Annotated in this window: 57 protein-coding genes and 12 tRNA genes (1 of these 69 running past the window's edge); 51 read left to right on the forward strand and 18 right to left on the reverse strand. The window is 65.6% G+C overall.

The window, feature by feature from the left end; genetic code table 11:
* On the reverse strand, positions 1-141 hold the 5' end (the start) of the coding sequence (locus tag BKX93_RS06590; protein ID WP_046158268.1) for a substrate-binding periplasmic protein. 597 nt of this gene lie to the left of the window's left edge; 141 of the gene's 738 nt are visible here — the first part of the coding sequence; the start codon lies at positions 139-141; its stop codon lies beyond the left edge, outside the window.
* A gap of 171 nt (positions 142-312) precedes the next feature.
* Between BKX93_RS06590 and BKX93_RS06595 the strand changes: the two genes are divergently transcribed.
* Positions 313-1140, forward strand: coding sequence for a hypothetical protein (locus BKX93_RS06595; protein WP_046158267.1), 828 nt, complete (start codon positions 313-315; stop codon positions 1138-1140).
* A gap of 22 nt (positions 1141-1162) precedes the next feature.
* On the opposite strand, the gene BKX93_RS06600 is transcribed toward BKX93_RS06595, so the two are convergent.
* Entirely contained in the window at positions 1163-1681 is a 519-nt protein-coding gene (locus tag BKX93_RS06600; protein WP_046158266.1) for a winged helix DNA-binding protein, read from the reverse strand.
* 141 nt (positions 1682-1822) lie between these two features.
* Here BKX93_RS06600 and pxpB point away from each other — a divergent pair, with 141 nt between their 5' ends.
* From pxpB to pcp, 6 genes are read left to right on the forward strand one after another with little or no spacing between them, the layout of a single operon-like run.
* On the forward strand, positions 1823-2485 hold the full coding sequence (gene pxpB / locus BKX93_RS06605) for a 5-oxoprolinase subunit PxpB (RefSeq protein WP_070979245.1): 663 nt from the start codon (positions 1823-1825) through the stop codon (positions 2483-2485).
* Positions 2485-3411: a 5-oxoprolinase subunit C family protein gene (locus BKX93_RS06610; protein WP_046167148.1), complete on the forward strand. Its 927-nt coding sequence runs from the start codon at positions 2485-2487 to the stop codon at positions 3409-3411. The genes pxpB and BKX93_RS06610 overlap by 1 nt, the downstream gene beginning before the upstream one ends.
* The gene (gene pxpA / locus BKX93_RS06615) at positions 3401-4138 is read left to right on the forward strand and encodes a 5-oxoprolinase subunit PxpA (RefSeq protein ID WP_070979246.1); all 738 of its coding nucleotides are present in this window, start codon (positions 3401-3403) and stop codon (positions 4136-4138) included. Before BKX93_RS06610 ends, pxpA begins: the two co-directional genes overlap by 11 nt.
* Positions 4139-4169: 31 nt before the next feature.
* Positions 4170-4871 carry a DUF969 domain-containing protein gene (locus BKX93_RS06620; protein WP_046158262.1) on the forward strand — a complete coding sequence of 234 codons (702 nt, stop codon included), beginning with the start codon at positions 4170-4172 and terminating at the stop codon, positions 4869-4871.
* On the forward strand, positions 4871-5824 hold the full coding sequence (locus BKX93_RS06625; RefSeq protein ID WP_244887250.1) for a DUF979 domain-containing protein: 954 nt from the start codon (positions 4871-4873) through the stop codon (positions 5822-5824). Before BKX93_RS06620 ends, BKX93_RS06625 begins: the two co-directional genes overlap by 1 nt.
* 12 nt (positions 5825-5836) lie before the next feature.
* Entirely contained in the window at positions 5837-6469 is a 633-nt protein-coding gene (gene pcp / locus BKX93_RS06630; protein WP_070979250.1) for a pyroglutamyl-peptidase I, read from the forward strand.
* A 52-nt stretch (positions 6470-6521) separates the two neighbouring features.
* Here the strand turns inward: pcp and phhA are convergent, their stop codons facing one another.
* The gene (gene phhA / locus BKX93_RS06635) at positions 6522-7415 is read right to left on the reverse strand and encodes a phenylalanine 4-monooxygenase (RefSeq protein WP_070979252.1); all 894 of its coding nucleotides are present in this window, start codon (positions 7413-7415) and stop codon (positions 6522-6524) included.
* A 129-nt stretch (positions 7416-7544) separates the two neighbouring features.
* Between phhA and BKX93_RS06640 the strand changes: the two genes are divergently transcribed.
* Together BKX93_RS06640 and BKX93_RS06645 are read left to right on the forward strand one after the other, a co-directional pair.
* A complete protein-coding gene (locus tag BKX93_RS06640) occupies positions 7545-8024 on the forward strand; it encodes an Lrp/AsnC family transcriptional regulator (protein WP_043618703.1) in 480 nt (159 codons plus the stop codon).
* Between the two features lie 166 nt (positions 8025-8190).
* Positions 8191-8754, forward strand: coding sequence for a cysteine dioxygenase (locus BKX93_RS06645; RefSeq protein ID WP_070979254.1), 564 nt, complete (start codon positions 8191-8193; stop codon positions 8752-8754).
* A 58-nt stretch (positions 8755-8812) separates the two neighbouring features.
* Here BKX93_RS06645 and BKX93_RS06650 read toward each other — a convergent pair whose 3' ends face one another.
* On the reverse strand, positions 8813-10147 hold the full coding sequence (locus BKX93_RS06650; RefSeq protein ID WP_070979255.1) for an OmpP1/FadL family transporter: 1335 nt from the start codon (positions 10145-10147) through the stop codon (positions 8813-8815).
* A gap of 245 nt (positions 10148-10392) precedes the next feature.
* Between BKX93_RS06650 and BKX93_RS06655 the strand changes: the two genes are divergently transcribed.
* From BKX93_RS06655 to BKX93_RS06670, 4 genes are all read left to right on the forward strand, one after another.
* The gene (locus tag BKX93_RS06655) at positions 10393-10950 is read left to right on the forward strand and encodes a peptidylprolyl isomerase (protein WP_070979257.1); all 558 of its coding nucleotides are present in this window, start codon (positions 10393-10395) and stop codon (positions 10948-10950) included.
* Between the two features lie 35 nt (positions 10951-10985).
* A complete protein-coding gene (locus tag BKX93_RS06660; protein WP_046158255.1) occupies positions 10986-11477 on the forward strand; it encodes a peptidylprolyl isomerase in 492 nt (163 codons plus the stop codon).
* A gap of 68 nt (positions 11478-11545) precedes the next feature.
* Positions 11546-12256: a UDP-2,3-diacylglucosamine diphosphatase gene (locus BKX93_RS06665; protein WP_046167140.1), complete on the forward strand. Its 711-nt coding sequence runs from the start codon at positions 11546-11548 to the stop codon at positions 12254-12256.
* Positions 12257-12890: 634 nt separating this feature from the next.
* Positions 12891-15242 (forward strand): TonB-dependent receptor, encoded by a 2352-nt coding sequence (locus BKX93_RS06670; RefSeq protein WP_070979258.1) that lies wholly within the window; start codon positions 12891-12893, stop codon positions 15240-15242.
* Between the two features lie 55 nt (positions 15243-15297).
* On the opposite strand, the gene BKX93_RS06675 is transcribed toward BKX93_RS06670, so the two are convergent.
* The 3 genes from BKX93_RS06675 to BKX93_RS06685 all read right to left on the reverse strand — a co-directional run bounded on the left by BKX93_RS06675 (position 15298) and on the right by BKX93_RS06685 (position 18454).
* A complete protein-coding gene (locus BKX93_RS06675) occupies positions 15298-15924 on the reverse strand; it encodes a hypothetical protein (protein ID WP_070979260.1) in 627 nt (208 codons plus the stop codon).
* A 255-nt stretch (positions 15925-16179) separates the two neighbouring features.
* Positions 16180-17517 carry a tRNA lysidine(34) synthetase TilS gene (tilS, locus tag BKX93_RS06680; RefSeq protein WP_070979262.1) on the reverse strand — a complete coding sequence of 446 codons (1338 nt, stop codon included), beginning with the start codon at positions 17515-17517 and terminating at the stop codon, positions 16180-16182.
* Positions 17489-18454 carry an acetyl-CoA carboxylase carboxyltransferase subunit alpha gene (locus BKX93_RS06685; protein WP_046158251.1) on the reverse strand — a complete coding sequence of 322 codons (966 nt, stop codon included), beginning with the start codon at positions 18452-18454 and terminating at the stop codon, positions 17489-17491. The genes tilS and BKX93_RS06685 overlap by 29 nt, the downstream gene beginning before the upstream one ends.
* 211 nt (positions 18455-18665) lie before the next feature.
* Between BKX93_RS06685 and BKX93_RS06690 the strand changes: the two genes are divergently transcribed.
* The 14 genes from BKX93_RS06690 to BKX93_RS06755 all read left to right on the forward strand — a co-directional run bounded on the left by BKX93_RS06690 (position 18666) and on the right by BKX93_RS06755 (position 23158).
* Positions 18666-18741 (forward strand) — tRNA-Val (locus BKX93_RS06690).
* A gap of 12 nt (positions 18742-18753) precedes the next feature.
* Positions 18754-18830: transfer RNA gene (locus BKX93_RS06695), tRNA-Asp, on the forward strand.
* Positions 18831-18856: 26 nt separating this feature from the next.
* Positions 18857-18932, forward strand: a tRNA-Val gene (locus tag BKX93_RS06700).
* Between the two features lie 12 nt (positions 18933-18944).
* Positions 18945-19021, forward strand: a tRNA-Asp gene (locus BKX93_RS06705).
* Positions 19022-19047: 26 nt separating this feature from the next.
* Positions 19048-19123: transfer RNA gene (locus tag BKX93_RS06710), tRNA-Val, on the forward strand.
* A gap of 12 nt (positions 19124-19135) precedes the next feature.
* A tRNA-Asp gene (locus BKX93_RS06715) sits at positions 19136-19212 on the forward strand.
* A 26-nt stretch (positions 19213-19238) separates the two neighbouring features.
* Positions 19239-19314: transfer RNA gene (locus BKX93_RS06720), tRNA-Val, on the forward strand.
* A 12-nt stretch (positions 19315-19326) separates the two neighbouring features.
* A tRNA-Asp gene (locus BKX93_RS06725) sits at positions 19327-19403 on the forward strand.
* Between the two features lie 28 nt (positions 19404-19431).
* Positions 19432-19508: transfer RNA gene (locus tag BKX93_RS06730), tRNA-Val, on the forward strand.
* Positions 19509-19514: 6 nt separating this feature from the next.
* Positions 19515-19591, forward strand: a tRNA-Asp gene (locus tag BKX93_RS06735).
* A gap of 29 nt (positions 19592-19620) precedes the next feature.
* Positions 19621-19697, forward strand: a tRNA-Val gene (locus tag BKX93_RS06740).
* A gap of 6 nt (positions 19698-19703) precedes the next feature.
* A tRNA-Asp gene (locus tag BKX93_RS06745) sits at positions 19704-19780 on the forward strand.
* Between the two features lie 162 nt (positions 19781-19942).
* Positions 19943-21475, forward strand: a complete 1533-nt coding sequence (locus tag BKX93_RS06750; RefSeq protein WP_070979263.1) for a FecR family protein — start codon at positions 19943-19945, stop codon at positions 21473-21475.
* Positions 21476-21484: 9 nt separating this feature from the next.
* Entirely contained in the window at positions 21485-23158 is a 1674-nt protein-coding gene (locus BKX93_RS06755) for a CHASE2 domain-containing protein (protein ID WP_046167136.1), read from the forward strand.
* A gap of 15 nt (positions 23159-23173) precedes the next feature.
* On the opposite strand, the gene BKX93_RS06760 is transcribed toward BKX93_RS06755, so the two are convergent.
* The 5 genes from BKX93_RS06760 to pmbA form a co-directional block, all read right to left on the reverse strand.
* Complete coding sequence (locus BKX93_RS06760; RefSeq protein ID WP_070979265.1) at positions 23174-23671, reverse strand: disulfide bond formation protein B; 498 nt, start codon at positions 23669-23671, stop codon at positions 23174-23176.
* 89 nt (positions 23672-23760) lie between these two features.
* The gene (locus BKX93_RS06765) at positions 23761-24900 is read right to left on the reverse strand and encodes a patatin-like phospholipase family protein (RefSeq protein ID WP_070979267.1); all 1140 of its coding nucleotides are present in this window, start codon (positions 24898-24900) and stop codon (positions 23761-23763) included.
* A gap of 175 nt (positions 24901-25075) precedes the next feature.
* Positions 25076-25969: a DNA-3-methyladenine glycosylase 2 gene (locus BKX93_RS06770; protein ID WP_046157017.1), complete on the reverse strand. Its 894-nt coding sequence runs from the start codon at positions 25967-25969 to the stop codon at positions 25076-25078.
* A 3-nt stretch (positions 25970-25972) separates the two neighbouring features.
* Complete coding sequence (gene alkB, locus BKX93_RS06775; RefSeq protein ID WP_070979268.1) at positions 25973-26620, reverse strand: DNA oxidative demethylase AlkB; 648 nt, start codon at positions 26618-26620, stop codon at positions 25973-25975.
* Positions 26617-27960 (reverse strand): metalloprotease PmbA, encoded by a 1344-nt coding sequence (pmbA, locus tag BKX93_RS06780; protein ID WP_046157074.1) that lies wholly within the window; start codon positions 27958-27960, stop codon positions 26617-26619. The genes alkB and pmbA overlap by 4 nt, the downstream gene beginning before the upstream one ends.
* 82 nt (positions 27961-28042) lie before the next feature.
* Here pmbA and yjgA point away from each other — a divergent pair, with 82 nt between their 5' ends.
* Genes yjgA through BKX93_RS06805 form a run of 5 tightly spaced genes read left to right on the forward strand, consistent with a single transcriptional unit; the run spans position 28043 to position 31432 of the window.
* Complete coding sequence (gene yjgA / locus BKX93_RS06785) at positions 28043-28591, forward strand: ribosome biogenesis factor YjgA (protein ID WP_046157019.1); 549 nt, start codon at positions 28043-28045, stop codon at positions 28589-28591.
* Positions 28591-29169: a molybdopterin adenylyltransferase gene (mog, locus tag BKX93_RS06790; protein WP_186009504.1), complete on the forward strand. Its 579-nt coding sequence runs from the start codon at positions 28591-28593 to the stop codon at positions 29167-29169. The genes yjgA and mog overlap by 1 nt, the downstream gene beginning before the upstream one ends.
* Positions 29166-30116, forward strand: a complete 951-nt coding sequence (locus BKX93_RS06795) for a YheT family hydrolase (RefSeq protein WP_046157021.1) — start codon at positions 29166-29168, stop codon at positions 30114-30116. Before mog ends, BKX93_RS06795 begins: the two co-directional genes overlap by 4 nt.
* A 20-nt stretch (positions 30117-30136) precedes the next feature.
* The gene (locus BKX93_RS06800) at positions 30137-30799 is read left to right on the forward strand and encodes a hypothetical protein (protein ID WP_070979270.1); all 663 of its coding nucleotides are present in this window, start codon (positions 30137-30139) and stop codon (positions 30797-30799) included.
* Between the two features lie 60 nt (positions 30800-30859).
* Positions 30860-31432 carry a hypothetical protein gene (locus BKX93_RS06805; RefSeq protein ID WP_070979272.1) on the forward strand — a complete coding sequence of 191 codons (573 nt, stop codon included), beginning with the start codon at positions 30860-30862 and terminating at the stop codon, positions 31430-31432.
* A 6-nt stretch (positions 31433-31438) separates the two neighbouring features.
* On the opposite strand, the gene BKX93_RS06810 is transcribed toward BKX93_RS06805, so the two are convergent.
* Entirely contained in the window at positions 31439-32599 is a 1161-nt protein-coding gene (locus BKX93_RS06810) for an HD-GYP domain-containing protein (protein ID WP_070979273.1), read from the reverse strand.
* Positions 32600-32789: 190 nt separating this feature from the next.
* On the opposite strand from BKX93_RS06810, the gene BKX93_RS06815 reads away from it, so the two are divergent.
* Positions 32790-33635: a dienelactone hydrolase family protein gene (locus tag BKX93_RS06815; RefSeq protein ID WP_070979275.1), complete on the forward strand. Its 846-nt coding sequence runs from the start codon at positions 32790-32792 to the stop codon at positions 33633-33635.
* Between the two features lie 9 nt (positions 33636-33644).
* On the opposite strand, the gene BKX93_RS06820 is transcribed toward BKX93_RS06815, so the two are convergent.
* A complete protein-coding gene (locus tag BKX93_RS06820; protein WP_070979277.1) occupies positions 33645-34751 on the reverse strand; it encodes an HD domain-containing phosphohydrolase in 1107 nt (368 codons plus the stop codon).
* A 302-nt stretch (positions 34752-35053) separates the two neighbouring features.
* On the opposite strand from BKX93_RS06820, the gene BKX93_RS06825 reads away from it, so the two are divergent.
* Both BKX93_RS06825 and BKX93_RS06830 read left to right on the forward strand, forming a co-directional pair.
* Positions 35054-35257 carry a cold-shock protein gene (locus BKX93_RS06825; RefSeq protein WP_021475250.1) on the forward strand — a complete coding sequence of 68 codons (204 nt, stop codon included), beginning with the start codon at positions 35054-35056 and terminating at the stop codon, positions 35255-35257.
* Positions 35258-35361: 104 nt separating this feature from the next.
* A complete protein-coding gene (locus tag BKX93_RS06830) occupies positions 35362-35919 on the forward strand; it encodes a DUF1415 domain-containing protein (protein WP_046157027.1) in 558 nt (185 codons plus the stop codon).
* Between the two features lie 60 nt (positions 35920-35979).
* Here BKX93_RS06830 and BKX93_RS06835 read toward each other — a convergent pair whose 3' ends face one another.
* Entirely contained in the window at positions 35980-36549 is a 570-nt protein-coding gene (locus BKX93_RS06835; RefSeq protein ID WP_046157028.1) for a lysophospholipid acyltransferase family protein, read from the reverse strand.
* 247 nt (positions 36550-36796) lie between these two features.
* Here BKX93_RS06835 and BKX93_RS06840 point away from each other — a divergent pair, with 247 nt between their 5' ends.
* From BKX93_RS06840 to msrB, 4 genes are all read left to right on the forward strand, one after another.
* On the forward strand, positions 36797-37018 hold the full coding sequence (locus BKX93_RS06840) for a glycine zipper 2TM domain-containing protein (RefSeq protein ID WP_021475247.1): 222 nt from the start codon (positions 36797-36799) through the stop codon (positions 37016-37018).
* Between the two features lie 97 nt (positions 37019-37115).
* Entirely contained in the window at positions 37116-38477 is a 1362-nt protein-coding gene (locus BKX93_RS06845) for a deoxyguanosinetriphosphate triphosphohydrolase (RefSeq protein ID WP_186009505.1), read from the forward strand.
* Positions 38478-38497: 20 nt separating this feature from the next.
* The gene (locus tag BKX93_RS06850; protein ID WP_046157029.1) at positions 38498-39139 is read left to right on the forward strand and encodes a histidine phosphatase family protein; all 642 of its coding nucleotides are present in this window, start codon (positions 38498-38500) and stop codon (positions 39137-39139) included.
* A 161-nt stretch (positions 39140-39300) separates the two neighbouring features.
* Positions 39301-39690, forward strand: a complete 390-nt coding sequence (gene msrB / locus BKX93_RS06855) for a peptide-methionine (R)-S-oxide reductase MsrB (RefSeq protein WP_046157030.1) — start codon at positions 39301-39303, stop codon at positions 39688-39690.
* A 541-nt stretch (positions 39691-40231) separates the two neighbouring features.
* Here the strand turns inward: msrB and BKX93_RS06860 are convergent.
* Positions 40232-42592, reverse strand: a complete 2361-nt coding sequence (locus BKX93_RS06860; protein WP_070979278.1) for a YbcC family protein — start codon at positions 42590-42592, stop codon at positions 40232-40234.
* Positions 42585-44084 (reverse strand): NADH-quinone oxidoreductase subunit L, encoded by a 1500-nt coding sequence (locus tag BKX93_RS06865; RefSeq protein WP_070979280.1) that lies wholly within the window; start codon positions 44082-44084, stop codon positions 42585-42587. The genes BKX93_RS06860 and BKX93_RS06865 overlap by 8 nt, the downstream gene beginning before the upstream one ends.
* Positions 44085-44179: 95 nt before the next feature.
* Between BKX93_RS06865 and BKX93_RS06870 the strand changes: the two genes are divergently transcribed.
* Positions 44180-45082, forward strand: a complete 903-nt coding sequence (locus BKX93_RS06870; RefSeq protein ID WP_070979282.1) for a LysR family transcriptional regulator — start codon at positions 44180-44182, stop codon at positions 45080-45082.
* Positions 45083-45091: 9 nt separating this feature from the next.
* Here the strand turns inward: BKX93_RS06870 and BKX93_RS06875 are convergent, their stop codons facing one another.
* Positions 45092-45727: a TetR/AcrR family transcriptional regulator gene (locus tag BKX93_RS06875; protein ID WP_046157033.1), complete on the reverse strand. Its 636-nt coding sequence runs from the start codon at positions 45725-45727 to the stop codon at positions 45092-45094.
* 115 nt (positions 45728-45842) lie between these two features.
* Between BKX93_RS06875 and BKX93_RS06880 the strand changes: the two genes are divergently transcribed.
* From BKX93_RS06880 to BKX93_RS06925, 11 genes are all read left to right on the forward strand, one after another.
* On the forward strand, positions 45843-47129 hold the full coding sequence (locus tag BKX93_RS06880) for an NAD(P)/FAD-dependent oxidoreductase (protein ID WP_070979283.1): 1287 nt from the start codon (positions 45843-45845) through the stop codon (positions 47127-47129).
* On the forward strand, positions 47126-47902 hold the full coding sequence (locus tag BKX93_RS06885) for a DUF1365 domain-containing protein (RefSeq protein WP_070979285.1): 777 nt from the start codon (positions 47126-47128) through the stop codon (positions 47900-47902). The genes BKX93_RS06880 and BKX93_RS06885 overlap by 4 nt, the downstream gene beginning before the upstream one ends.
* Positions 47899-49104, forward strand: a complete 1206-nt coding sequence (locus BKX93_RS06890; protein ID WP_046157036.1) for an SAM-dependent methyltransferase — start codon at positions 47899-47901, stop codon at positions 49102-49104. Before BKX93_RS06885 ends, BKX93_RS06890 begins: the two co-directional genes overlap by 4 nt.
* Positions 49104-49637 (forward strand): DUF3833 domain-containing protein, encoded by a 534-nt coding sequence (locus BKX93_RS06895; RefSeq protein WP_046157037.1) that lies wholly within the window; start codon positions 49104-49106, stop codon positions 49635-49637. Before BKX93_RS06890 ends, BKX93_RS06895 begins: the two co-directional genes overlap by 1 nt.
* Entirely contained in the window at positions 49634-50413 is a 780-nt protein-coding gene (locus tag BKX93_RS06900; protein ID WP_070979287.1) for an SDR family NAD(P)-dependent oxidoreductase, read from the forward strand. Before BKX93_RS06895 ends, BKX93_RS06900 begins: the two co-directional genes overlap by 4 nt.
* On the forward strand, positions 50410-50844 hold the full coding sequence (locus tag BKX93_RS06905) for a nuclear transport factor 2 family protein (RefSeq protein WP_070979289.1): 435 nt from the start codon (positions 50410-50412) through the stop codon (positions 50842-50844). The genes BKX93_RS06900 and BKX93_RS06905 overlap by 4 nt, the downstream gene beginning before the upstream one ends.
* Positions 50844-51005, forward strand: a complete 162-nt coding sequence (locus tag BKX93_RS25665; protein ID WP_080770358.1) for a DUF2256 domain-containing protein — start codon at positions 50844-50846, stop codon at positions 51003-51005. Before BKX93_RS06905 ends, BKX93_RS25665 begins: the two co-directional genes overlap by 1 nt.
* Entirely contained in the window at positions 51002-52531 is a 1530-nt protein-coding gene (locus BKX93_RS06910) for a cryptochrome/photolyase family protein (protein WP_070979291.1), read from the forward strand. Before BKX93_RS25665 ends, BKX93_RS06910 begins: the two co-directional genes overlap by 4 nt.
* 8 nt (positions 52532-52539) lie before the next feature.
* Positions 52540-53076, forward strand: a complete 537-nt coding sequence (locus tag BKX93_RS06915; RefSeq protein ID WP_070979292.1) for a lipocalin family protein — start codon at positions 52540-52542, stop codon at positions 53074-53076.
* Positions 53063-53290 carry a TIGR02450 family Trp-rich protein gene (locus tag BKX93_RS06920; RefSeq protein ID WP_070979295.1) on the forward strand — a complete coding sequence of 76 codons (228 nt, stop codon included), beginning with the start codon at positions 53063-53065 and terminating at the stop codon, positions 53288-53290. Before BKX93_RS06915 ends, BKX93_RS06920 begins: the two co-directional genes overlap by 14 nt.
* A 212-nt stretch (positions 53291-53502) precedes the next feature.
* Positions 53503-54129 carry a diguanylate cyclase gene (locus tag BKX93_RS06925; protein WP_070979297.1) on the forward strand — a complete coding sequence of 209 codons (627 nt, stop codon included), beginning with the start codon at positions 53503-53505 and terminating at the stop codon, positions 54127-54129.
* Positions 54130-54134 lie beyond the last annotated feature (5 nt).

A 54134-nucleotide genomic window follows, 5' to 3' on the forward strand; every position in this document is an offset into this window, starting at 1 on the left:
GCGACAGCCTATGCGCGCGGCAGCCTGGTTCAGCAGCTCCACCGAATAGCCCGCTGGCCGGCCATCCCGCCCCTGGTAGTGATACGGCGGCCGCTCCTCCCAACCCACCTGGATCGGCTTGCCGCATATCCCGCCCGCCATCGCCGGCAAAACCCAACATGCCAGGAAAGAAAAATTCCCGATGAACCGCACCGTCGCCTCCCGCCCTCGGCAAGCGCAAGCGCGCTCCCCTACAATGTAGGATAGAATCCCCATGCCGATGGCGTCCGGCGGACACAAGCAACCACCACCCAGCGACAGAACCACTGCCACATGACTTCGAACAATACCCAGAACAACGAGCCTCACCAGACAACGGAAGAGATTCCGCTGCCTCCGCCGGAAAGCGAAGTCACGCTGGCCAACCTGGCCATCCCGCTGGGCGAGACCATACTGACGCTCAGCACCGACGGCCGCCCCATCTACGGCATCCTGCAGCGCAGCCGGGCGATGACGGCCCAATCCGATTACTTCCGCCTGCAGTTCCGCGGCTACGCCCGCTCCGACGGCGCGCACTGGCAACCGCTGGAAGGCGACGACAGCCGCTTCCACGCCGTCTACAACCTGGCCTGGATTCGGGTGGACCGCCCCAGCAAGAGCGTGACTTTCGGCCCCAAAAGCGGCGTGCAGGCCAGTCCCGGCCTGGCCGGCAGCGGGCTGGACACCTATTTGTTCGCCAGCGTCATCACCTGGGCCAAGGGCGTCTGCCCCGAGTTCGCCATCAACCCCGGCATGATCACCATGGGCCAGACCCACTCCGAGGAAGAACGGCTGCACTGCCACGCCTTCTTCGCCGGCCAGGGCTTTCAGTTCGAATGGCAGGACCCGGCCCAGCGCACCGCGCTGTACTTCAAGGACAAGGTGAGCAAGCTCTTGGGTGTGTGGAACAAGGAGGCCATCAAGGAGTTCGGCGGCGAGGAGATGCTGAAAACGCTGGCCGGCCAGGACGAGGCGCGCGCCGAGCTGCAGCAGCAGCTGGACAAGCTGGAAAGCGCGCACGACAGCATGAAGCGCGCGCTGCAGAAGGAAAAAAGCACCTCGCAAATCCTGACCGGGGTGCTGATACTGGCCGCCATTTTCGCGATCTGGGCCGTCATCTAGGCTCGCAAGCGGCGCACAACGGTCAGAACGACGCGCCGGCCCTGGCAGCCTGGTCGTAAATGCCGGCCAGGGTGCGCATCAACTGGGCGATGTCGCCGATCAGCGGATTGGCGATGCCGCCGTCGCCCAACGTCGCCATCAGGCACTGCTCTCGCACCTGTCGGTAGCGCTCGCAGAGCTCGCGGCCGCTCTCCGTCGTGGAAAACAGCACTTCCTTGCCGCTTTTCTCGCTCTCCACATACCCCATCTTGACCAGCTTCTTCAAGGCGTAGGACACCACGTGGGTATCCTCCATGTTCAGCACGAAACAGATGTCGGCCAGCTTTTTCTGCCGCCCGCGATGGTTGACGTGATGAACCAGCAGCACCTCGGTCGGCGTCATGTCCTTCTCGCCCGCCGCCGCCATGCAGCGCACCATCCAGCGGTGGAAAGCGTTGTTGACCACGGTCAGGCTGAACTCGAACTCGGACAGCTCCGGACTGCGCTCGGAAACCAGATGCTGCGAGGACACGATCTTAGGCAAATCTTGCGTCGTTGACACCCATTCTCTCCATATTGCGCCACAGTAGGTGGCAGGCCGCGAGGCAGCGATAAATTGACGAGAAATTCTCGACATAGCATCATCGCACCCAATCAAGCCATTATCATATCCATATTCCCGATTCACGCCATCCCGCACGCGATGCAATCTGATTCCACTTCCCCGCCGGCCATTCATTGGCTGGGCGCCCAGGCGCTGGTGCTGGAGCTGCCGCCGCCGGCCACGCTGGATCGCCAGCGCCGCATCTGGCGGCTGGCCGAGCAGCTGCGCGCCGACACCGACTTCCGCGAAGTCATCCCCGGCATGAACAACCTGACGCTGGAACTGCGCCCCGGCGCGAACGCCTCCGCGCTGCCGGCCCGGCTGCGACGGCTGTGGCAACGCGCGGACGGCGCGGAGGAAGCCGCCCGGGTAGTGGAAATCCCGGTGCGCTACGGCGGCCGCCACGGTCCGGATCTGGAAATAGTGGCGCGCCACTGCGGCCTGGCGCCGGACGAGGTCGTCGCCCGCCACTCCGCAGCCCGCTATACGGTTTTCTTCCTGGGCTTTCAACCCGGCTTCGCCTATCTGGGCGGCCTGGACCCCGCGCTGACCGCGCCGCGCCGCGCCACGCCCAGGCAAAAAGTGCCGGCCGGCTCGGTGGCCATAGGCGGCAGCCAGACCGGCATCTACCCCACCGCCTCCCCCGGCGGCTGGCAAATCATAGGACGCAGCGACACAGCGCTGTTCGACCCCGCGCGCCAGCCGCCCTGTCCGCTGCGGCCGGGCGACGCCGTGCGCTTCATTCCCCTGGAGGACGCCTGATGCTGGAAGTGATCAAGGCCGGACCGCAAACCACGGTGCAGGACCTGGGCCGCTTCGGCGCGCGCCATCTGGGGGTGTGCCGCGCCGGCGCCATGGACGCGCTGGCGCTGACCGTCGCCAATCGCCTGGTGGGCAACCCCGCCGGCGCGGCCGCGCTGGAAATCACGCTGCCGCCGGCAGGCTTTCGCCTGCTGCGCGACGGCATGCTGGCGCTGGCCGGCGCCGACTGCCGGGCCACGCTGGACGGCGAGCCGGTATGGCCGGGCTGGCGCACCGCCTTCCGCGCCGGCCAGTCGCTGAGGCTGGAAGCGCCAAGCAGCGGCATGCGCGCCTACCTGGCGATCGACGGCGGCGTGAATGTGCCGCTGCTGATGGAATCGGCCAGCACCGACCTGATGGCTGGCTTCGGCGGACTCTATGGCCGCGCGCTGCGCGACGGCGACCGGCTGCCGCTGGGTCGTCCGCAGCCGCCGCGCGGCAAGCTTGGCGTCTGGCTGCCGAGGCCGGGCAACCGCATCCGCGTCTGTCCGGGGCCGGAATACGCCTTGCTGCCCAAACCCGCCCGCCAGCGGCTATGGAGCCACCCCTGGCAGCTGACGCCGCGCAGCAACCGCATGGGCTACCGGCTGGCGGGGCCGGCGCTGCGCTTGAGCGAAGCGGTGGAGATGCCGTCCCACGGCGCGCTGCCGGGCCTGATCCAGTTGCCGCCGGACGGCCAGCCCATCGTGCTGATGGCCGACGCCCAGGCCACCGGCGGCTATCCCCGGCTGGGCATGGTGGTGGCCGCCGACCTGTGGCAGCTGGGCCAGGCGAGGCTGGGCAGCCAGCTGCATTTCATCGAAGCCGGCCGCGATGACGCCGAACAGGCCGACCGGGAGCTGCAACGCTATCTGTGGAGAATCGAAAGGGTGTGCGATGAACATTGACCTCAACGCCGACGTCGGCGAAGGCTGCGGCGACGACGCCGAACTGCTGGACCTGGTCAGCTCCGCCAACATCGCCTGCGGCTGGCACGCCGGCGACGCCGACACCATGCGCAAGACCGTCCTGCTCGCCCTGGAAAGGGGCGTCGCCATCGGCGCCCACCCCAGCTTTCCCGACCGGGAACACTTCGGCCGCCGCGAAATGCGGCTGCCGATGGAAACGGCGCGGGCCGGCCTGCTATACCAATTGGGCGCGCTGGACGCCATCGTCCGCGCCGAAGGCGGCGCGCTGCGGCACGTCAAGCCTCACGGCGCGCTGTACAACCAGGCCGCGCGCGACCCCGAGCTGGCCACGACGCTGGCCCGCGCGATCCGCGACTACAACCCCGCGCTGCGGGCCGTCGGCCTGGCCGGCGGCTGCTTCATCGACGCCTGCCGCGCCGAAGGGCTGGACACATGGCAGGAAGCCTTCGCCGACCGCGGCTACCGCGCCGACGGCAGTCTGGTGCCGCGCGGCGCGCCCGGCGATCTGCTGGCGGACGACGCCGCCATGCTGGCCCAGGCGGAAGACATGGTATTGCGGCAAACCGTGGCCGCGGCGGACGGCCAGCGCGTGGCCGTTCGCGCCGACACCCTGTGCCTGCACGGCGACGGCGCCCATGCGCTGCGCTTCGCCCGCCTGCTGCGCCGGCGGCTGGAAGCGCTGGGCGTGAACGTGCGGGCCGGCTGAGCCGGCATCATCCAGGCGATAAGGACAAAACATGGACCAAACCGTCAATCTTTGGCCGCTGCTCGGCATCGCCGCCGTCATTCTGGGCTTCCTGCTGCGCGGCAATCCGCTGCTGGTGGTCTGCTGCGCCGGCATCGTCACCGGCGCGGCCGCCGGCCTAGACCCCCTGGCCATCCTGGCCAAGGTGGGCGACGGCTTCATGAAAACCCGCAGCCTGTCCGCCGCCCTGCTGCTGGCCTTGCTGGCGGTCGGACTGGCGGAACGCCACGGCTTGCGCGAACGCGCCTACCGCTGGATACAGGACATCGGCGACGCCACCGCCGGCGGCCTGCTGATCGTCTACCTGCTGGCGCGCCAGCTGTCGGCCGCGCTGGGCCTGTCCGCCCAGGGCGGGCACCCCCAGGTGGTGCGGCCCATCCTGGTGCCGATGGCTGAGGGCGCCTGGGAAAAGCTGCACGGCAAGCTCAGCGCCGCGCAACGCACGCGCCTGCGCGCGATGTGCGCGGCCACCGACAACATCGGCCTGTTCTTCGGCGAAAACCTGTTCGTCGCCTTCAGCGCCGTGATCCTGATGCACGCTTTCATGCGGGAGAACGGCCACGCGCTAGACCCGCTCTACCTGGCGCTGTGGGGCATTCCCACCGCCATGTTCGCCTTTCTGATCCACGCCGGCCGGCTCGCCTGGCATGAATATCGCCTCAGCCGCGCCGCCCAACAGGAGGATCTGGAATAATGCTGCTGGCGCAATACCTGTACTGGCTGGTGGGCGGCATCCTGCTGCTAACCGCCGGCATGACGCTGCGGGACAGGCACCACCCGCGCCGACTGGGCAGCGCGGCCTTCTGGGGCTTGTTCGGACTGCTGTTCATCGCCGGCGACTGGCTGCCCGCGGAGCTGGCCGGCGCGATGGTGCTGGCCATGGTGCTGCTGGCCGGGCTGGGGCGGCTGGCACCGGGCCGGCATGACGCGCTGCCGCCCGAGCGCCTGCAGGACAGCCTGCGGCGGCTGGGCAACCGCATCTTCCTGCCCTCGCTGCTGCTGCCGCTGCTGACCATCGCGCTGAGCCTGCTCGCCCGCCGCCTTCCATCCTCCGGCGCCCCGCTGCTGGACCCCAAAAACATCACCATCATGGCGCTGGGCATCGCCTGTCTGGCGTCCACCGCCCTGGCCTGCCGGCTCACCCGGGAAACGCCGCTGCAGGCGGTGCGGGAAACCCGCCGCCTGCTGGACAACGTGGGCTGGGCCTTCCTGCTGCCCCAGGTGCTGGCCTTGCTGGGCTTGCTGTTCGCCGACGCCGGCGTCGGCAAGGCCATCGCCCACCTCTCGGCGCATTACCTGCCGCTGGAGATCCGTTGGCTGGCGGTGCTGACCTATGTGCTGGGAATGGCCTTGTTCACGGTGATCATGGGCAACGCTTTCGCCGCCTTCCCGGTGATGACCGCCGGCATCGGCCTGCCCTTCCTGGTGGGCGCCCATCACGGCGACCCGGCGGTGATGGCGGCCATCGGCATGTTCTCCGGCTATTGCGGCACGCTGATGACGCCGATGGCGGCCAATTTCAACATCGTGCCGGCGGCATTGCTGGAGCTGCCGGACCGCAACGCGGTGATCAAGGCCCAATTTCCCACCGCGCTGGCCTTGCTGGCGGTGAATGCCGTATTGTTGGACTGGCTGATGTTCCGCTGAGGAAATGACCGTATGAAAACCGTCTTGCTGACCGGCTTCGAGCCTTTCGGCGGCGAAACCATCAATCCGTCCTGGGAGGCGGCCCGCCGCCTGGATGGCGAAACCATCGCCGGCGCGCGCGTGCACGCGCGGCTGCTGCCCTGCGCCTTCGGTTCGGCGCTGGACGCGCTCAACCACGAGCTCGACGCGCTGCGGCCCGACATCGCCATCGCCGTGGGCCAGGCGGGCGGACGGCCCGACATCGCGGTGGAGCGCGTGGCGATCAATATCGACGACGCCCGCTTTCCCGACAACGCCGGCCGGCAGCCGATAGACCAGCCGATCGTCGCGGACGGCCCCGCCGCCTACTTTTCCACGCTGCCGATCAAGGCCATCGTCGCCGGCCTGCGGGAGCGCGGCCTGCCCGCCACCGTGTCGCAAAGCGCGGGCACCTTCGTCTGCAACCACGTGATGTACGGCCTGCTGCACCGCGGCGGCTTGCGCGGCGGCTTCATCCATCTGCCCTTCCTGCCGGAACAGGCGGTCCGGCACCCCGGCGCGTTCAGCCTGACGCTGGACGACTGCGTGTCGGCGCTGCGGCTGGCGGTGGAGCTGTCGGTGACGCGCGAGCGCGACCTCGCGCTCAGCGGCGGCGGCCTCCACTAGACGTGAAAAAACCCGGCATCGCCGGGTCTCGCAGTGCTCGCCTTCCAATACTTCAGACGTCTTCGGTCTCCGCCCAGCCCTGGCGGTCGCCGCGGGTGATCACCGCGTCGTCCGGCGCGATGTCTCCGGCGCCCCACGGCTTCGCCTCCGCCAGTTCCTGGTAGAGCGGCGTGAAATCCGGCGCGGTGGCGTCGAACAGCTGCTTGAAGCTGTCGATGACGAAGTAGGTTTTCTGGAAGGTGTCGATCCGATAGCGCGTGTTCATGATGCGCATCAGGTCGAAGCCGACGCGGTTGGGGCTCGCGCTCTCCAGGCAGTAGATCGATTCCGACTTGCTGGACAGGATGCCCGCGCCGTAGATGCGCATGCCGGCCGGAGTCTGGATCAGGCCGAACTCCACCGTGTACCAGTACAGCCGCGCCAGCATCGGCAGCGCGCCCAGCGCCTTGGCCTTCACCCCGCCCTTGCCGTAAGCCTCCAGATAGTAGGCGAACACCGGATTGATCAGCAAGGGCACGTGGCCGAACAGATCGTGGAACACGTCCGGCTCCTGCAGATAGTCGAGCTGGTGCGGCTCGCGCAGCCACCAGGTGACCGGGAAGCGGCGGTTGGCCAGGTGCTCGAAGAACACATCGTCCGGAATCAGGCCCGGCACCGCGACGATCTTCCAACCGGTGGCGGCCATCAGCTTCTCGTTGAGCTTATTGAAGTCCGGCACCCGGTCGGCGTCCACTTCCAGGCGCTCCAGGCCTTCCAGGAACTCGTCGCAAGCGCGGCCGGGCAGCAGCTTGCATTGGCGCTGGTACAGCGTGGCCCAGGTGGCGTGATCTTCCGCGCTATAGCGATCCAGCGGCTGCGGCAGGGTGAAGTCGTTGGCGTCGTGGCTCAATCCGACATTTTTGCGGGTGGTGATGTCGGGCACCACAAAGTCGGCGCGGTCGTTCATTGCTGGGCTCCGTAGAATTTGGCGATTTACTCTAGTTTAGCCCGGCCGTCATGCGGAAAGACCGCATTATTTGCTATTTTTCCTTAAATTTTGCATACTTGCCGCATTAAACGTCATAAATTGCTTGATATGCGCAAAATTGAATTAGACCGCTTCGACCTGCAGATCCTGCACCTGCTGCAGCAGGATGCCCGCGCCACCCATCAGAAGCTGGCCCAGGACATTCCGCTGTCCGCCTCCCAGATCGGCCGCCGCATCCAGCGGATGGAGCAAAATGGCGTCATCCAGGGTTATCAGGTCGCGCTCAATCCCGAGCATGTCGGCCTGTCGGTGATGGCATTCGCCAACGTCAGCCTGGAGCGGCACAACGAAGCCGCGCTGCTGGACTTCGCCCAGTCCATCGACAATCTGCCCGAGGTGCTGGAATGCTACGCGGCGGCCGGCGAGGCCGACTACCTGCTGCGCATCGTGGTGCCGGACCTGCCGTCGCTGTCGTCCTTCGTGATGAACAAGCTGATGCAGCTGTCGCTGGTGCGCAGCGTGAAATCCACCATCGTGCTCAACGCGATCAAACAGACGATGAAGCTGCCCTTGTCCTCTCTGCCCTGAAACTCTCTGACATTTCTGTCCGTCTACTCTCCATGCCGCCGCGGCTATACCGGTACATGGCGGCAATCCGTTTTCCGGGCAGCCCATGCTGGAAACGATACAAGAAAGCGATTCGACATCGCCCAGAATCGCCGCCGCGCCACGCTCAAAGACCAAGGAGAAACCGATGGAAGCGTCCCCCGCCTGTCCGCCGTTCGACGCCTGCAGCCCCAACCTGGCCGCGTCGCTGCAACAGCTGTCGCTCTATTCCGGCAGCCTGAGCCAGGAACAGATTCTTCAATTCCACCGCGCGCTGCGCCCCTCACCGCAAGACCTCGCGCCGTTCCGACGCTTCGACGACGCGCGCTACTGCCGCAACCGCATCTACCGCGACGAACATTGCGAGCTATTGCTGTTGTGCTGGCGCGACGGCCAGCGCAGCCAGATCCACAACCACAAGGGCAGCCTGTGCGGGGTGCGAGTGATAGAGGGCGTCGCCACCGAGACCGTGTTCGAAACCACGCTCTCCGGCCAGCTGGCCGCGCGCGAAACCCGCGAGCTGGCCGCCGGCAGCCTGGTGATCAACGGCCATCTGGACATCCATCAGGTGGCCAATCTGCAAGCCGACGGCGGGGATCTGGTCACCCTGCACCTGTACTCGCCGCCGCTGGCCCGGATGGAACTGTTCGGCATGGAGCCTCCGCAGCGGCGGGTGCAATTGCTGGACGACTGTCTGGAATTCCAGATCTGATCCAGCCATAAAAAAAGGCGCGGCCTAAGCCGCGCCTTTTCTCATATCCAGACGGATATCAGAAGCGGTACTGCATCTGCACGCCCAGCAGGTGGCCGGTGATGGACGAGTACTCGCCCTGCAGATGGCTGGACGTGCCGAACGGGCTATGGGTCGTGTTGTCGACCTTCTTGTCGCCCAGCGCGCGCAGGTAGGCGTAGCCGACATCGACACTGGCCTGCTTGCTGATCTTGTAGCTGGCGCCCAGGCTCAGCCAAAGGCGGTTGGCGTCCGGGATCAGCGCGTTGCGGTCCTGCGCGCTCGGCACCGGGGTGGTTTCATAACCCAGGCCGCTGCGCAGCGTCAGCGCGTCGCTGTAGAAGTAATCGCCGCCGACCGAGAACATCCAGCTGTTCTTCCAGTTGTTGGGGATGCGGGTGGTGGTGTCGATGGGGCCAACCGCCGGGCTGCCCTTGACCACCAGCTGGTCGAAACGGCTCCAGCGGGTCCAGCGCGCGGTGGCGCCGACGGCGAACTTGCTGTTCAGCTTGCTGTAGCCGCTCAGCAGCAGCGACTCGGGCGCGGTCACTTCGGCGGAACCGGCGAAGGTGCCGTTCAGCTTCAGGCCCAGCGGCGCCAGCGGGCCGGCGGTCGGGAAGCCGGAGTTGGTGTAATCGCCTTCCGCCTTGTGATGGATCTTGGAGCGGTAGGACAAGCCGATGCGGCTGTCCTGATTGAACGAGTACATCACGCCCAGGTTGTAGCCGAAGCCCCAGCTGTCGGCCTTCAGCTCGCCGGTGGCGCCGGGCAGGTAGGCGCCCTTCTTCAGATCGGCCTGCGCGTACTGCGCCGACACGCCGGCGCCGAAGCTCCAGCGCTCATCCAGCTTGTAAGCCAGCGACGGATTAATGTCCACGGTCTTGATGGAGCTGGAGATGCCGTTGTCGCGGCCGCCCCAGTTGTCGCTGTAGCGCGCTCCCAGGCCGAACGGCGTGGTGATGCCGATGCCGGCGTACAGCTTGTCGCTGATCTGATGGGTCAGGTAGGCGTTGGGGATCAGCTCGCCCGGCGCGCGACCGTTGTCGTTGGCGGAAACGGTGCTCTTGCCAACGACGGTGCCAGTCACTGGATTGACGGTGGTGGTCGTATTGCTGCCATTGAACGGCGCGTCGATCTCGGCGTAGGTGAAACCGCCCTGCACGCGGGTGCCGGACAGCAGGGTCATGCCGGCCGGGTTGTAGAACACGGCGGACAGGTCGTCGCCGGCCAGGCCGGCGCCGGCGTAGGCGCGGCCCATGCCGAGCGCGCTTTGCTCGGTCAACTGGAAACCGGCGGCCTGCGCGGCAGGCGCGGCGGCGAACAGGGCGGCGATGGAAACGGACAACAGACTCAGGGAGCGGGGTGCGGCTTGCATTGTATTTTGAATTCCTGAAATGAATCGCGCCGGACGGGCCGGCGCATCATGCAAACAGAATAAAAAGATAGTGCTTGCATCTTTTAGGGGGTGGAGTCTAAGCTCGAAATCCGCTCGCCGCAAGAGAAAAACATATCTTTGTTAAGCATTGCGAACCCGCCGCCGCGCTACGGCGCCTGCCTCCGCCGCGGACGGCTATGCTAGAATCAGCGCCCTGTCCCACAAGCCCGCAAAGCCATTCAACGATGAAGAAACTGATCAGCAGCCTGGCCCTCGCCGCCCTGCCCGCACTCGCCTTCGCCGCCCCGGTGGCGGAGATGGTCACCAACAAGGGCAATATCGAAATCGCGCTGGATTCGGCCAAGGCTCCCAAGTCCGTCGCCAATTTCGTCGCCTACGCCAAGGCCGGCCACTACAACGGCACCGTGTTCCACCGCGTGATCGACGGCTTCATGATCCAGGGCGGCGGTTTCGACGCCAAGCTCAACCAGAAACCTACCCGCGCGCCGATCGCCAACGAGGCCAACAACGGCCTGAAGAACGACGCCGGCACCATCGCGATGGCCCGCACCTCGGACCCCAACTCCGCCACCGCGCAGTTCTTCATCAACGTCGCCGGCAACGACTTCCTCAATTACAGTTCGCCGACGCCACAGGGCGCGGGCTACGCCGTGTTCGGCAAAGTCACCAAGGGCATGGATGTGGTCAACCGCATCGCCAAGCTCCGCACCGGGAGCATGAACGGCATGCAGGACGTGCCGTTCGAGCCGGTCATCATCCAAAAAGTCACCATCAAACCGTAAGGCCGTCCCGCGGCTGCATCGCAAAGGAAAACGCAATGATCAAACTGACGACCAACTTCGGTGAAATCACCCTGGAACTGGACCACGAGAAGGCGCCGAAAACCGCTGCCAACTTCGAAGAGTACGTGAAGAGCGGCCATTACGACGGCACCATCTTCCACCGCGTGATCAACGGCTTCATGATCCAGGGCGGCGGTTTCGACGCCGACATGAACCAGAAGCCCACCCGGGACCCGATCCAGAACGAGGCCAACAACGGCCTGTCCAACAAGACCTACACCGTCGCCATGGCCCGCACCATGGACCCGCACTCGGCGTCGGCCCAGTTCTTCATCAACGTCTCCGACAACGATTTCCTGGACTTCAAGTCCGAAAGCTCCCAGGGCTGGGGCTACGCGGTATTCGGCCAGGTAGTGGCCGGCCAGGAAGTGGTGGATCGCATCAAGACCGTCCGCACCGGCCGCAGCGGCATGCATCAGGATGTGCCGGTTGAGCCCGTCGTGCTCCAAAAGGCGGAAGTCATCTAAGCGTCCGCTTGCAAAATCCAGCCGGGGCCTCGCCCCGGCTTTGTCTTTCCCCGGATAAACCAGCAGCCATGGCCATTCATTTCATCTCCGACCTGCACCTCGCCGACGACACCCCGGCGCTCAACCAGTTGTTCCTGGACACGCTCGCCGCCTGGCGCGGCCGGATCGCGGCGCTGTACATCCTGGGAGACCTGTTCGAATACTGGGTGGGAGACGACGACGACTCCCCCTACCTGGAAGCGCCGCTGGCCGCGATGCGCGCCTTCGCCGCCGACACCCCGCTGTACGTGATGCGCGGCAACCGCGACTTCCTGCTGGGCGCCGGCTTCGAAGCCCGCAGCGGCGCCAGGCTGCTGGACGACCCGACGCTGATCGAGGCGCACGGCCGGCGCATCCTGCTCAGCCACGGCGACGCGCTGTGCACCGACGACGCAGCCTACCAGCAGTTCCGCGCGATGAGCCGCAACCCGCAGTGGCAGCAGGCGATGCTGGCCAAGCCGCTGGCCGAGCGCCACGCCATCGCCCGCCACGCCCGCGCGCAGAGCGAGATGAACAAGCAGCAAACCGGCCTGACCGCGATCTCCGACGTCACCGAGACCGCGGTGCGCGAGCTGCTGGCCGCCCATGACTGGCCCACGCTGGTCCACGGCCACACCCATCGCCCCGCCCATCACCTTCACGACGCGTCCAGCCGCTGGGTGATCCAGGATTGGCACGACGACCACGGCGGCTACCTGCGCCTGGATGAGCAGGGCATCGCTCAACTGCCGCTCTCTTAAGAACCGCTGACAAAACCCCTCAGCCTGCGTTGCGCCTCTCTGCCGCACGCGGGCGCTGCCTGCGGCGGCGCGCTCAAGCTCAGCGCCTCGGCGCGGACTTGCCAACAGCGTCAAGCTCTCCCCCGCCGCCACGCGCCGCTCCCCATCTCCCCAACGAAAGACGGCGCACCAAGCGGCTACAGTCAAAATTATGCCATATCAATTTTTATTCAAACTCCCGACCGGCTTTACAATCTATTAAAACTTGTCCGACTTTCTGCTCTGCCCACCCCAATTCAGCCTGGTCTCCTCTCTGCAAACTTCATTTAAAGACATATTTATTTATTCTTTTTGCAATATTTGTTTATTGAAATAGAAATGACAATAGACTAAATTTGCCGCTTAAAAATAATTCCAAGCCGAACTAATCCAAACTGGTTGTTTTCCAGACATGAGCGCGCCTAGACGCCACGCGTTTGCAGCGGCTCTCATGAACGCGAAATTTTCCAGCCAGGACAAGGCCCCGCCCTCCGCCTCACCCAAGTCATCCACTTGGTTTGCCATGCAATTGCCCATGCCTGACGGCAGGCCCGCTGCTGCGCATGAAAAATGCATCAGAACTAAAAATTGGTTTTTCTACATCTCAGGAAATGAAATGGATAAGAAGGCATACTTGCGCCCCTTGACTCTGGCCGTGCTCGCGGCCCTGGCCAGCCAGGCCGCGCTCGCTGAGGAAACCCAGCTGCAAACCGTCACCATCACCGGCGCCGGCGACAAGCTGGGCGTGGGATTGCTGCAGCAGCAGGAAGGCGCGCGCGCGCGCAGCGACGTCAGCAAGGCCGCGCTGGAGAAACAAAGCCCAACCTCCAACATTTATCAGGGCATCAACATGCTGCCCGGCGTCAACGCCTCCAGCCAGGATAACACCGGCATGTTCGGCGGCGCGCTGACCATACGCGGCTTCAACTCCGATCAGATCGGCGTCACCATCAACGGCGTGCCGGTCAACGACTCCGGCAGCTACAGCGTCTATCCGCAGGAATTCGTCGACCTGGAAAACCTGTGCCAGGGCTCGGTCACCCAGGGCTCCAGCGACACCGACGCGCCGCACATGGGCGCCAGCGGCGGCAATATGAGCTTCGTCACCTGCGATCCGGAAAAGGAGCGCCGCGTACGCATCGCCCAGAGCCTGGGCAGCAACAGCCTGCAGCGCACTTACATCCGCGGCGACACCGGCCTGTTCGCCGACGGCAAGGCCCGCGCCTTCGCCAGCTATTCGCACAGCGAAACCGACAAGTGGAAAGGCGCCGGCGGCATGAAGCGCGACCACGTGGACACCGGCATCCGCTACGATTTCAGCGGCGGCTACATCAACGCGTCCCTGCTGTACAACCGCCAGATCGGCAACGCTTTCGGCACCCCGACGCTGCAGCAGCTGCAGCAAACCGGCTATGGCTATGATTACGCCACCAACTTCATCCCGGGACATCTGACGCCGAAGAACGGCACCGCGCAGAAGGAAACCGGGCCGACTCCCGCCTATTATCAGCTGCAGCAAAACCCGTTTGAGAACGTGATCGCCAAGGTCGACGCCGTGCTGAAGCTCGGTCCGGACACCCGCGTCAAGATCCAGCCTTACTTCTGGTACGGCTACGGCGGCGCCACCAGCCAGCAGACGCAGTCCGAAAGCGCCTTCCTGAACAAGGCCGCCCATGCCGACACCGCGGCCAAGGATCTGAACGGCGACGGCGACACGCTGGACACCATCGTGGTCAACGGCAGCAGCATGACCCGCACCCGCCGCCCCGGCATCACCGTCACCATGGAGCAAAGCCTGGGCAACCACCTGCTGCAGGCCGGCATATGGTACGAGCGCGCCCAGCACATCCAGACCGGACCGGAAAGCCTGACCAACGCCGACGGCAGCCCGCAAGACCCGTGGATGCAGTCCAATCTGCTCACCCGGCCGGACGGCAGCCTGTACCAGTACCGCGATTGGGAAACCATCAGCACCGCCACCCAGCTGTTCGCCATCGGCACCTTCAACTTCCTGGACGACCGCCTGGGCATCAACGCCGGCCTGCGGACGCCGCAGATCAAGCGCGAATTCACCAATCACGCCAACGATGGCTGCGGCGCCTCCAGCAAGACCTGTGCGGCGGCCTACGACTACACGATCAATAAAACCTACCGCGAAACCCTGCCCAGCTTCGGCATGCGCTACTACCTGACGCCCAAGCAGCAGGTGTTCTTCAACATCACCAAGAACTACCGCGCGGTGCCCAACTATGCGTACAGCAGCAGCAACGGCAATGTGCAGGTGATCAACGGCCAGGTGGTGATGACCAACGACGTGGTGCCGGAAACCTCGGTCAACACCGACCTAGGCTATCGCTGGCAGGGCGACATCCTGACGCTCAGCGGCTCGCTGTTCAACGTGGACTTCAGCAACCGCCAGGCCAACTCCTATGACCCGGTGACGCTGAAATCGGTGAACATCAACGCCGGCGGCGTGCACACCTGGGGCGGCGAGATCGAGCTGGGCACCGTGCCGGTCAAGGGCTGGAGCGCCTACGCCTCGTTCACCAGCAACCACAGCGAAATCCAGAACAACCTGAACTGGAAGGACGCGTCCGGCAACAACACCCTGTTGCAGACCCAGGGCAACGACTTCCCGATGACGCCGCGCTGGATGGCCGCGCTGTCGCTGCAGTATTCGCCGGGCGCCTGGTATGTCCGCGCCGATGTCAAGCACACCGGCAAGCAGTTCGCCACCCTGGTCAACGACGAGGTGGTGCCGGAGTACACGACGGTGGACCTGGATGCCGGCTACCGCTTCGGCAATATGGGCATGCTGAAAAACCCGACGCTGAAATTGAACCTCAGCAATATGTTCAGCACCAGCTACCGCATCCCGAGCTCGTACAAGGTCAATGCCGCCGATACCGTGCGCTACAACCTTGGCGCGCCGCGCAGCGTGGCGGTGACGATGCAGGTCGATCTGTAATCATCAGCCCGCCAGATAAGAACAGGCCGGATATTCCGGCCTGTTTCTTTTCGGATCAGGCTTGCATCTGCGGCATCGCCTCGCCGTTGACGCTCACGCTGACAGCGCTGCCGCTCAGGGAAATTTCCACCTTCGACGGAGCAGGCATGCTCGACGTGTAATGACGGTACACCGCCATCCGTTCTGCGTCGTTGCTCGCCCGGTACCAGTCTCGGATATAGTCGCCGAATTCATCCATTGCCGGCACGCCGGCCGCGATCACGTGCAGATTGCAAATGGCGCTGTTCAGCTCCTGATTCTGGTTGCACAGCTGCTCGATGCGCGCCAGATCGGCCCGCTTGCCGGACAGCGTCACCTTCCCGTTCTCCACGCTGGCAATCTGAACCGACGGATTCATCGGCAAACAGGCCCGAGTCATCGCATCCGCCAGCAACTGGCGGACATATTCTCCATGCAAGGCGACGCTCTCCCGCGACGGCAGCAGCCATTTCACATCCTCGTCGTTCAGCGGGCCATCGTGAACTGGCGGCGGCCGCACGGTCGGCGCGCTGCCGGCCAATTGCCGGTGGGCCTGCTCCAGCGATGTGGCGAATTCATTGTCATGATTCTTGCCGGCAAGATTTGCCGGTTTTGCGCTTGATGGACTCACGCCGCTCTGCGCATAGACCCGATCCAGTCGCATGGCAGCCTCCTAACGATTAAGCGCCGCCGACAACGCGCCTGGGCTCAGGCTCTCGGTGAGGATTTGCAGGCAACGCCCCCATTAAGCAGCAAGAAATATTCCATCAGGATTGCCTTCTCGGCGAAAATACCAAGGCAGAGGCCGCGGCGGACATGAACACGCCGCCGCAGAATCGAGCTTCGGCGCGCCGGCCATCGCGCGAAAGCGGTGGAAACAGGAAGAATGGGAGCAAGCGTCCTTTGCGCGGGCGATCGGTCAGAGGCTAGCCGGACGCCATACCGGCCACCAGCCGGCCTCCATCGCCAAACGGTGAGATACGGCGATGCCAGGCACCGCCAGCAGTTCGCCATCCGCGCCGTACAGCAACGGCCAGCGGCGGCGCAGCAACGGCGGCACCCCGGCCTCGCGAAACAGGTCCTTCACCTCGCGGCGCCCCACCCGGGCGGACAGTTTCTCGCCGCCCCGGCGCGGCGCCAGACTGGCGCCGCTCGCCAGCAAGGCCTCCGGCAAGCCGTGATCGCGCCACTCCCAAGCCAGCTCGCCGCCCCACTCAGACAGCGGCTGAGCGTCGCCGCCGCGCCACAACAGCGCCGTGAATGCCGGCGGTTCCGCCAGTGCTTTAGGCCAGGCCTGCACAGTATCGGCAAAACGCAACAAGCAGCCCTGCGGCAACGTCAAAACCGGGCTGGCGCCCTGATCCGCATGCTCGGCCTGCCGCAGAAACTCCAGCAAAGCGCCCGGCTCCGGCGCCGGCCAGCCCAGCGCCTCCAGCCAAGCCAGCAAGGCCTGGCGTCGGCGCGGCGCGGACAGCGCCAGCAGCCGCGCGCAATCCAGCCCGTTTTCGGTTCGGCAGGCGCCCAGATCCTGGCGCGCTACCTCGTCCAGGATGGCCGCGGCATCGGCCTGCAGCATCGCCGCGCGCGCCAGATGGCTGCGGTAATGGGGCAGCGCCCGCTCCAGCCGCGGCAGGATGTCGTGCCGCAGCAGATTGCGGCGATAACGGGTGTCCAGATTGCTTTCGTCGTCGACCCAGGATAGCCCCCGCCCCCGGACATAAGCCTCCAGCCGCGCGCGCGGAATCTCCAGCAGCGGCCGCCACAGCAGCTTGCCGGCCGACAGCTCGCGCAGCGCCGGCATCGCCGCCAGCGCGCGCGCGCCGCCGCCGCGCAACAGCTGCAGCAATACGGTTTCGGCTTGGTCATCCTGATGATGGGCCAGCGCGATCACGCTGGCGGCGGAAAGCCGGTAGGCCGCGTAACGCGCCTCGCGCGCCGCGGCTTCGACGCTTTCGCCGCCGCCGGCGCGCACCTGCACCCGCTCGATGCGCAAAGACACGCCCAGAGCGTCGCACAAGGACTGGCAATGCCCAGCCCACGCGTCGGCGTTGGGGCTCAAGCCATGGTGGACATGCACGGCGGACAGCGCGAGCGCCGGCCGCCGCTCGCGCGCCTCGCACAGCAGCGACAACAGCGCCACCGAGTCCAGTCCGCCGGAAAGCCCGACCTCAAAAGCGAAAAGGCCGGACAATTCGTCCGGCCAGTGCTTGATCAGGCTGTCCGCCAGCTCAGGCTGCGTCTTCCTTGAAGCGGCCATAGCTCATCAGGCGGTCGAAACGCTCTTTCAGCAGCGCATCCATCGGTTTGGATTGCACGTCCTTCATCTCGTCCTGCAATACGCGCTTCAAGGTGGCCATCATCTGCGCATGGTCGCGATGGGCGCCGCCCACCGGCTCTGTGACCACGCGATCGATCAGGCCCAAAGTCTTCAGGCGCGGCGCGGTGATGCCCAGCGCCTCGGCGGCGTCGGACGCGCGCTCTGCCGTCTTCCACAGGATGGATGCGCAGCCTTCCGGCGAAATCACCGAATAGGTGGCGTACTGCAACATATTGACGTGGTCGCCCACTGCGATGGCCAAAGCGCCGCCGGAGCCGCCCTCGCCGATCACGGTGACGATGATGGGCACGCGCAGGCGAGTCATTTCATACAGGTTGCGCCCAATGGCTTCGGACTGGCTGCGCTCTTCCGCGCCAATGCCCGGCCAGGCGCCGGCGGTATCGACAAAAGTCATCACCGGAATGCCGAACTTCTCGGCCAGCTTCATCAGGCGCAGGGCCTTGCGATAGCCTTCCGGATGCGGCATGCCGAAATTGCGGCGGATCTTTTCCTTGGTGTCGCGGCCCTTTTGCTGGCCGATCACCACCACGGACTGGCCGTTGAAACGGGCAAGGCCGCCGACGATGGCGGCATCGTCGGCGAACGCGCGGTCGCCGTGCAGCTCTTCGAAATCGGTGAAGATGGCCTGGATGTAATCCAGCGTATAAGGACGCTGCGGATGGCGAGCCACCATCGCGATCTGCGAAGGCGTCAGCTTTGCGTATAGCGTCTTGGTCAGTTCCAGGCTCTTCTTCTGCAGGCGGGCGATCTCTTCGGAGATATCCAGCACGGAGTCGTCCTGCACGAAACGCAGCTCTTCAATTTTGTTCTCGAGCTCGGCAATCGGTTGCTCAAAATCGAGAAAGGTCGGCTTCATTCTTACAATCATCCGTCAAACCTAATCGCGGCATGATACATGAGGCGCGAAGCAGCCGTCACCCGCAGACCCGGCAAAAAGCCGAAAAATTGGAGCAAATATTCAAAATCGGCGCTTTCCGCAAAAAAACTTCCCCCCAGCACTTGCGCGAGCTTAAACCCTGTGCTTTAATTCGCCTCCTCGCTGAAACGCAAGCAGCGAAACGAATTCAGGGCGTTTAGCTCAGTTGGTAGAGCGTCTGCCTTACAAGCAGAATGTCGGCGGTTCGACTCCGTCAACGCCCACCAAAGTTTTCGGTTGGAGTGGTAGTTCAGTTGGTTAGAATACCGGCCTGTCACGCCGGGGGTCGCGGGTTCGAGTCCCGTCCACTCCGCCAACAGTTTAAAGCAGTACCCGAATATCGGGCGTTTAGCTCAGTTGGTAGAGCGTCTGCCTTACAAGCAGAATGTCGGCGGTTCGACTCCGTCAACGCCCACCAAAGTTTTCGGCTGGAGTGGTAGTTCAGTTGGTTAGAATACCGGCCTGTCACGCCGGGGGTCGCGGGTTCGAGTCCCGTCCACTCCGCCAACAGTTTAAAGCAGTACCCGAATATCGGGCGTTTAGCTCAGTTGGTAGAGCGTCTGCCTTACAAGCAGAATGTCGGCGGTTCGACTCCGTCAACGCCCACCAAAGTTTTCGGCTGGAGTGGTAGTTCAGTTGGTTAGAATACCGGCCTGTCACGCCGGGGGTCGCGGGTTCGAGTCCCGTCCACTCCGCCAACAGTTTAAAGCAGTACCCGAATATCGGGCGTTTAGCTCAGTTGGTAGAGCGTCTGCCTTACAAGCAGAATGTCGGCGGTTCGACTCCGTCAACGCCCACCAAAGTTTTCGGCTGGAGTGGTAGTTCAGTTGGTTAGAATACCGGCCTGTCACGCCGGGGGTCGCGGGTTCGAGTCCCGTCCACTCCGCCAACGGTTTCACGCAGCAACACACAGTTTCGGGCGGTTAGTCTCAGTTGGTAGAGCACTGCCTTCACACGGCAGGGGTCGCTGGTTCGAGTCCAGTACCGCCCACCAAAAAACGGAGTGGTAGTTCAGTTGGTTAGAATACCGGCCTGTCACGCCGGGGGTCGCGGGTTCGAGTCCCGTCCACTCCGCCAACGGTTTCACGCAGCAGCACACAGTTTTCGGGCGGTTAGTCTCAGTTGGTAGAGCACTGCCTTCACACGGCAGGGGTCGCTGGTTCGAGTCCAGTACCGCCCACCAGAAAACGGAGTGGTAGTTCAGTTGGTTAGAATACCGGCCTGTCACGCCGGGGGTCGCGGGTTCGAGTCCCGTCCACTCCGCCAATCTTGCAAAAAAGCAGCCTCAGGCTGCTTTTTTTGCATTCCCCCGTCACACACGCGCCGCTTGCCGCAGCCTTTCCACCCCATTCGCATGTTGCGGTTGCAAAATGCCGGATTGCTGGCAATACTGTCAGACTTTTAAAAATTCATATCAAGAGATTTCACATGAACAAGACTGCCCTGCTGGCGCTGTGCCTGAGCAGCCACGCCTCCTGGGCCGGCAGCGGCGGCGAAGAGGCCACATGGCAATACACGGTTCAAGCGGGCGATACGCTGTGGTCGTTCGCGGCCAAGCACCTGACTTCGCCCGCTTATGTACCGAAACTGCAACAGCAAAACGGCATCGCCAATCCCTACCGGCTGACACCCGGCAGCCAGTTGGCCGTTCCCTATAGCTGGACTCGGCAAAACGAATCGTCGGTCACCATCGAAGCGCTGTCCGGCGCCGTCAACGTCCAGGATGCGGATGGACAGCCGCTGAAGGCGGCGCCTGGCCTTCATCTTCAGGCCGGCAGCCGGATTTCAACCGGCAAGGACGCCATGCTGAAATTGCGCATGGCCGATGGCTCCATGCTGCAGTTGTGGTCCAACAGCAAGCTGACGCTGGGCAAGCAGGTGTTCTACCCCACGACCGGGGCCATCCAGTCGCAAAATCGGCTGGATCACGGCTCGGCCAGCAATGCCGTAGTGCCCAGGCAGCTGATGCCAAACCGTTACCAAATCTACACCCCATCGGCGGTGACCACGGTGCGCGGCACTGAGTTCCGCGTGCGCAGCCTGGACGACCAGGACACCGCGGCCGAAGTACTGCACGGAAAGGTCAATCTGGCGGCTGACGGCGAAGAGCTGGACATTCCCGCGGGGTTCGGCGGCCGCAGCGGCGGCAAACAATCGGTGGCCCTGCCCAAGGCGCCCGCGCTAGACGGCGTGATCACCGTCAGCCCCTTCAATCCCCCGCTGCTGGAATGGCACAAGCAGAACGGCGAAGTCGGCTATCAGCTCGCGCTATCCGACGCCCAGACCCAGCAGCAGCTGTACAACCGCAGCACGGAAACGGCGCGCTTCTACCCCGAACTCCCGCAAAATGGCCGCTACTTGCTGACCGTTCGCGCGCGCAACGCCCAAGGCATCGAAGGCTACGACGCCAGCCGCGGCTTCACCCTGGCCGCCAGTCCATTGCCGCCGCTGATCTTCAGCGATGCCAAGCGGACCAGCCAGCGCGCGCAGACGCTGTGGGTCGGCAGCAGCGCCAGCCCGGAACATCCCGCCTGGCTGCAAGTGGCCCGCGACCCCGCCTTCACCGACATCTGGCACCAGGGCAGGCTGGAACAAGACACCTTCGCGCTCAACCTGCCCGACAAGGGAAAATGGTATTGGCGGCTGGCCTCGCTGAATGACAAGAACCAGCCCGGCCCCTATGGCAATACTCAGGAACTGAGAATCAAGGCCTGGTATGAAATGGGCCTGCCCGGCGACCGCAAGCTGCAATCCCGCCGCTACCCGGTGGCCAAAGCGCGCTACACCCTGCAACTGGCCCGGCCGGACGAGCCAGGCCGCATCATCTGGCAGCAGGGCGCAGACGAGCCCGCCTGGTCGCTGCTGCGCATGCCCAGCGGACGTTTCGTTGTCACCATCCTGGTGGACGGCGACGGCGGATACCATGCCGAAGAACGGTATCCCGCGCTGCTTTTGCCGTAAAATCACGCGATGCGCTCCACCCAGATATCCCGCTACAGCAGGGGCATCCCCCTGCTGCTCGCCCTGCTCGGCCTGCTGCTCATCGCCAGCCAGCTGCTGGGCCGGCTGGATTTCTGGCTGTACGACAGCCTGACCCGGGCCAATCCGCTGCACCCGCCGGACCAGAACCTCATCGTCATCGCCATTGATGAAAAGAGCCTGTCCGAGCTGGGCCGGTGGCCATGGCCCCGCGCCTACCACGCCCAGCTGCTGGACAAGCTGGGCGGCGCGAGCGCGGTCGGTTTCGACATCGCCATCGCCGAACCCTCGCGCGACCACCCGGAAGCCGACAAGCACCTTGCCGAAGCCATCCGCCGCAACGGCAAGGTGGTCGGCCCGGTGTTTCCGGAATTACAGGCCGGCCAGCTGCTGGAAACCCGCCCGCTGCCGCCGATCGCATCGGCGATGGCCGCGCTCGGCCACACCGATTACGAACGCGACGAAGACGGCACCATACGCCGCGTCTATCTGCGGGCCGGCCTGGGCGCGCCGCGCTACCCCAGCTTCGCCGCCGCCGTCTGCGCCGTAGCCAACGGACAGAAAGAGGCCATCCCTCCAGCCCAGCCGCCCCGCCCCGGGCAGGCCTGGCAACGGCGCGACCTGGTGATGGTGCCGTTCAGCAGCGGCCCCAAACCCTTTCACACCGTATCGTACAGCGACGCGCTGAGCCGGCTGCCGCCGTCGTTCTTCGAAGACAGCATCGTGCTGATAGGCGTAACCGCCAATGGCCTGGGCAACCAGCAGCCGACGCCGGTTTCGGCGAACAATACCGGCATGTCAGGCGTGGGAATAGACGCCTACATGGTGCACGGCCTGCTCACCCACCAGCAGATACGGCCGATGCCGCTGCCATTGGAATGCCTGCTGGGCGCGCTGCTGCTGGGACTGGGCGACTGGCTGCTGTCGCGCCGGGTGCGCGCGCGCAGCCTGCTGGCCGGCTACGCGCTGGCCTCGGGCGCCGTGCTGCTGTCGTCGGCCGCGCTGCTCTACTTCGCCTCGATTTGGGCCGGCGGCAGCGTGGTGGCCATCCTGCTGCTGCTCAGCGGAACGCTGCGCTACGTCAGCGGCCAGGCCCAATTGTTCTCGCTGGCCTTCACCGATGGCCTGACCCGGCTCTACAATCGCCGCCACTTCGATGAAGTCTTCGGCCATGCCGTCGAGCAAAGCCGGCAAAAGCGCAAGCCGCTGGCGCTGCTCATTCTCGACATCGACCACTTCAAGAAATACAACGACCACTACGGCCATTACGCCGGCGACGAAGCGCTGCAGAAAGTGGCGCGGGCGCTCAAGGACTGCTTCCGCCAGAAGGGGCAATTGGCCACCCGGCTGGGCGGAGAGGAGTTCGGCGTGCTGCTGACGCCCGGCGACGGGCCGCAAGCCCTGTCCGCCGCCGAGCGCTTCCTCGGCCATTTGGCGGCGATGGAGCTGCCCCACTCCGCCAGCCCGCTCGGCAAGATCAGCTGCAGCATAGGCGTGCGCGCCTGCGTCCCCGGCCCCGGCGACAGCACCCGCACCCTGTTCGAACAAGCCGACCAGGCGCTGTACGAAGCCAAACGCGGCGGCCGCAACCGCGCCAGCCTTTACTTTTCATCCGACGCCGACGCAAAAAAAAGCGCGGACGATGCGTCCGCGCGACTGGATTGATAATCCGGAAAGCGCTCAACGGCGGCGGCGGGCAACCAGCCACAGCGTCCAGACGATAACGCCCGCGAAGAACACCGCCACCCAGAACGGCATGGTCATGCCGAGGAAGCGGCCATGGATTTCCGCACACTCGCCGCTGCCCTTCAAGACCTTGGACAACACATCCCACAAGGGAAAGGATTCCATCAGGAATTCCAGGCCCGGGCCGCATTGCGGCACCTGGTCGGCCGGCAGGCTCTGCAGCCACAGTTGGCGCAGCGACACGCCCGCGCCCGCCAGGCCGGCCAGCGTCACCAGGCCGCCCCACACCCGCGCGCCGGTACGACCGGGGTTGTGCAACGCCGCCAGCAGCGCCAGCGCGCCCACCCCCATCACGCCGATGCGCTGCAGAATGCACAGCGGGCACGGCTCCTGGCCAAGCTGGTATTGCGCGAACAGCGCAAACCCCATCGCGCCGGCGCAGGCGGCCGCCACCAGCAAGAACCCCTGACGGTTCGTGATATTCAAACCCATCCCCCTTAACCTTTCCTGTTATGTCCAGTGAGTGAACGCAGTGTAAACGGAAAAGCTGAGATTGGGGCGGCGAGGCAAAGTTCCGGGCGTCACAGCTCCAAAAATTCCCGGATCGCGTCCTTTTGCTGCAAGGTGTCGCGGTAGCCCAGCGCGATCAGCTCGCGGCAATAGGCCGGCTCGAACAACAGATAGGTGGCCAGCGCGGTGCCGCGCTGCCGGGTGGCGCCGGTGCCGCGCATGATGAAACGCAGCATGGCCGGGAACAAATGGGTGTGGCGGTAGACGATGCCCTCCAGCGATTTGCTGGGATTGAGCTGGAAAATATCCACCTTCTTGAGCTGGGTCTGGTGGGCCAGCTCTTCGCTGCTCTGCAACAGCGACACCGTATGGTTGATGCGGGTCAGGCGCTCCATGTCCACCGCCATGCTGTCGATGAACACGCTGTTGAGCAGGTGGCCGAATATCTGGGCCGGCATCGGATAAGAGCCGGCATTGCGCCGCTCTATCGTGTCGGGCCGCTTGCTGGCCAGACCCACCACGAACAGCTTCTCCGCACCCAGATGCAGCGCCGGCGACAGCGGCGACAGCTGGCGCACTGCGCCGTCGCAATAAAACTTCTCCCCGATCCGCACCGAGGGGAAGATCAGCGGAATCGCAGCCGTCGCCATCAGGTGGTCCAGCCCTATCCGCTCGCGCACGCCCAAGCGCTGATAGCGCATCCATTCGCCCAAGTGCTCCTGCCCCTGAAAGAAAGTGACCGACATGCCGGTGGTGTAGCAGGACGCGGTCAGCGCCAGCGCCTGCAGCGCGCCGGAATCTATCGAAGGCGCGATGCCCTCGAATGGCATCCAGCGCCCCAGCGTGTCCCGCAGCGGCGCGTTGTCGAGAAAGCTCTGCGGATTGTTCCAGGCGTGGCCCGCGCTCATCAGGGACACGCCGAAATGCAGGAAGGTCTTGATGAAGTAGCCGGCGCTGACATCGTAGACATCGGCGATGTGCAGATGCTTCCACACCTTGGCCAGCGTATTCACCGCCAGCTGGAAATTGCCGGCGCCGGCCGCCAGCGCCACCGCGTTGATCGCGCCGGCCGAGGTGCCGCAAATGATGGGAAAGGGATTGTGCCTGGGGTCCGGCAGCAAGCGGGCAATGCCCAGCAACACCCCCACCTGGTAGGCCGCGCGGGCGCCCCCGCCCGACAGCACCAAACCGATTCTGCTCGGTCCGCCCATGCTCGTCTCTTTCTTAACGGCTTGTCAGTTCTATTTAGACATAGTCAACAAGACGAAGCGACCGCAAGCGCCAGAACGAGACAGGGGGCAAAACAGCCGGAAACGCAGGGGCTTGCGAACGGCGAAAGAGCCTGCAGAAGATGACTCCCAAGCGGCGCGGCGCTCGAGCAGGCGCTCAGAAACCTCCCGCCTGCAGCAAGGCCCACAAATGCGCGGCCACCAGCGCGCGCCATGGCGAGAATGCCTCCAGCCAGGCCTGCGTCTGCCGCTGGTCGGGCTTGTCGGCGGCGCCCAGCACCATGCCCAACGCCTTGCGCACGGCGACATCGCCATGCAGCGAGCCATCCAGCCAGCCATAGCCGCGCAGCAAGGCGTAGCTGACCGTCCACGGCCCGATGCCGGGCACCGCCAGCAACCGTTCGGATATTTTTTCCGCCGCCGCGCCGTCCAGCCAGGCATCCAACGGCAGCTCGCCGCTCGCCGCGGCCTGGCTCAAGGCCAGGATGGCGCGGCTCTTGGCCCGCGAGAAGCCCGCCTCGCCCAATTGCTCCGCGGTCAACACTGCCAGCCGGCCGGCGTCCGGATGGCACAGCAGGCCGGATGAATGGCGGCAATCGCACAGCAGCAGCATGCGCCGGCGTATCGTCACCGCCGCAGCCACGCTGATCTGCTGGCCGGTGATCGCCCAGGCCAGCGCCTCGAACGGCGTCGCCGTTTGCGGCACCCTCAAGCCCGCGCGCGCGGCGATCAGGCCGCCCAATTGCGGATGGCCGCGGTATTGGCGCTCGAACGCCTCCACCGGCTGGTTCAGGCCCAGCATGCGCCGGCCCATGCGCTCCAGCTCGCCGGCATCCCCCGATTCGCCGTCCACATCCAAGCCCAGAATCGCCCGGTCGGCACGGAAACGCAGATCGAGGCAGGCCGGCAGGCCTTGCCACAGCAAGCCTTTCTTCAAACCGTCGTCGTCCACCTGCTCGGCCAGCCGCTCGCCGTCGCGGCGGTGGAAAGCCAGGATGTCCTGCGGCCGGAAACCGGCGGGCAGCGCGATATCGCAATGAATGACGGACATGGATCAGCGGGCCTTGCGAAAAGTGAGATTGATGCGGCGTCCGCCCAGCAGCGGGTGGATGCCGGGCTGGACCGGCTGCACGCCATGGAAGCGCATCCGGTCCGGCCCGCCCCATACCAGCACGTCGCCATGCCGCAGCAGGATGCGGGCGGCCTTGTCGGCGCGGCGCAGGCCGCCCAGCAGGAATACCGCGGGCAGGCCCAGCGACACCGAAACGATGGGCGCGGAGAAATCGCGCTCGTCCTTGTCCTGGTGCAGGCCCATCCGGGCGCCGGGCAGGTAGCAGTTGATCAGGCAGGCATCGGGATCGAAGCCCGCGAAGCCCGCCTCGGCGGCCGCGCCGCGCGCCAGCTCGCGCAGCGGATCAGGCATCGCCGGCCAGGGTTGGCCGCCGTCGGGATCGACGGCGGAGTAGCGGTAGCCGCGGCGGTCGGACACCCAGCCCCAATCGCCGCAGCTGGAAGTGGCCACCGACATCGCCTGCCCGCCCGGCGTAACCATGCCGCGCGGCGGCGACTGCCCCAGCACCGCCTCCACAGCCTCAAGCAGCCGCGCGTCGCCGGCGCGGGCCCAGCCGTGCAGCAGCGCGGTCCCGGCCGACAGCCGCTCAAGCCACGGCCCTTCGTCCGGCGCGAACAGGCTGCCGCTCACTCCTCGCCGGCCACCATCATGCCGCCGATCAGCACCGAGCCGATGCGGCGGCCACCGCGATCCAGCACGTCGTCGGCGATCGCTTCGATATTGAGGAACATGTCGCGCAGGTTGCCGGCGATGGTGATCTCCTCCACCGGGTAGGCGATCACGCCGTTCTCCACCCAAAAGCCGGCCGCGCCGCGCGAGTAATCGCCGGTCACGGTGTTGACGCCCTGGCCCAGCAGCTCGGTCACCAACAGGCCATTGCCCATCTGGCCGAGCAGCTCGGCGAGGCTTTCGCCGGTGGAGTGGACCACCAGATTGTGCGCGCCGCCGGAGTTGCCGGTGGTCTGCATGCCCAGCTTGCGCGCGGAATAGCTGCTCAGGAAATACCCCTGCAGCACGCCGCCGTCCACCAGGCGGCGCGACTGCGTCGCCACGCCCTCGCTGTCGAAGGCGCTGCTGGCCAGCCCGCGCAGCAGGAACGGATCTTCGTCTATCGTCACCCGGGACGCCATCACCGGCTTGCCCAGCGCGTCCAGCAGGAAGGACGACTTGCGGTACAGATTGCCGCCGCTGATCGCCGCGGCCAGGTGGCCCAGCAGCGACATCGCCACCGGCGCCTCGAACAGCACCGGGTACTGGCCTGTCTTGACCCGCCGGCCGCCCAGGCGGCGCACCGCGCGCTCGCCGGCGATGCGGCCGATCTCCTCCACCGGCGCCAGATCGTTCTGATGGCGGGCGGCGGAGTACCAGTAGTCGCGCTGCATCACCCCGTCCTGCTCGGCCACCACCGCGGCCGACAGGCTGTGGCGGCTGCCGGCGAAGCCGCCGCTGAAGCCGTTGCTGTTGGCGTAGGCGAACTGGTTGGCCTGCACCGATACGCTGGCGCCCTCGGAATTGCGGATGCGGGGGTCCACCGCGCGCGCGGCGTCCTCGCAGCGGCGCGCCAGCGCTATCGCCTCTTCCACCGGCAGCTGCCAGGGGTGGAACAGGTCCAGGTCCGGCAAATCATCGGCCAAGAGCTGCGGGTCGGCCAGGCCGGCGCAATCGTCCTCGGCCGTGTAGCGGGCGATGTCCAGCGCGGCGCGCACGGTGTCGGACAGCGCCTCGTCGGAGAAGTCGGACGTGCTGGCGTGGCCTTTTTTCTTGCCCAGGTAGACCGTGACGCTGACGCCCTTGTCCTGGTTGTATTCTATGGTTTCCACTTCGGACAGGCGCACGCTCACCGTCTGGCCGACGCCCTCGGAAACATCGGCCTCGGCCGCGCTGGCGCCTTGCTGGCGCGCCAGCTCGAGCACGCGGCCGGCGATCCCGCTCAAGGTATCGGGACTGAAACTGAATGTCTTATCTGCCATAGTATCTTTCGGAACGTGGAAACGGCCGGCGGCCTTTTCCGGTATCATACCAGCCTTGAAAACCGAGTGAGACCTAGCAACAATGACCGACCACCAGAACGACGACGATGGCTTCGTCAGCAAGTCCCAGCGCAAGCGCGACATGGACGCGCTGCAGGATCTGGGTAGCGAACTGGTCGAGCTGTCCAAGGATACGCTGAAGAAAATGGCGCTGCCGGAGGATTTGCTCTCCGCGCTGCTGGAACACAAGCGCCTGACCGCGCACGGCGCTATCCGCCGCCAACTGCAGTACATCGGCAAACTGATGCGCAATGTCGATCCCGAGCCGATCCAGCAATACCTGCAGATCCTCAAGGGCGAATCGTCCGAGCACATCGCCTGGCAGAAGCTGCTGGAGCGCTGGCGCGACAAGCTGATGGCCGACGACGCCAACCAGCCGCTGTTCCTGCAGAGCTTCCCCGAAACCGATCCCAAGCAGCTGCATTCGCTGGTGCGCCAGTCGCGCAAGGAAAAGCAGGACAACAAGCCGCCCAAGGCCTTCCGCCAGCTGTACCAGCTGATCAAGGAGCAAATCCCCGAGCCGGGCAAGCCGCGCATCTGGCAAAAGGATGAGGAAGAGGACGACGAGTGATGCTGAAGATAGGCCTGGTTTCCATTTCCGACCGCGCGAGCCAGGGCGTCTACGAGGACAAGGGCCTGCCCGCGCTGCGGGACTGGCTGTCCCGCGCCATCGCCACGCCGTTCGAGACGGTGAGCCGGCTGATCCCTGACGAGCAGCCCGGCATCGAGGCCGCGCTGAAAGCGCTGGTCGACGACGAAGGCTGCCAGCTGGTGCTGACCACCGGCGGCACCGGCCCGGCACCGCGCGACGTGACGCCGGACGCCACGCTGGCGGTGGCCGACCGCGTGATGCCCGGCTTCGGCGAGCAAATGCGCCAGATCAGCCTGCGCTTCGTCCCCACCGCCATCCTATCGCGCCAGACCGGCGTGATCCGCAAGCAAAGCCTGATCCTGAACCTGCCCGGCCAGCCCAAGGCCATCCAGGAAACGCTGGAAGGCCTGCGCGGCGCGGACGGCAAGGTGGAAGTGCCCGGCATCTTCGCCGCCGTGCCCTACTGCCTGGACCTGATAGGCGCGCCCTACATCGAAACCGATGAAGCGGTGGTGAAGGCCTTCCGGCCCAAGTCCGCCATCAAGCCGGCGCCATGAGCTACCGCGCCCCGCGCTGGCTGCGAGGCGGCCACGCCCAGACCATCTGGCCGGCGCTAGCCGTCAAGCAGGACGCCCCGTCTTACCGCCGCGAGCTGTGGGACACGCCGGACGGCGCGCGCATCGCGCTGGACTTCGTCGACGGCCAGCCCGGCGCGCCGCTGGTGGTGCTTTTCCACGGCCTGGAAGGCAGCAGCGCCAGCCACTACGCCAAGGCGCTGATGCAAGCGGTGGCCGCGCGCGGCTGGCACGGCGCGGTATCGCACTTCCGCGGCTGCGGCGGCGTGGACAACCCGCTGCCGCGCGCCTACCACGCCGGCGACGCCGCCGAGGTGCGCTGGATCTTGCAGCGGCTGTCCGGCCGCTTCGCCGCCATCGCCGCCGTCGGCGTGTCGCTGGGCGGCAGCATGCTGCTCAATTACCTGGCCGACGACGGCGAAGCCGCATTGCCTCAGGCCGCCGCCGCGGTGTCCGCGCCGCTGGACCTGGTGGCCGCCAGCACCCGGCTGGACCGCGGCCTGGGCAAGCTGCTCTACACCCGGATGTTCATGGACACGCTCAAGCCCAAGGCGATGGCGTCGCTGCAACGCCATCCGGGCCTGTTCGACGGCGCCAGGCTGAGCCGCGCGCGCACCTTCATCGAGTTCGACGACCTGGTCACCGCGCCCATCCACGGTTTCGGCACCGCGCTCAACTACTGGACCCAGGCCAGCAGCAAGCCGCGGCTCGGCCAGATCGTCCGCCCCACCCTGGTGCTCAACGCCCGCAACGACCCCTTCCTGCCGGAAAGCGCGCTGCCGGACGCCAGCCAGGTATCGCCTTCGGTGACGCTGGATTTCCCCGAGGACGGCGGCCACGTCGGCTTCGCCACCGGCCCCTTCCCGGGCCGCATAGACTGGCTGCCGCAACGGCTGCTGGAATTCATCGCGCCGCATCTAAAGAAATAGTCACCCACGAGGGAGGCGAAATGGAAGATTTCGATGCCGAGAAGCTATTGAATACCCCCATTGAAGCCTTCGACTTTAGTGTCATGATCGGCGACGTTCTGGACCTCCTTGAGTTCGCGGAAGAAAATCTCTCCAAACAGTACCAAGCAGCGCTGGAAGCGCTGGCGCGCCACGATCTCAGCGGCAGCCCCTCGGAATACAAAGACTCTCTTGAGGCGAATCTGAACCATCGCTTCCAGACCAGCCTGCCTCTTCAGCTGCGCTACGGCGCGTTGATCGGCTTCGTCACCACCGTGGAATGGGCAGCGCTTCGCTTGAACGAAGCAGCCATTACGCCTGCGCCCACCAAAGCAAAAAAGGACAATGAGTCTGCTCACCTTCTACGTCACTTCACGCGCGAGGCGGGGATCGATGCGGAGCATATGCTGCAAAACTATGAGGCGCTGGTTCACGTGCGCAACTGCATCGCCCATAGAGCAGGACTCCACGCTACATACAAGCATGGAGAAAGTCTCTGCAATGAAATTAAGCGCCTCTCAGGCATCTACTTCGGAAATTGGCATTTTCTGGGCGATCAAATCTGCATCGAGCGCGGAGCGTTAACGCCCTACATGCACCAAATGGCAGACTTCCTGCCAAAATTGCATGCCTCCTTGCGCGCAAAGAGCATGCTCACCGATTAAGTCGCATCGACTCGACTGGCACTGCAGCACTTGGACGCTACACGACAACAAGGATCAGATATGCGCTCGCTATTGCTCTGTCTTTGCCTAATCTACCTCACCGGCTGCGCCACCATGGCCGACAAGCTCCAGGGCTCGCTGACGCCGCCGCCGGGCCAGGCCTACGCCATCGTTTCGCTGACCGGCAAGGCATTCGACCCCGACCGCGCCACCATCGGCCTGACAGTCAGCGACGCCGGCGGCCGCGCGGCGGCTCAGGACGTCGCCAGCCTGATCACCGACACGGTGTTCGGCGAGGAAGGCATGTCGCCGGCGGAGGGCAAGCTGGTGCTGATGGCGCTGCCCCCGGGCGACTACCGCGTCTCCGGCGCGTGGGGCCACTGGGTGGACGACGGAGTTTTCGGGTCCAATCTGCAGATGAAGCAGTTCCGGCTGAACGCTCCCTTCCATCTGGATGAGGGCGAAACGGTCTATCTGGGGCAGGTGCAGGTGGAAATGTCCTTCCTGCCCGAGGTGAAGCTGTCCGACGAGCGGCGGCGCGACTTCGGCCACATGCGGCGGGTATGGAAGATCAAGGACCTGAGCCAGGTGAAGATCCGCCCGCTGGCGATGCCGGCGGCGGCCCGGCCATAAAGCGACTCAGGGCTTGTACCACAGCTTGTACAGATAGGCGGGCTTGACCGCCGCCACCGCCGCGCTGACCGGCTCCATCACATGGTAGGCCGGCTGGCGGCTGTCGCGCAGCAGGGGGTCGGCGTAGGGCGGACCGTCCAGCTTGCGCAGCGCCGCCACCTTGGGCGTGTTGGCCTTGTCGCCACGATGAGTCACCACCGCCACCTCGTTGCTGGCCAGCCGCACGAAGCTGCCGGGCGGATAGATGCCCATTTCCTTCACCAACAGGGACACATGCTGCGGCGGGAAACCGCCCAGCTCGCCGCGGAACAGGCTGCCCAGCACCAGCGCCGGCAACTGAGGCTGCGGGTTATGCACGCAGCCGCACACCAGATCCACCATCTGCAACAACAAAGCGTCGGTTTCGATCTCGTCTCCGGCCAGACCCTGCGGATAGCCGCTGCCGTCCTGCTGCTCATGTTGCTGCTGCACCAGCAGATGCCAGTATTCGTCGTCTACGCCCGCCTCCCGCAGCATGGCCGAGCCCAGCGCCGGGTGGGCGAACATCGCCTCCTGCTGCGCCAGGTCCATCGGCGCGCTCTGCGCCGCAAGCTGATTGAGCAAACCGGTGACAGCGAGGTTCATGCTCAGGGCCGCGCCCAGCATCGGCCGCAGCTCGGCGTCGGACAGCCCCAGCCTCCGCCCCAATACCGCCAGCACCGCGGCCACATGCACGCTCTGCGCGCTGCCTATGCATTGGAATGGCAGCAGAAACACGCTGGCCAGCACCCCGTCAGGGTGGCGGCGGCTGAGCGCCAGCAACCCCTCGGCCATGCCCAGCAGACTGCCGGCCAGGTCCCGCACCGCCAGCCCGTGCTGCAGCACGCCCTCGGCCCGCCGCAGCAAGAAGGCCATTTCCTGCAGAGGATTGGCGCTGTTTCGCTGCTGCTCCGCCTCTTTCTCGCGCTGGGCGGCGCGTTCCAGCCGCTCCCGCTCGAGCTTGGCCGCCACTTCATCGCTTTCGCCATGCCCCAGCTGCGCCAGGCGATCGCGCTGCTCCTCGGTCAGCACATACAGCCCCCGCTTCAGCAATAGCACGCCGTTCTTGGCGTACACATCGACCGGAGCTTGTTGGCCGGCGCGGAGAAAATTGCGCGGCAGTTTTACCTTTGCAGACGAATCCGTCATATTCCACTTGCATCAGTTGCGCCGACGCCTCGCCGGCCATCGCTTCAAAAATCGCCCAAGGGTGTCCTGATGCTTGGACGCATTGCCGATTTTGTTAGTTCTAGTTTGAGCAGCTACCAGTGTTTATTCAAATTTTATCGAAAATCGGCGCGGACACCAGTCCCCGCCCCGATAAAGGAGTCACCTCGACATGAGCGACAACAGCGCATCCCTTCCCCGCCGCAGCTTTCTCGCCGGCGCGGGCAGCCTGGGTTTCGCCCTGGCCGTGCAACCCATCGCCGCCAGCACCATCCTCACCGACAGCCGGCAACTGCAGACCGGCCATCCGGACATCGACACCGGCAAGGGAACGATGTCCGGCTACTACGCCCGTCCGGCCGAAGGCAACGGCCCCTGGCCGCTGGTGATCGTGATCCAGGAAATCTTCGGCGTGCACGAGCATATCCAGGATTTGTGCCGCCGGCTGGCCAAACAGGGCTACCTGGCCGTGGCGCCGGAACTGTATTTCCGCCACGGCAATCCGGCGCAAGCGCCGGACATCGACAGCCTGTTGCGCGACATCGTCTCCAAGGTGCCGGACAGCGAGGTGCTGAACGATCTGGACGCCACCTGGCGCTGGGCCGGCGCGCACGGCGCCGACCTCAAGCGCGCGGCCGTCACCGGTTTTTGCTGGGGCGGGCGCCAAACCTGGCTCTACGCCGCGCACAACCCGCAATTGAAGGCAGCCGCGGCCTGGTACGGCAAGCTGGAGGGACCGGCAAGCGCCAATGCGCCGCGCCAGCCGCTGGACATCGTCGGCGAGTTGAAGGCGCCGGTTCTGGGACTGTACGGCGGACAGGACCAAAGCATCCCGCTCGCCGGCGTGGAGAAAATGAAAGCCGCGCTGAGAGCCGCCGGCAAGGACAGCGAGATCGTCGTCTACCCCGATGCCGGCCACGGCTTCAACGCCGACTACCGCCCCAGCTACCACGCCCGGGATGCCCAGGACGCCTGGCGCAGGATGCTGGACTGGTTCGCCCGCCATGGCGTCCGCTGAGCCGGCCGGCTATCCGCCGCCGACCACATTGCCCAGCTCCAGCCTGGTGCGGACCACCTGGTTGAACAATTGCAGCCAATAGGGATCGAACTGCCGCTCCGACGCGTTCAGCTCGGCCACCGCCCGCAGCATCGAGCGGCGCTGGCCCTGCTGGGCGTGCTTGAGCATCACCGACTCGAACGCGTCCACCAGCGCCAGCACGCAAGCGCCAGAACAGATGGCGTCGTCACGCAGCCCGTCCGGATAGCCGCTGCCGTCCGGACGCTCATGGTGCTGGGCCACCATCGCCGCCGCCTCCTCCCAACCCGGCATGCGCTCCAGCAGCCCCGCCGCCCAACCCGGATGCGCGGACAGATCACGCCGTTCCTCATCGCTCAGCTGACCGGCTTTCAGCCACATTGACTCCGGCAACAGCATCATGCCGATATCGTGCATATAGATGGCGGCTGCCAATTGCTCCATCGGCAGCGGCTGCTTGGCCAAGCGATTGGTTTCCAGCGCAAGCGCCAGGTTGCGCTCGGTGCGGCCGGCATAGGCCGGCAGACGATGTTCCAGCTGTACCGCCAGAGACCGGAAAAACTGCAGGTCGGCAAATCGATGGCCGCCATGCGTCCCGGTTTGTTCGGCGGCCGCCTGCGCGACAACCGGCGGATGCCCCATCATGCTGGCCACCAGCCAGGCGCAGGCCTGGGGCAGCTCGTCGGCGCCCTTGTCCAGCAAAGGATCCAGCCGCATCCGCAAGGCGTCCATCCGCAGATCGTCCAAGGGGGCATCGTCCGCGACCGCGTCCAGCATCAGCACCAGCCGGTCCATCACCAGCAGCAGCACATCGCCCAGCACGTCCAGGTATGGCAGCTCCTTGCGCCGGACCCGGTCCAACAAATGCTCCAGCACGTGCACATAAGGCTCGACGAAGTGCACCTGGCACAAGCTGGCGTCGCCCTTGATGCTGTGCAGGATGCGGAACAACTGCGCGATTTTCTCCCCATTGCCGCTGCCGTCCTCCAACTGGCAAACCAGCTGCTCGAGTTGCGGCGCGTAATCGGACAATGCGTCGCGAAAGTCCTGGAACGCAATAGGATCGATGATATCCGGCATCAGTTGCTGCGTGGCCATATGGAACCCCTTCGGATTGGCGTTGTATCCAGTATATGCAAGCATGGCCGCTACGCATCCCGACACGCGCAACGCCCTTCAATGTAAACATCCTGTCCAAACGTATTGAAATATTCGTAAAAACAGATCACGCCTGCAGAAAACGCTTGCCATGGCGTGCAACTAGAGGCAATATTCCCCCCGCAGGATGCTCAAGTTGTGTGATGTGTAGTTGTCGTAGTGGCAATAGCCGTACCTCAGTCGCCATTTCCCTTGATCTTCGTGCCTTTTATTCAACTGCTCGTTTTGAGGAATTTAACAAAATGGCAACCGGCATTGTTAAGTGGTTTAACGACTCCAAAGGCTTTGGCTTCATCACCCCGGACGAAGGCGGCGACGACGTATTCGCTCACTTCTCCCAGATCAACGCCAAGGGCTTCCGCTCCCTGTCCGAGCAACAGCGCGTGAGCTTCGACATCGTCGAAGGTCCGAAGGGCAAGCAAGCCTCCAACATCCAGCCCATCTAATCTCTCTCTAGAGAGATCATTTGGTCGTGATGAGAAAACCCGGATTCGTCCGGGTTTTTTGCATTCTGACCGAGCAAATCCGCGCCACCGCCATCGGAGCCCGCATGTCCGACAACCACGAAACCGTGATCGCCGCCACCCGCGAATGGGTGGAGAAAGCCGTGATCGGCCTCAACCTGTGCCCGTTCGCCAAGTCCGTGTACGTGAAAAACCAGGTGCGCATCCAGGTCAGCGAGGCCGCCAATCCGCAGCAGCTGGCCGAAGAGCTGGCCGCCGAGCTGAAGCTGCTGGCCGACACCGACCCGCAGGAAATAGACACCACGCTACTGGTGCACCCGAATACGCTGGCCCGCTTCCTGGATTTCAATGAATTCCTGGATATCGCCGACGCCATCGTCGAAGACCTGGGCCTGGATGGCGTGATCCAGGTGGCGAGCTTCCACCCCAAGTTCCAGTTCGACGGCACCGGCGTCAACGATATCGACAACTACACCAACCGCTCGCCCTATCCAACGCTGCACCTGATCCGCGAAGCCAGCATAGACCGCGCGGTGGAAGCGTTTCCGGAAGCCGAAGCCATCTACGAGCGCAATATCGAAACGCTGCAAGCGCTGGGCCTGGCCGGCTGGAAAGCGATGTTCGCGCCCAAGCCGTCCGAGTAAGACGCTCCGCAAAACAAAAAGCGCAGCCCGTGGCTGCGCTTTGTCGTTTATAACCCGGCCTCAACGCGGATGACGGCCTCGCTTGTCCGCGTAGAAGGCCTGGATTTTGGGCATGTCCGCGGCGATATCGCCGCCAGGCTGAAACAACGGCCCGAAGCCGCCCTCCTTGCGCCCATAGTCCAGATAAGCCAGCGCGATCGGCACGCCCGCGCCGCAGGCGATGTGATAAAAACCGGTTTTCCACTCCTTCACCGCCTTGCGCGTGCCTTCCGGCGGAATCGCCAGCACCAGCCTGTCGCTGCGCTGAAACACGTCCACCATCTGCTGCACCAGCGAATTGTTCTGATGCCGCATCACCGGCACGCCGCCCAGCCAGCGCATCACCGGCCCCATCGGGCCCTTGAACAGCGTGTGCTTTCCCATCCAGTAGATCTTGGCGCGGGCGGCGAAGCACAGGCCCAGCGTGATCGGAAAATCCCAATTGCTGGTATGCGGCGCGCCTATCATCACGTACTTGTCCAGCGCGGGAAACTCCCCCTTCAGCTTCCAGCCGCACAGCTTGAGCATGACGATGGACAGCCAGCGAAACAGATCGCGGACGATTGGGGTATCGAAAATGGTGAAATGCATGGCTGCCCTGTTGCAACGGCGCGGTTCCGCGCGCAAGGGCGGCATATGGCGCAGCCCTGCGTCGGGACAGCGCCAAACACGTGGAAGGCGCTGAATGTACTAAATCAAACACTAACAGTAAAGAACATAGCGCAAACCTCCCGCCGCCGCCCGCATCAACCTATAACAATCAGTAACATACCTAATGGAACTGTCGCCGCCGACAGCTGCCCAAAACCTATATCTCACCCCTAGTAGGACCTTGATAATGAACACTGCCAAGACCAGCCTGAAACTCGCCGCCGCCGGATTAATCGCCATCGCCGCGCTCTCCGGCTGCGCCAATATGTCGCATCGCCAACAGAATACCGCCATCGGCGCCGTCGGCGGCGCGGTGCTCGGCTCCGTGCTTACCGGCGGCGACGCGCTCGGCACCATCGGCGGCGCCGCCGTCGGCGGCGTGATCGGCCATCAGACAGGCCGTCACTAAGCCCAGGCGCGCATCGAGAGCCAGCACAACCCGCTGGCTCTTTTGTTTTAAGGCCCGCGCCCCTATCATCCTGATGGAATCCACACCGGGCCAAGCCATGAGCCAAACCATGAACTGGGAGAGCCTGCTCTCCACCCGCCGTTTCAAGATCATCCAGGACGAAGTGAGGGAAACCCGGACCCCGGCCACCCAGGAAGGCGGCTCCGGCCTGCGCACCGACTTCCACATCGACCACGACCGGGTGGTGTTCTCCAGCGCCTTCCGCCGGCTGGGCCGCAAGACCCAGGTGCACCCGCTGGCCCGCCACGACCACACCCATAACCGCCTCACCCACAGCGTGGAGGTGGCCAGCGTCGGCCGCAGCCTGGGCAACCGCGTGGGCGTGATGCTGGAGCACGACGGCCTGCTGCCGGCCGGCTACACGCCGCACGACATCGGCGCCGTGGTGCAGGTGGCCTGCCTGGCGCACGACATCGGCAACCCGCCATTTGGCCATACAGGCGAGTACGCGCTGCGCGACTGGTTCCGCGACGAGCGCAACGCGCATTGGCTGAGCGGCTTGTCGGCGGCGGAAATCCGCGACGTGCAAACCTACGAAGGCAACGCCCACGGCCTGCGCATGCTGGCCACGCTGGAAATGTACAGCGGCGAGGGCGGCATGCGCCTCACCTCCGCCGCGCTGGGCACGCTGATCAAGTATCCGTGGACCGCCGACGCGCCGTCGGCTTACGAGCGCGACAAGTTCAACATCTACCGCACCGAGCTGCCGTATTTCGAACGCGTAGCCGAGGAACTGGGCCTGCTGCGCCACGGTCCGCTGCAATGGAGCCGCCACCCGCTGTCCTATCTGATGGAGGCCGCCGACGACATCTGCTACGCGATTCTGGATCTGGAAGACGCGGTGGAAATCGGCATTCTGGATTTCAAGGAATTCGAAACGCTGTTCTCCGGCTTCTCCGAACACGAGCGCGTATGGGGCATGCACGATGTCCGCCAGAAATGCGGAACGCTGCGCGGGGTGGCCATCGGCCGCTGCGTGACCGAAGTGGCGGAAAAATTCATGATGCACCACCCCTCGCTGCTGCGCGGCGAATTCCCGGCCAAAGACCTGATCAATCTGTGCGATCCGGCAGTGCAGGATGCGCTGCTGCAAGCCAAGGAGCTGGCCAGCCACAAGGTGTACCGCCATCGCACCAAGCTGGTGACCGAGCTGGCCTCCTACCCCTGCATCGCCACCATCCTCAACGTGCTGGTGCCGGCGGTGCACGCTTTCGTCACCAAGGACGACAAGGAACTCACCCCGCGCGAGCACCTGGCGATGGGCCTGCTGGAAGGCCATATTCAAACAGGCGACAGCCTGTACCAGGCCTATATGAAGGTTCTGGACTTCGTCGGTGCCATGACCGACAACTACGCCGCCAACCTGGCGCGCGAACTGTCCGGCGTCGGCATTCTGTAGATACTCGAAGAAAGGCGACAATGACTCAGCCCGTTACCCGCTTCTGCCTGGTTCGCCACGGCGAAACCGACTGGAATCGCGAATACCGGCTGCAAGGCCATACCGACATCCCCCTCAACCACGCCGGCCTGGAACAGGCCAGCCAGCTGGCCCAGGCCTTCCGGCCCGACCACGCCTTCCAGGCGCTGTACGTCAGCGACTTGATCCGCACCCGGCAAACTTCCGCTCCGCTGCAAACCCGGCTGCAACTCAACGCCCATTACACGCCGCAGTTGCGCGAGCGCCATATGGGCGCGCTGCAGGGCCTTACCTATGCGGAAGCGGCCGAGCAAATTCCCGACCTCTACCGCCAGCACCAGGCGCGCGATCCCGACTTCGACCTGGAAGGCGGCGAAAGCCTGCGCCGTTTCCGCGCCCGCATTCTGGACGGTCTCGCCAGCATCGCCGCCCTGCATCCCGGCGAGAACGTGCTGATCGTCACCCACGGCGGCGTGCTGGACATCATCTACCGCGCCGCCACGTCAAAACCATTGGAAGACAAGCGCGACTTCCCCATCCCCAACGCCGCGCTGAACTGGCTGGACTATCAGGACGGCGGCTGGACGCTGCGCCGCTGGGCCGACGAATCCCACCTCAGCGGCGCGCTCGACGAAATCCAGTAACCCAGCGGCGGCAGAATGTCCGGGACCGCATGCGCCGTCCCGGATAGCACGCTCCACGCGGCGGCGGGAATTTGCTAGTCTCCGGTAAGAAAGCCGCCCGCGCGGCGACCAACCATCAAGCGCCCTAGCCAGCTGGGCCGGACGACACAAGGACACCCGCCATGACCATAGAGAAAACCGACGCCGAATGGCGCGCGCAACTGACGCCGGAGCAGTACCGCGTCGCCCGCCAATCCGGCACCGAGCGCCCGTTCAGCGGCGAACACTACTTCCACAACAAGAAGGGCGACTACTTCTGCGTCTGCTGCGGTGCCCTGCTGTTCCATAGCGACACCAAGTTCGACGCCGGCTGCGGCTGGCCCAGTTTCTGGGCCGAAGCCGCCGGCGCCAACATCCAGCGCATCACGGATACCAGCCACGGCATGGTGCGCGTGGAAGTGCGCTGCTCGCATTGCGACGCCCACCTTGGCCACGTATTCGAAGACGGCCCGGAGCCAAGCGGCGAGCGGTACTGCATCAACTCAGTATGCTTGGATTTCAAGGCGGAATGAGTTGTTGTAGGTTTTCAAAGTTACTGCAAACTCTGTGCACATAGTTGAAAAATGCACCAACTCGGGGCGTAACCATTAATGGTTACGCCCCGAGTTTATTTACCCATCCATTACACGTTTTTTTGAAATATCGACGTCCCCCGTTCATCCAAACCCCGAATAATCTCGTTGAGAGTTTGTTCACCTGCCTCAAACGAGTGCCTACGGGTTCTAGACGCAGTGCAGGATTTTTCACTAACATTACTGAAAGTTCCGTATTTTGCATTAAGTATGCGCAGCGTCTCCCTTCATGGATGCACTCAAAAATGGGAAAAGCCTTACTTGGCAAAGGCGAAACTTTTCACTTACTTTGCCTCCCTACAGGTCTGTCCCGGTCCCCGTGGACAGTCCAGGATAGGACAGGGTTGCCTACAGGAGCCGTGGTAGTTCAGACTCACACGGAATAGCATCCGCAAAACCCGGGGCGCTTCACGTTGGGTTGATTGGCGCGCATATCGCACTCCAGATGCAGCGGGCCATCGGTCAGATGCCAGGGCGGCGCTCAATCATCTCGCCACCCGCCATCGGCATGCCAGCGCAGCGGCCTGTCGCCGTGCACGCAATACAGGTGCAGCCAGCCGTTTTCCGCCAGCTGGCGCGGGATGGGCTGCGCCGCCAGCGCTTGCGCCAGCCTGTCCGGCGGCGCGTCTATGCAGGCGGCCAGCCGCAGCGGAGCGTGGCGCAGGCGTTGGCCGTCGTGCACCGACTGCCAGGCCAGGCCGATGCGCAAGTCGCCGCTATTGCCTTCGAACACGCCGATGCGGCCGCCCACCACATTGTGCAGTAGCTTGTTGCCGCTGCCGAAGCGGCGCGGGTCCACCGTGGAGGCGAAGTACTGCATGTTGATCCAGTGCGCCACTACCATGGGCGCGGCGAGGATGGCCTGCAGCCCTTTGCCGTCCGGGTCGGCGCGCCAGTCGTATTCATGCAGGAAGGCGCGGCCGCCCAGGTCGAGCTTGCGCGTCTTGGCGCGCGGCGCGGCGATGAACAGCGCATTGCCGGCCAGCCCCCATTCGGGCCGCGTCTCCGCCCAGTCATCGCCCTTCTGCCGCATTTTTTGCAGCAGAATGGCGTCATCCGCCTCCGGCGCGAGGCCTACCAGCGGCGCGCGTCGCCGCCGCGCCAGCGCCGACGCCGCCCGCAATTGCGCCTGCAGATCGGGCAGGCGCGCGCGCGCGTCCGCGCCCAGGGTGTCCGCGTCCAGCAACAGGATTTCGTCGCTGTGCGTCAGGTGCAGCGCGGGCAGGAATACCGTGTCGGCGGGAATGGGCCGGCCCAGCGCCGCCAGCCACTCGCGCAGCGCCGGATCATTGAGCCAGTGGGCCAAGAGCCGCACATGCTGATGGCCGCCATGCCCGCCGCAGGCGCCGCATTGCAGCGCCGCCGCCTGCGGATTGTTGCTGACGTGGCTGGCATGGCCGACCAGCAGCACCCAGGGGGCGAGCGCGCCGGCCAGACCCATGTCCGGCAACAGGCCGGAGACGATTTCCGCGCGCCTCTCCAGGCCCAGTCCGTCCCGGGGCACAAGCCTGGCGCTGCGCGGCGTCAGCCAGGGATCGAGCTGCGGCAGCGCGGCTTGACGGCCGCTCGCCTTGCTGCGCCCGGCCAGCGCCGCCAGCTTGGCAAGGCCGGCGCTTTCCACCAGGGCGAACCCAGACAGCGGCGAGCGCTGGAAGGCCCGCCAGCCGCGCCGCGCGGCAGATGGCTTGGACGCGGGCGCCGCACTCGCTTCCCAGCCCGGCGCCAGCAGCGCCGGCAGGCGCGGCTGGGCGACATCGCTGCCCGGCACGCGGTAGGCCAGCGGCAGGCCGAAAAAGCCGGCGAAACCGTAGGTGCGGCTGTCGGGAACGGTTTCCTCCAGCGCGCGGCGCAGCGGCTCGGAACGCACGTCGATGCAGAACACGGCTTGCATCGCCGGACGGGCGGCGTCTTCGGCGGCGGATTCGCGGCACAGCGCCTGGGCCAGCGGCGCATGCAAGGACAGTTCATGCGCGCGCTGCCAGATCAGCGCGCGCGCATCGGCGCGGCCATGCCGGCGCGGCTCCCAATCGCGGCGCCAGGCCGCCCAGGCGCTGTCAGGCCCGCGCGCGCCGTCGTCCAGCAGGCATTCCCAAGCCATCTGGATCGCCAGCAGCTGGCGCAGATGGCCATCGGCTTCGCCTTTCAGCCCGGCCTGCCAGCCAAGATAGGCGCACCAGGCGGCCCAGCCGTTATTGCGCATCAGCAGCGCCTGCAGCCAGGGCTTCAGCCACCTCGGCTCTGCTTGCAGCTGCGCGAGTCCGGCTGCCAGCATGGCCTCCGCGTCGCCGGGCAGCCGTTCGGCGCGCAGGCGCAGCTGCCCGCGCCGCTCCGGCAAGGCGCTCAGGCCGTAAGGATGGCGCATCTGTTCCCGCCAGGCGGCGTAAAAGCCGCGCTCATGGTCCAGGTGCCAGTTGGCCTGATCGCGATCGAACCAGGCCGCGCAATACTGGCTGATCTGCTGGATGACGACATCGGTCCAGCTTTGCGCGCCGAGCGGGCCCGCCGCCTCGCGATGGCAGGCGGCCAGCAGCCGCGGCGGCGGGGCAGGATCGGCATCGCGCGGCTCGGCGTCCAGCCAAGCTTGCGCGCCGCCGCTCCAGCCCGCCTCCGACAGCGCGGCCTCCAGCGCCGCGGCGCTGATTTCGCCGCGCCGCCAGGCGTCCTGATATTCGCCGCGCGGCAAGTGCAGCGGGCTATCCGCCACCAGGCGCAGCGTGTCGGCGGCATGGCTGAAGCGCTGCTCGCGCAGGCCCCAGTACGGCGAGCTGGCCACCAGGCTGTCCAGCGGCCAGGCCGGCGCGATGGCGGCCAGGGCCTGGTCTATGGCCTTGCTGTCAATCACGGCTGCTCTCCCGCAGTTGAGGCCATTTCAGGGCGAAGGGAGCGGCTGGGCGCGGAAGGCGGCGGCCCAGCATGCACCACCATTCGTCCAGATGGAAGCCGGCGAAGGCATGCGGGTAGATCCGGCGCGCCAGCGCGCCTTGCGGATGGCGCAGCAGCCAGCCTTGCAGCAGGAAGACGAGCAGGAACAGCGCGGCCAGCAAGGCTTGCGCCCACTCCGGCGGCAACGGGCCATGCAGCGGCAGGATCCGCGCCGCCAGCGCGTGCAGCAGCAGATACGACTGGCTCAAGGCCAGCGCGGCCAGCCAGCCGGACCAGCCGCGCAGCAGCGCGCCCATGCCCAGGCCCATCGCCAGCCAGAACAGCGGCGGCAAGGCGGCAGCTGGAGTCCAGCGCTGCCACAGCCATTGCGAAGCCGCCAGCAGCGCGGCCGCGATCAGACCGCGCGCCAGATGAAGGAGAACGCCATCGGCCTCTTCCCCGCCCAACATGCGCCGCGCCGCGCTGTCGCGCGCCGTTTCGCCGGCCAGCAGGAAGGCGTGGGCCTTGTAGAACGAGTGGGCCAGCAGATGCAGCAAGGCCAGCGCATACCAGCCCATGCCGATTTCCAGCAGCATGAAGCCCATCTGCGCGCAGGTGGACCAGGCCAGGCGCAGCTTGATGCTGATGCGCGTCAGCATCACCACGCAGCACAACAGCGCGCTGGCGCCGCCCCACAGCATCAGCAGGATGCTGGCCGGCGGCGTGGCTTGCAGCAGCGGCGCCGCCTTGATCAGCACCATGCCGCCCAGATTCACCACCCCGGCGTGCAGCAGCGCGGAAATCGGCGTCGGCGCTTCCATCACCTGGGTCAGCCAACCATGGAAGGGCAACTGGGCGGTCTTGATCGCCACCGCCGCCGCCAGCAGCAGGCCGGCCGCCGCGGCGTAGCCCTGCGCGCCATCGGCCAACGCCTGCGGCGAGCCGGGCAGCAGGCTGAGGCTGCCGCCTGACAGCGCCCACAGCAGCAGCGCGCCCAGCAACAAGAGCTCGGCCAGCCGGCTGGCGCGCCATTCGCGGCGGGCGGCCAGTTGCGCCGCCGGCCGGCCGGGGTAAAAGGTAAGCAGCGCCTGCAAGGCCAGGCTGCAAGCGATCCAGGCCAGCGCCATCAGCAACAGGTGGCTGGCTTGCACCACCAGCGTCACAGCCGCCAGCAGGCAGCCGATGGCACGCAAGAAGCGCGCCTGGCCCGGCTCGCCTTGCATGTAGCGGCGCGAGTAGCGCAGCACCATCCAGCCCAGCAGCTGGATCAGCGCCTGCATCAGCCACGCGGCGGCGAACCACGGCGCAGGCGTGGGCAGGAAGATCAGGGGAAGCAGCAGCAGGCCGCCGGCCAGGGCGGCGATTTCGGCTGCCCGCCAGTGGCGCGGCAGCGCGCGGCCCGGCCACAGGGCGGGCAGCAACCAGGCCAGCGCGATGGCGCATGGCAACGCGGCAAGCAGGGTTTGGGGCATGGAAGGCTCCGTTGTTTTCCTGCCCGAACTTTGCCTGAGCCAATATGTTCAGTAAAATAGATTAAATATTAGTTTTCATTCTTAATTTAAGAACGATGAGCCGGCTCAACTACCACCATCTGCATTATTTCTGGGCTGTCGCCAGCGAGGGCCACCTGACCCGCGCGGCCGAAAGGCTGCATGTCTCGCAATCGGCGCTGTCGGCGCAAATCCGCCAGCTGGAGCAGCAACTGGGCCAGCCGTTGTTCCTGCGCGAAGGCCGCAAGCTGCAGCTGACCGAGCTTGGCGCGGTGGTGATGCGCTATGCCGAAGAGATTTTCGCGCTGGGCAACGAGCTGTTGGCCGCCGCCGCCTCCGGCCAAGGACGCGGCACCTTGCGCATAGGCAGCGTGGCCACGCTGTCGCGCAATTTCCAGGAGTGGTTTTTGCAGCCGGTGCTGAAAGAAGCCGATGTACGGCTGGTGCTGGAATCCGGCAGCCTGGAGGAGCTGCTGCAGCGGCTCCAGGCGCACGAACTGGACGTGGTGCTGTCCAATCGCCCTGCCCTTGGCGACGACAAGCAATCCTGGCGTTGCCGCACGCTGGCGCGGCAGCCGGTGGTGCTGGTGGGGCCGCCGCTGCCGGAGGGGCAAACCTTCCAGTTCGAACGCGACCTGCCGGCGCTGCCGCTGCTGGTGCCCAGCCGCAAGAGCGAGATTCGCCTGCGTTTCGACCTGCTGTGCGAGGAACTGGCGCTGCAGCCGGCCATCCGCGCCGAAGTGGACGATATGGCCATGCTGCGCCTGCTGGCCCGCGACGCCGGCTGCGTGGCGCTGCTGCCGGCCATCGTCGTGCGCGACGAGCTCGGCAAGGGCTTGCTGCAACAATACTGCGTGGTGCCGCGCGTCGAGGAGACCTTCTACGCCATCACCGTGCAGCGCCAGTATCTGCCGCCGCTGCTGCAAGATCTGCTGCGCATGGCGGCAGACGATCAGGCGCGGAGCCTGGCCGCGCCCTGACCCGCGGCGTCACGATTCCCCGTCAGCCCGGCGACGGCCGGCCGACATGCCGTCGAAACAGACCTGAAGCATATGCCTGACGATGTCTTCGTCAGGGTATTTTCCATACACCCGCAAATACTCCACCGCCGGATCGCAGGTTCGCGAGTAATAACTGTACAGGATCACGTCCGTCGGCATGTCCGCCTGCAACTCCCCCTGCCGCTTGGCCTGTTCGACGATGCCCTGCAGCATTTTGTGCAGCTTGATCGCCCGGCTGACGTAACGCAGGCTGCGCGTCAGCATGGCGCGCACCTGCGGACTGGTCGAGGGCAGGAACGGCAACCCGCCCTCGAGGCGCACCCGCAGCGCCCAGGCCAAGAGATCGCGCAGGCGGGCAAGCGGGCTCAACTCCGGCGCCTGCCGCGCCAGAAAATCCTGGGCGTCGTCCAGCAAGCGGATCATCACCTCGGTCGCCAGCTCATCCTTGGATTTGAAATGCTTGTACAGGCTGGGCTTGGAAATCCCCGCTTCGCCGGCCACATCGTCCATGGTCATCAGGTCGAAACCCTTGCTCGCCAGCATTCGCGTCGTGGCGTCGAGCACGGCCTGCTCGCGCAGCTTGAAGGCCTGGTCCTTGAAGCTGAGCCTGCCTAATATACCCATCGGTAACACCTTTTACTGATCAGTATCATTTTTTTCAAATCGGTTTTATCCTGAATATAAAGCAGCGCCGGCGCACTGCCAAGCCGGCGGATTTCCTACCTCGCGACAGGACGACATGGTGAACGCCACATCGCCACAACGCATCGCCGTGATAGGCGGCGGCATCGCCGGCCTTGCCACGGCTTACTTTCTCTGCCGACGGCACGCGGTGACGCTGTTCGAAGCCGCCGACTACCTGGGCGGCCATACCCACACCGTCGACGTCACGGTCGACAGCCGCGACTTCGCCGTCGATACCGGCTTTCTGGTATTCAACGATCGCACCTATCCCAACCTCATCGCCTTGTTCCAGGAACTGGGCATTCGCAGTCATCCCAGCGACATGTCGTTCAGCGTCTCCTTGGGCCAGGGCCGGCTGGAGTGGGCGGGCCGCGATCTGAACAGCGTGTTCGTCCAGCGCCGCAATCTGCTGTCGCCCGGCTTCTGGGGCATGCTGTCCGACATCCTGCGCTTCAACCGCGAGGCGGAGCGCAATCTGCGCCGCGCGATCGAGACCCCGCAAAGCCTGGGACGCTTGCTGGACGCGGACGGATACGGCGCGCGCTTTCGCCGCCACTACCTGCTGCCGATGGCGGCGGCGATCTGGTCCAGCCCCTGCCGCGACATCCTGTCCTTTCCGGCCGAGACTTTCCTGCGCTTCTGCCTGAACCATGGCCTGCTGCAATTGCGCGACCGGCCGCAATGGCGCACGGTGCCGGGCGGCGCACGGCAATATGTCGAGAAAATCGCCGCCGGCCTGGCGGATGTCCGGCTGTCTACGCCGGTGCTGCGCGTCACCCGGGTGGATGGCCGCGCGCGCCTGCTGACCGCCTCCAGCGAAGAAACCTTCGACAGCGTCGTTTTCGCCACCCATGCGCCGCAAACGCTGGCCATGCTGGCGGATGCCGATGATTTGGAGCGCAAGATGCTGTCCGCCGTCCGTTATCAGGCCAATGAGGCGGTGCTGCATACCGACGCCTCTTTGCTGCCCCGCCGCGAAGCGGCCTGGTCAGCCTGGAATTTCCTGTCTGACGACGATGACGACAGCCGCGCGGTAGGCGTCAGCTATCTGCTCAACCAACTGCAGCCCCTGCCTGTCTCCACGCCGGTGGCGGTCACCTTGAACCCGCCGCGCCCCCCCGATCCGGCCAAGGTGCTAGGCCGCTATCATTACGAGCATCCGCTGCTTGACACCTTCGCCATCGCCGCGCAAAAGGCTTTGCCCGGCATTCAGGGTCGCCCTGCCTGCTGGTTCGCCGGCGCCTGGACCGGCTACGGCTTCCACGAAGACGGACTGAACTCCGCGCTGCGCGTGGCGCGGGATTTTGGGCTGGCCCCGGCCTGGGCGAGGTTGGAAAAATGAGCGGCGCCTATCTGTTGACCGGGCAGGTGATGCACCGCCGCTTGCGGCCGGCGCCCAATCGCTTCGTCTATCCGGTTTTCTGCCTGCGCTTGAATCTGGCCAAGCTAGAAAGCCTGCGCGGCTTCTGGTTTGGCGTCGACCGCTGGCGGCCGCTGTCGCTGCGCACGCGCGACTACGGCCCGCGCGACGGCTCGCCGCTCTTGCCGTGGATACGCGCGCGGCTGGCCGAGGCCGGCCTGCCCGCCGACGGCGAGGTCTGGCTGCAAACCTTTCCGCGCGTGTTCGGCTATGTGTTCAACCCGGTCAGTTTCTGGCATTGCCACGACGCCTCCGGCCAGTTGATCGCGGTGCTGGCCGAGGTGAACAATACCTTTGGCGAAAGGCATGGCTATCTGTTGAGCCAGACTGGCGGCGGCTCCATCTCCGCCGCCAGCCAGCTCTCATGCCGCAAACTGCTGCACGTCTCGCCGTTTTGCCGCGTCGAAGGCCACTACCGCTTCCGCTTCCATCAAAGCGGAGACCATGCGCTGGTCCGCATCGACTACCACAACGACGCCGGCCCGCTGCTGCACACCGCCATCTCTGGCCGCCTGGCGCCGCTTACGCCGGGCGCCGCCGCGCGCGCCCTGCTGCGCCAGCCGCTGCTGACTCTGGGCGTCATCGCCCGCATCCACTGGCAGGCGCTGCGGCTGTGGCTCAAACGAGTGCCCTTTTTCCGCAAACCTCATCCCCCCGCCGCCGCGCTCAGCCGCGGCCAGGAGCTGAAGCCATGAGCGCAAGCCAACCCATCGCCTTGTCCCGTCCCGATATTCCCGCCGCCGGGCGGGCGCTGCTGGCCCTATTGTCGAAACTGCGCCACGGCAGCCTCAAACTCATCACCCCGGATGGCGAGACCCTGTGGTTCGGCGCTCTCCATGCGGAAACCGACGCCGAGCTGCAGCTGCGCGACTGGCGCGCCTGCGGCCGCATCATGGCCGGCGGCGATATCGGCTTTGCCGAGGCCTGCCGCGACGGCTGGCTGGATAGCCCGGACCTGACGGCGCTGCTGCGGCTGGCGTTGCGCAACGAAGACGCCTTGCAGCTGGGCAAGCTAGGCCGCTGGGCCGCGCGCTGCTGGCACAAGCTGCGCCACCTCTTGCGCGCCAACAGCCGCCGCGGCAGCCGGCGCAACATCCACGCCCATTACGATATCGGCAACGATTTTTACCAGCTGTGGCTGGACCCGAGCTGGACCTATTCCAGCGCCTGGTTCGACGGCGACCACAGCCTGCCCTTGGCCGACGCGCAAGCGCGCAAGTACCAGCGCATCTGCGAGCAACTGCGGCTGCGCCCCGGCATGCGGGTGCTGGAAATCGGCTGCGGCTGGGGCGGCTTCGCCGAGCATGCCGCCCGCCTCGGCGTGGCGGTGCATGGCATCACCATCTCGGACGCGCAGCTGGACTTCGCCCGCCGCCGCCTGGCCAACGAACCGCTGGTCAGGCTGGAGCACCGCGACTACCGCGACCTCTCCGGCCAATACGACGCCATCGTGTCGATCGAAATGTTCGAGGCGGTGGGCGAGCACTACTGGCGCGGCTATTTCGACACCCTGCGCCGCTGCCTGAAGCCGGGCGGCCTGGCGCTGGCGCAAAGCATCACCATAGAGGAGTCCCGCTTCGAGGCGTACCGCGCCGGCGCCGACTTCATCCAGACCTTCATCTTCCCCGGCGGCATGCTTCCCAGCCGCGAGCGCTTCCAGCGGGCCGCGCAGCAAAGCGGCCTGGCATGCCGCGGCCGGCTGGATTTCGGCGCCGACTACGCGGAAACCCTGCGCCGCTGGCGCGATGCTTTCGAGGCCAACCTCGTCGCCATCCGCGCCCAAGGCTTCGATGAGGCCTTCATCCGGCTGTGGCGGCTGTATCTGTGCTACTGCGAAGCCGGTTTCGACGAAGGCCGCATCGGCGTTTCGCAATTTCTGCTGGAAAGGAATGCGTGATGCCGCGCGCCGCCCTCGCCTCCTTGCTGGCCTTGCTGACGGGTTGCGCCGGACCGTCGGTAGCCGATTACGCCGCCAATCGACCGCTGCTCGACCCCGGCCGGTTTTTCCTCGGCAAAACCGAGGCCTGGGGCATGTTCCAGGATAGGCAGGGCCGATTGCTGAAGCGCTTTACCGTAGACATGGACGGCGAGCGCCAGGGAGACGAGCTGGTGCTGACCGAGCGCTTCCATTACAGCGACGGCAGCCGCCAGCAGCGGGTATGGCGGCTCAAGCCCATAGGCGACGACCGCTGGCGCGGCGTGGCCGACGATGTGGTGGGCGAGGCCGTCGGCGAGACGGCCGGCAACGCGCTGCGCTGGCGCTACACGCTGAAGCTGCCGGTGGACGGCAAGGAATACCAGGTGCAGTTTGATGACTGGATGTTCCTGCAAGACGAGCGCAGCCTGCTCAACCGCGCCGAGATGAGCAAGTTCGGCTTCCGCCTGGGCGAAGTCACGCTGTTTTTCCGCAAGCCGGAGCCGCGGCCGTGAGCTTGCGCCTCAATCCGGCCATACCAGACTGGCGCGCGCGCCGCGTCTGGGTGATAGGCGCGTCCAGCGGCATAGGCGCCGCGCTGGCCACCGAACTGCTGGACGCCGGCGCCGAAGTCATCCTGTCGGCGCGGCGCGGCGAACCGATGCAGGCGCTGGCCGCCGGCCGCGCCGGCGCGCGCGTGGAAACGCTGGACGTGACCGATCCGGCGGCCTGGCGGCGGGGATGGGAGCGGCTGGAGCAAAACGGCGCGCGGCCCGACCTGATAGTGTTCTGCGCGGCCGACTACCGCCCGCAGACCTGTCTGGACCTGCATGCCGAGGAAACCCGCCGCCTGCTCGACACCAATCTGCTGGGCGTCTACCACGGGCTGGAAGTGGTGTTGCCGGCGCTGGCGCGGCAAGGCCGCGGAGGCGTGGCGCTGATCGCCAGCGTAGCCGGTTACGCCGGTTTGCCCGGCGCGGCGGTGTACGGCCCCGGCAAGGCGGCGCTGATCAATCTGGCGGAAATCCTCTACACCGAGCTCAAGCCGCGCGGGGTGGCGGTTTATCTGATCAATCCCGGCTTCGTCGCCACCCCGCTCACCGCCAAGAACCACTTCGCCATGCCGGCGCTGCTGACGCCGCGCCAGGCGGCGCAAAGCATCATGCGCGGTCTTTCGCGCGGCGCGTTTGAAATCCACTTCCCGCTGCGCTTCACCGTATGGCTCAAACTGTTGCGGCTGCTGCCCTACCGGCTGCGGCTGCCCTTGCTCGCGAGGCTGGCTCGACCATGAAACGCATCCCCTCCCAAGCCGACTGGCAGGCTTTGCTTGACTGGTACCAGACGTTGACGCCGGACACCTTGCCCGATATCGGCCACTTCTACGCTGAAGACGCCCGCTTCAAGGACCCGTTCAACGACGCGCGCGGCATCGCCGACATCCAGGCGGTGTTCCGCCACATGTTCAAGACGCTGGAGCAACCGCGCTTCACCGTCATCCACGCGCTGCGCGACGGCGACCAGGCCTTCCTCACCTGGGATTTCGACTTTGTCTACGCCGGACGCAAGGTCAATATCCACGGCGGCAGCCATCTGCAGTTCGACGCCGGCGGCAAGATCGCGCTGCACCGCGACTACTGGGACGCGGCGGAAGAACTGTTCGAGAAAATACCGGTGCTGGGCCTGCCGGTGGCCTGGCTGCGCAAGAAACTCAAGGTGGTGTGATGGCGGCGCGGACCTTCAAGGGCAACAAGGCGGCGCTGCCGTCCAAGCCCTGCGCCGGCTGCGGCCGGGCCATGAGCTGGCGCAAGAAATGGCGCGCCAGCTGGGATGCCGTCCAGTATTGCTCGGAGCGCTGCCGCCGCCAGAAAGGCAAAGCCGCATGACCACCTTGCGGCTGCTCCTGGGCGACCAGCTCAATCCCTGCCACAGCTGGTTCGCCGAGCCCGACGCCAACGTGGTGCATGTGATGATGGAAATCCGCCAGGAAACCGATTACGTGCGCCACCACGCGCAAAAAATCCTGGCCATCTTCGCCGCGATGCGCGACTTCGCCGCCCAATTGAAATCACAAGGCCACCGCGTGCGCTATGTAGCGATCAACGACGCCAGCAACCGCCAGTCGCTGACCGGCAATCTGGACGCGCTGATCGTCCATTACCGCGCGGCGGCGGTGGAATACCAGGCCCCGGACGAATGGCGGCTGGACCGCCAGCTGGCGGAGTGGGCAGCCGGACTGTCCATACCCTGCCGCATGGCGGACAGCGAGCACTTCTACACCGCGCGCGGCGAGGCGGCGGCGTTTTTCGGCGCGCGGCGGCAATGGCGGCAGGAGACCCTATACCGTCACCTGCGGCGCCAGCACGGCATTTTGATGGACGAAAACGGCGAGCCCGCCGGCGGGCGCTGGAATTTCGACGCCGACAACCGCCAGCGCTGGCCCGGCGTCCCGCCCGAACCAATAGACCCGAGGCCGGCACATGATCACAGCGAACTGTGGCAAACCATACAGGAGGCCAGTGTCGACAGCTTCGGCCAGCCGCAGGCGGACGCGCTGCGCTGGCCGCTCAACCGCGCCGAGGCGCTGGCGCAGCTGCGCGCCTTCGTCGAACAGGCGCTGCCGCATTTCGGCGCCTATCAGGACGCGATGAGCCCGCGCGCGCGGCGGCTGTTCCATTCGCTGCTGTCTTTCGCGCTCAATGTGAAAATGCTGGGGCCGCGCGAGACGGTGGACGCCGCCGTCGCCGCGTGGCGGGAGGGCCGCGCGCCGCTGGCCGCGGTAGAAGGCCTCGCGCGGCAGATACTGGGCTGGCGCGAATACGTGCGCGGCGTGTATTGGGCCAAAATGCCCGGCTACCGCGACAGCAACGCGCTGGCGCACAGCCTGCCGCTGCCGCGCTGGTTCTGGGACGGCGATACCGGCATGCGCTGCCTCGCGCACGCCATCGGCCAATCGCTGGAAGACGCCTACGCCCACCACATCCAGCGGCTGATGGTGATAGGCAATTTCGGCCTGATCGCCGGCCTGTCGCCGCAAGCGCTGCATGAATGGTATCTGGGCGTCTACATCGACGCCTTCGAATGGGTGGAGCTGCCCAACACGCTGGGCATGAGCCAGTTCGCCGACGGCGGGCTGCTGGGCAGCAAGCCTTACGCCGGCAGCGCCGCCTATATCGGCCGCATGGGCGATTACTGCGCCGGCTGCCGTTACCGGCCCAAGCAGCGCGTCGGCGCCGACGCCTGCCCATTCAATGCCTTGTACTGGGGCTTTTTCCAGCGCCACCGCGCGCGGCTGGCCGCCAATCCGCGGCTGGCCCTGGTCTACCGCCAGCTGGACAAGCTGCCGGAAGCCGAACGCGCCGCCATCACTGCGCGCGCCGCCGCGCTGCAATCCGATCTAGACGCACTGTGAGATCCACCATGCTGAAAAACCCGCTCGCGCTGTTCGCCCTCGCTGTGCTGCCATTGACAGGCTGCGATACCGCGCCCCCGCCCGGCATCGCGCCGGTGCAGGGTTTCCAATTGGAACGCTACCAGGGCCGCTGGTATGAAATCGCCCGCCTGGACCACCGCTTCGAACGCGGCCTGCAGGCGGTCAGCGCCGACTACAGCCGCAACGCCGACGGCAGCGTCCGCGTGGTCAACCGCGGCTATGACGCCGCCGCCGCCAGCTGGTGCCAAGCCGTGGGCAAGGCCTGGTTCAACGGCCCTGCCGACATCGCCTCGCTGAAAGTGTCGTTCTTCGGACCGTTCTACGGCGGCTACCATGTGGCGGCGCTGGACCCCGGCTACCGCTGGGCGGTGGTGGTGGGGCCCGACAAGGATTATCTGTGGCTGCTGTCGCGCGATAAACAAGCCGCGCCCGCCGCCAAGCCCGCCCTGCTGGAGGTGGCGGCCGGGCTGGGGGTGCCGGCGGACAAACTGATCTGGGTGAGGCAGGACCGTGGCGACAACTAGACGGCTCAATCCTGAAAAATTGCTGCTCAGCAAATGGACCGCCGCCGCGCCGCGCGACAAGGAAAAACACTTTCTGGTGGTGGCGCTGGGCCGCCCTATGCCCGACGCCGCGGTGGAGACGGTGACGCTGGAGGCGGTCCATACCCGGCGCCGGCAAACCATGGCGTGGCAAGCGCTGCGCGACGCGGGCCAATGGCTGCAAGGGTGGAAATGAAAGCCTGGCCATGACAGCGAGGCATGCCCTTGCCTCGCGCCGGCAATGTTTTTATCGTTTAAGAGTCGCGGTCAAAACCCCTGATCCTGCGTTGCGCCTCCTTGCCGTACTGCCTGTACTGTCTACGTCGGCGCGCCTTGGCTCAGGTGCTTTGCGAGGTTTTGTCAGCCACTCTAAGCAGGTCTTCGCATCCATCGTCATGGAGTGTCGCCATGGAATTGTTCGATACCTTGTCCGCCCAGATCCGCCATATGCGCCTGCCGCTGTTCGCGGTCAGCCTCAGCGCGGTTCCCTTCCCCGATACCCCCCTGCTGTTGATGCTTCATTGGCATGGGTTCCGCAAAGCCGCCGCCGGCCGCGCGCCGACGGGCCAAACCTCGCTGCGGCAAGTGCCGGCGTCGGCCTTGCAGCTGACGCGCAGATGGAGCGCGCTGTCGCTGCTGGAGGAAGAGATTCTGGACGCAGCCTGGCAGCTGGGCGCCTGGAGCCTGCTGCGCGACGAGCGGCGCGGCTGCAACACCATGGGCGCCGCCGCCGGCGAGGAGCTGGCCTGCCGCCAGGCTTTTGGCGATTTGCCGGCGATCGACGGCCAGGAAAGCGTCGTGGCCGAAGCGCCCGACAGCCCCGAGCTGATGCGGCTGGCGGCTCGCCGCGGCTATGTTTGCTGGCAGTTTCGGCCGGTGCATGGCGGGCTGTGGCGCGAGCTGGCCGAAGACGACACGCTGGGCGAAGCCGGGCTGCGCCAGCCCCCTTGTCCGCTCGCGCCGCGCGCCTGCCGCGGCGGCAAGGCGGCCCGGACCGAATACCGTTTCGGCCGCATCGAGCGCGTCATTTTTTAGTCGCA

The sequence above is a fragment of the Chromobacterium vaccinii genome (genome assembly GCF_001855275.1).
Lineage (GTDB): Bacteria > Pseudomonadota > Gammaproteobacteria > Burkholderiales > Chromobacteriaceae > Chromobacterium > Chromobacterium vaccinii.

Coding starts and splice junctions, on each gene's coding strand:
- BKX93_RS06870 (WP_070979282.1), top strand. CDS start 44,180: ATGAGCCGGCTCAACTACCACCATCTGCATTATTTCTGGGCTGTCGCC.
- pmbA (WP_046157074.1), bottom strand. CDS start 27,960: ATGGCAGATAAGACATTCAGTTTCAGTCCCGATACCTTGAGCGGGATC.
- BKX93_RS06840 (WP_021475247.1), top strand. CDS start 36,797: ATGAACACTGCCAAGACCAGCCTGAAACTCGCCGCCGCCGGATTAATC.
- BKX93_RS06675 (WP_070979260.1), bottom strand. CDS start 15,924: ATGCGACTGGATCGGGTCTATGCGCAGAGCGGCGTGAGTCCATCAAGC.
- BKX93_RS06640 (WP_043618703.1), top strand. CDS start 7,545: ATGCGCAAAATTGAATTAGACCGCTTCGACCTGCAGATCCTGCACCTG.
- BKX93_RS06865 (WP_070979280.1), bottom strand. CDS start 44,084: ATGCCCCAAACCCTGCTTGCCGCGTTGCCATGCGCCATCGCGCTGGCC.
- pxpB (WP_070979245.1), top strand. CDS start 1,823: ATGCAATCTGATTCCACTTCCCCGCCGGCCATTCATTGGCTGGGCGCC.
- BKX93_RS06845 (WP_186009505.1), top strand. CDS start 37,116: ATGAGCCAAACCATGAACTGGGAGAGCCTGCTCTCCACCCGCCGTTTC.
- BKX93_RS06820 (WP_070979277.1), bottom strand. CDS start 34,751: ATGGCCACGCAGCAACTGATGCCGGATATCATCGATCCTATTGCGTTC.
- BKX93_RS06825 (WP_021475250.1), top strand. CDS start 35,054: ATGGCAACCGGCATTGTTAAGTGGTTTAACGACTCCAAAGGCTTTGGC.
- BKX93_RS06880 (WP_070979283.1), top strand. CDS start 45,843: ATGGTGAACGCCACATCGCCACAACGCATCGCCGTGATAGGCGGCGGC.
- BKX93_RS06660 (WP_046158255.1), top strand. CDS start 10,986: ATGATCAAACTGACGACCAACTTCGGTGAAATCACCCTGGAACTGGAC.
- BKX93_RS06890 (WP_046157036.1), top strand. CDS start 47,899: ATGAGCGCAAGCCAACCCATCGCCTTGTCCCGTCCCGATATTCCCGCC.
- BKX93_RS06915 (WP_070979292.1), top strand. CDS start 52,540: ATGCTGAAAAACCCGCTCGCGCTGTTCGCCCTCGCTGTGCTGCCATTG.
- pxpA (WP_070979246.1), top strand. CDS start 3,401: ATGAACATTGACCTCAACGCCGACGTCGGCGAAGGCTGCGGCGACGAC.
- BKX93_RS06610 (WP_046167148.1), top strand. CDS start 2,485: ATGCTGGAAGTGATCAAGGCCGGACCGCAAACCACGGTGCAGGACCTG.
- BKX93_RS06795 (WP_046157021.1), top strand. CDS start 29,166: ATGAGCTACCGCGCCCCGCGCTGGCTGCGAGGCGGCCACGCCCAGACC.
- BKX93_RS06750 (WP_070979263.1), top strand. CDS start 19,943: ATGAACAAGACTGCCCTGCTGGCGCTGTGCCTGAGCAGCCACGCCTCC.
- BKX93_RS06810 (WP_070979273.1), bottom strand. CDS start 32,599: ATGACGGATTCGTCTGCAAAGGTAAAACTGCCGCGCAATTTTCTCCGC.
- BKX93_RS06645 (WP_070979254.1), top strand. CDS start 8,191: ATGGAAGCGTCCCCCGCCTGTCCGCCGTTCGACGCCTGCAGCCCCAAC.
- mog (WP_186009504.1), top strand. CDS start 28,591: ATGCTGAAGATAGGCCTGGTTTCCATTTCCGACCGCGCGAGCCAGGGC.
- BKX93_RS06875 (WP_046157033.1), bottom strand. CDS start 45,727: ATGGGTATATTAGGCAGGCTCAGCTTCAAGGACCAGGCCTTCAAGCTG.
- pcp (WP_070979250.1), top strand. CDS start 5,837: ATGAAAACCGTCTTGCTGACCGGCTTCGAGCCTTTCGGCGGCGAAACC.
- BKX93_RS06760 (WP_070979265.1), bottom strand. CDS start 23,671: ATGGGTTTGAATATCACGAACCGTCAGGGGTTCTTGCTGGTGGCGGCC.
- BKX93_RS06685 (WP_046158251.1), bottom strand. CDS start 18,454: ATGAAGCCGACCTTTCTCGATTTTGAGCAACCGATTGCCGAGCTCGAG.
- BKX93_RS06895 (WP_046157037.1), top strand. CDS start 49,104: ATGCCGCGCGCCGCCCTCGCCTCCTTGCTGGCCTTGCTGACGGGTTGC.
- BKX93_RS06815 (WP_070979275.1), top strand. CDS start 32,790: ATGAGCGACAACAGCGCATCCCTTCCCCGCCGCAGCTTTCTCGCCGGC.
- BKX93_RS06805 (WP_070979272.1), top strand. CDS start 30,860: ATGCGCTCGCTATTGCTCTGTCTTTGCCTAATCTACCTCACCGGCTGC.
- BKX93_RS06910 (WP_070979291.1), top strand. CDS start 51,002: ATGACCACCTTGCGGCTGCTCCTGGGCGACCAGCTCAATCCCTGCCAC.
- BKX93_RS06595 (WP_046158267.1), top strand. CDS start 313: ATGACTTCGAACAATACCCAGAACAACGAGCCTCACCAGACAACGGAA.
- BKX93_RS06670 (WP_070979258.1), top strand. CDS start 12,891: ATGGATAAGAAGGCATACTTGCGCCCCTTGACTCTGGCCGTGCTCGCG.
- BKX93_RS25665 (WP_080770358.1), top strand. CDS start 50,844: ATGGCGGCGCGGACCTTCAAGGGCAACAAGGCGGCGCTGCCGTCCAAG.
- BKX93_RS06830 (WP_046157027.1), top strand. CDS start 35,362: ATGTCCGACAACCACGAAACCGTGATCGCCGCCACCCGCGAATGGGTG.
- BKX93_RS06800 (WP_070979270.1), top strand. CDS start 30,137: ATGGAAGATTTCGATGCCGAGAAGCTATTGAATACCCCCATTGAAGCC.
- BKX93_RS06905 (WP_070979289.1), top strand. CDS start 50,410: ATGAAACGCATCCCCTCCCAAGCCGACTGGCAGGCTTTGCTTGACTGG.
- BKX93_RS06770 (WP_046157017.1), bottom strand. CDS start 25,969: ATGTCCGTCATTCATTGCGATATCGCGCTGCCCGCCGGTTTCCGGCCG.
- BKX93_RS06765 (WP_070979267.1), bottom strand. CDS start 24,900: ATGGGCGGACCGAGCAGAATCGGTTTGGTGCTGTCGGGCGGGGGCGCC.
- BKX93_RS06655 (WP_070979257.1), top strand. CDS start 10,393: ATGAAGAAACTGATCAGCAGCCTGGCCCTCGCCGCCCTGCCCGCACTC.
- BKX93_RS06925 (WP_070979297.1), top strand. CDS start 53,503: ATGGAATTGTTCGATACCTTGTCCGCCCAGATCCGCCATATGCGCCTG.
- BKX93_RS06620 (WP_046158262.1), top strand. CDS start 4,170: ATGGACCAAACCGTCAATCTTTGGCCGCTGCTCGGCATCGCCGCCGTC.
- tilS (WP_070979262.1), bottom strand. CDS start 17,517: ATGGCCGCTTCAAGGAAGACGCAGCCTGAGCTGGCGGACAGCCTGATC.
- BKX93_RS06885 (WP_070979285.1), top strand. CDS start 47,126: ATGAGCGGCGCCTATCTGTTGACCGGGCAGGTGATGCACCGCCGCTTG.
- BKX93_RS06850 (WP_046157029.1), top strand. CDS start 38,498: ATGACTCAGCCCGTTACCCGCTTCTGCCTGGTTCGCCACGGCGAAACC.
- BKX93_RS06835 (WP_046157028.1), bottom strand. CDS start 36,549: ATGCATTTCACCATTTTCGATACCCCAATCGTCCGCGATCTGTTTCGC.
- BKX93_RS06665 (WP_046167140.1), top strand. CDS start 11,546: ATGGCCATTCATTTCATCTCCGACCTGCACCTCGCCGACGACACCCCG.
- yjgA (WP_046157019.1), top strand. CDS start 28,043: ATGACCGACCACCAGAACGACGACGATGGCTTCGTCAGCAAGTCCCAG.
- BKX93_RS06650 (WP_070979255.1), bottom strand. CDS start 10,147: ATGCAAGCCGCACCCCGCTCCCTGAGTCTGTTGTCCGTTTCCATCGCC.
- phhA (WP_070979252.1), bottom strand. CDS start 7,415: ATGAACGACCGCGCCGACTTTGTGGTGCCCGACATCACCACCCGCAAA.
- msrB (WP_046157030.1), top strand. CDS start 39,301: ATGACCATAGAGAAAACCGACGCCGAATGGCGCGCGCAACTGACGCCG.
- BKX93_RS06625 (WP_244887250.1), top strand. CDS start 4,871: ATGCTGCTGGCGCAATACCTGTACTGGCTGGTGGGCGGCATCCTGCTG.
- BKX93_RS06755 (WP_046167136.1), top strand. CDS start 21,485: ATGCGCTCCACCCAGATATCCCGCTACAGCAGGGGCATCCCCCTGCTG.